The 56130-nt window shown below is 63.0% G+C and carries 55 protein-coding genes, 2 pseudogenes and 1 riboswitch (1 of these 58 only partly in view); of the genes and pseudogenes, 31 read left to right on the forward strand and 26 right to left on the reverse strand.

Features of this window, described 5'->3' with window-relative positions:
- Positions 1-217: 217 nt before the first annotated feature.
- The gene (locus JQK88_RS28210; protein WP_192258733.1) at positions 218-694 is read right to left on the reverse strand and encodes an anthrone oxygenase family protein; all 477 of its coding nucleotides are present in this window, start codon (positions 692-694) and stop codon (positions 218-220) included.
- Between the two features lies 1 nt (position 695).
- Positions 696-1523 (reverse strand): NAD(P)H-binding protein, encoded by an 828-nt coding sequence (locus JQK88_RS28215; protein WP_203280149.1) that lies wholly within the window; start codon positions 1521-1523, stop codon positions 696-698.
- A gap of 116 nt (positions 1524-1639) precedes the next feature.
- Here JQK88_RS28215 and JQK88_RS28220 point away from each other — a divergent pair, with 116 nt between their 5' ends.
- Positions 1640-2281 carry a TetR/AcrR family transcriptional regulator gene (locus JQK88_RS28220; protein WP_203280150.1) on the forward strand — a complete coding sequence of 214 codons (642 nt, stop codon included), beginning with the start codon at positions 1640-1642 and terminating at the stop codon, positions 2279-2281.
- 5 nt (positions 2282-2286) lie between these two features.
- Here the strand turns inward: JQK88_RS28220 and JQK88_RS28225 are convergent, their stop codons facing one another.
- Positions 2287-2787 carry a hypothetical protein gene (locus tag JQK88_RS28225; RefSeq protein WP_203280151.1) on the reverse strand — a complete coding sequence of 167 codons (501 nt, stop codon included), beginning with the start codon at positions 2785-2787 and terminating at the stop codon, positions 2287-2289.
- Between the two features lie 104 nt (positions 2788-2891).
- Complete coding sequence (gene rpmE, locus JQK88_RS28230) at positions 2892-3113, reverse strand: 50S ribosomal protein L31 (protein ID WP_112559687.1); 222 nt, start codon at positions 3111-3113, stop codon at positions 2892-2894.
- A gap of 205 nt (positions 3114-3318) precedes the next feature.
- Between rpmE and JQK88_RS28235 the strand changes: the two genes are divergently transcribed.
- On the forward strand, positions 3319-5121 hold the full coding sequence (locus JQK88_RS28235; RefSeq protein WP_192258729.1) for an ABC transporter transmembrane domain-containing protein: 1803 nt from the start codon (positions 3319-3321) through the stop codon (positions 5119-5121).
- A gap of 21 nt (positions 5122-5142) precedes the next feature.
- Here JQK88_RS28235 and JQK88_RS28240 read toward each other — a convergent pair whose 3' ends face one another.
- Both JQK88_RS28240 and JQK88_RS28245 read right to left on the reverse strand, forming a co-directional pair.
- Positions 5143-5343, reverse strand: a complete 201-nt coding sequence (locus tag JQK88_RS28240; protein ID WP_192258728.1) for a hypothetical protein — start codon at positions 5341-5343, stop codon at positions 5143-5145.
- The gene (locus tag JQK88_RS28245; RefSeq protein WP_192258727.1) at positions 5340-6824 is read right to left on the reverse strand and encodes a carboxypeptidase M32; all 1485 of its coding nucleotides are present in this window, start codon (positions 6822-6824) and stop codon (positions 5340-5342) included. The genes JQK88_RS28240 and JQK88_RS28245 overlap by 4 nt, the downstream gene beginning before the upstream one ends.
- Before the next feature lie 162 nt (positions 6825-6986).
- On the opposite strand from JQK88_RS28245, the gene JQK88_RS28250 reads away from it, so the two are divergent.
- A complete protein-coding gene (locus tag JQK88_RS28250; protein WP_192258726.1) occupies positions 6987-7340 on the forward strand; it encodes a DUF1304 domain-containing protein in 354 nt (117 codons plus the stop codon).
- Between the two features lie 84 nt (positions 7341-7424).
- On the opposite strand, the gene JQK88_RS28255 is transcribed toward JQK88_RS28250, so the two are convergent.
- The 9 genes from JQK88_RS28255 to JQK88_RS28295 all read right to left on the reverse strand — a co-directional run bounded on the left by JQK88_RS28255 (position 7425) and on the right by JQK88_RS28295 (position 15461).
- Complete coding sequence (locus tag JQK88_RS28255; protein WP_192258725.1) at positions 7425-7853, reverse strand: hypothetical protein; 429 nt, start codon at positions 7851-7853, stop codon at positions 7425-7427.
- A gap of 239 nt (positions 7854-8092) precedes the next feature.
- A complete protein-coding gene (locus tag JQK88_RS28260) occupies positions 8093-9124 on the reverse strand; it encodes a peptidoglycan -binding protein (RefSeq protein ID WP_192258724.1) in 1032 nt (343 codons plus the stop codon).
- 1 nt (position 9125) lies between these two features.
- Complete coding sequence (locus JQK88_RS28265) at positions 9126-10151, reverse strand: MotA/TolQ/ExbB proton channel family protein (RefSeq protein WP_192258723.1); 1026 nt, start codon at positions 10149-10151, stop codon at positions 9126-9128.
- Between the two features lie 182 nt (positions 10152-10333).
- Positions 10334-11029: a PAQR family membrane homeostasis protein TrhA gene (gene trhA / locus JQK88_RS28270; protein WP_192258722.1), complete on the reverse strand. Its 696-nt coding sequence runs from the start codon at positions 11027-11029 to the stop codon at positions 10334-10336.
- Between the two features lie 86 nt (positions 11030-11115).
- Entirely contained in the window at positions 11116-11916 is an 801-nt protein-coding gene (locus JQK88_RS28275; RefSeq protein WP_203280152.1) for an inositol monophosphatase family protein, read from the reverse strand.
- Between the two features lie 30 nt (positions 11917-11946).
- Complete coding sequence (gene efp, locus JQK88_RS28280; protein WP_112559678.1) at positions 11947-12513, reverse strand: elongation factor P; 567 nt, start codon at positions 12511-12513, stop codon at positions 11947-11949.
- 105 nt (positions 12514-12618) lie between these two features.
- A complete protein-coding gene (locus JQK88_RS28285) occupies positions 12619-13698 on the reverse strand; it encodes a tetratricopeptide repeat protein (protein WP_246750079.1) in 1080 nt (359 codons plus the stop codon).
- Between the two features lie 61 nt (positions 13699-13759).
- Positions 13760-14407 (reverse strand): thiamine phosphate synthase, encoded by a 648-nt coding sequence (locus JQK88_RS28290; RefSeq protein ID WP_203280154.1) that lies wholly within the window; start codon positions 14405-14407, stop codon positions 13760-13762.
- A gap of 142 nt (positions 14408-14549) precedes the next feature.
- Positions 14550-15461, reverse strand: a complete 912-nt coding sequence (locus JQK88_RS28295) for a DMT family transporter (protein WP_203280155.1) — start codon at positions 15459-15461, stop codon at positions 14550-14552.
- A gap of 133 nt (positions 15462-15594) precedes the next feature.
- On the opposite strand from JQK88_RS28295, the gene JQK88_RS28300 reads away from it, so the two are divergent.
- Complete coding sequence (locus JQK88_RS28300) at positions 15595-16038, forward strand: Lrp/AsnC family transcriptional regulator (protein WP_203280156.1); 444 nt, start codon at positions 15595-15597, stop codon at positions 16036-16038.
- Here JQK88_RS28300 and JQK88_RS28305 read toward each other — a convergent pair.
- Positions 16035-16493: a GNAT family N-acetyltransferase gene (locus tag JQK88_RS28305; RefSeq protein ID WP_203280157.1), complete on the reverse strand. Its 459-nt coding sequence runs from the start codon at positions 16491-16493 to the stop codon at positions 16035-16037. The two genes, JQK88_RS28300 and JQK88_RS28305, sit on opposite strands and share 4 nt — an antisense overlap.
- A 172-nt stretch (positions 16494-16665) precedes the next feature.
- Here JQK88_RS28305 and JQK88_RS28310 point away from each other — a divergent pair.
- Positions 16666-17178 (forward strand): annotated as a pseudogene (locus JQK88_RS28310) (sulfite exporter TauE/SafE family protein).
- Between the two features lie 43 nt (positions 17179-17221).
- Here JQK88_RS28310 and JQK88_RS28315 read toward each other — a convergent pair.
- Positions 17222-17773 carry a DUF2269 family protein gene (locus JQK88_RS28315; RefSeq protein WP_203280158.1) on the reverse strand — a complete coding sequence of 184 codons (552 nt, stop codon included), beginning with the start codon at positions 17771-17773 and terminating at the stop codon, positions 17222-17224.
- 303 nt (positions 17774-18076) lie between these two features.
- Here JQK88_RS28315 and JQK88_RS28320 point away from each other — a divergent pair, with 303 nt between their 5' ends.
- The 6 genes from JQK88_RS28320 (at position 18077) to JQK88_RS28345 (ending at position 22716) form a co-directional block, all read left to right on the forward strand.
- On the forward strand, positions 18077-18466 hold the full coding sequence (locus JQK88_RS28320) for a hypothetical protein (RefSeq protein ID WP_203280159.1): 390 nt from the start codon (positions 18077-18079) through the stop codon (positions 18464-18466).
- A gap of 378 nt (positions 18467-18844) precedes the next feature.
- Positions 18845-19375, forward strand: a complete 531-nt coding sequence (gene rcdA / locus JQK88_RS28325) for a protease adaptor protein RcdA (protein WP_192258715.1) — start codon at positions 18845-18847, stop codon at positions 19373-19375.
- Positions 19376-19443: 68 nt separating this feature from the next.
- A complete protein-coding gene (ruvC, locus tag JQK88_RS28330; protein ID WP_112559670.1) occupies positions 19444-19956 on the forward strand; it encodes a crossover junction endodeoxyribonuclease RuvC in 513 nt (170 codons plus the stop codon).
- A gap of 13 nt (positions 19957-19969) precedes the next feature.
- Positions 19970-20590, forward strand: coding sequence for a Holliday junction branch migration protein RuvA (ruvA, locus tag JQK88_RS28335; RefSeq protein ID WP_203280180.1), 621 nt, complete (start codon positions 19970-19972; stop codon positions 20588-20590).
- 43 nt (positions 20591-20633) lie between these two features.
- Positions 20634-21671, forward strand: coding sequence for a Holliday junction branch migration DNA helicase RuvB (gene ruvB, locus JQK88_RS28340; RefSeq protein WP_112559820.1), 1038 nt, complete (start codon positions 20634-20636; stop codon positions 21669-21671).
- Positions 21672-21807: 136 nt separating this feature from the next.
- Positions 21808-22716, forward strand: coding sequence for a metallophosphoesterase (locus tag JQK88_RS28345; protein ID WP_203280160.1), 909 nt, complete (start codon positions 21808-21810; stop codon positions 22714-22716).
- Between the two features lie 110 nt (positions 22717-22826).
- Here the strand turns inward: JQK88_RS28345 and JQK88_RS28350 are convergent.
- Positions 22827-22948: pseudogene (locus JQK88_RS28350) on the reverse strand (transposase); the annotation flags it as partial.
- 358 nt (positions 22949-23306) lie between these two features.
- On the opposite strand from JQK88_RS28350, the gene JQK88_RS28355 reads away from it, so the two are divergent.
- Entirely contained in the window at positions 23307-25016 is a 1710-nt protein-coding gene (locus tag JQK88_RS28355) for an adenylate/guanylate cyclase domain-containing protein (protein ID WP_312037340.1), read from the forward strand.
- A gap of 144 nt (positions 25017-25160) precedes the next feature.
- On the opposite strand, the gene JQK88_RS28360 is transcribed toward JQK88_RS28355, so the two are convergent.
- On the reverse strand, positions 25161-26411 hold the full coding sequence (locus JQK88_RS28360; RefSeq protein WP_203280161.1) for a glycoside hydrolase family 5 protein: 1251 nt from the start codon (positions 26409-26411) through the stop codon (positions 25161-25163).
- Positions 26412-26476: 65 nt separating this feature from the next.
- On the opposite strand from JQK88_RS28360, the gene ybgC reads away from it, so the two are divergent.
- The 10 genes from ybgC to ftsH all read left to right on the forward strand — a co-directional run bounded on the left by ybgC (position 26477) and on the right by ftsH (position 37101).
- Entirely contained in the window at positions 26477-26947 is a 471-nt protein-coding gene (gene ybgC, locus JQK88_RS28365; RefSeq protein WP_203280162.1) for a tol-pal system-associated acyl-CoA thioesterase, read from the forward strand.
- Positions 26948-27259: 312 nt separating this feature from the next.
- Positions 27260-27970: a protein TolQ gene (tolQ, locus tag JQK88_RS28370; RefSeq protein WP_142869706.1), complete on the forward strand. Its 711-nt coding sequence runs from the start codon at positions 27260-27262 to the stop codon at positions 27968-27970.
- Positions 27971-27981: 11 nt separating this feature from the next.
- Entirely contained in the window at positions 27982-28434 is a 453-nt protein-coding gene (gene tolR, locus JQK88_RS28375) for a protein TolR (protein ID WP_181057782.1), read from the forward strand.
- Positions 28435-28441: 7 nt separating this feature from the next.
- Positions 28442-29599: a cell envelope integrity protein TolA gene (gene tolA, locus JQK88_RS28380; RefSeq protein WP_203280163.1), complete on the forward strand. Its 1158-nt coding sequence runs from the start codon at positions 28442-28444 to the stop codon at positions 29597-29599.
- Between the two features lie 40 nt (positions 29600-29639).
- On the forward strand, positions 29640-30944 hold the full coding sequence (gene tolB, locus JQK88_RS28385; protein WP_112559662.1) for a Tol-Pal system beta propeller repeat protein TolB: 1305 nt from the start codon (positions 29640-29642) through the stop codon (positions 30942-30944).
- 36 nt (positions 30945-30980) lie between these two features.
- The gene (locus JQK88_RS28390) at positions 30981-31358 is read left to right on the forward strand and encodes a four helix bundle protein (RefSeq protein WP_192258708.1); all 378 of its coding nucleotides are present in this window, start codon (positions 30981-30983) and stop codon (positions 31356-31358) included.
- A gap of 404 nt (positions 31359-31762) precedes the next feature.
- Positions 31763-32269 carry a peptidoglycan-associated lipoprotein Pal gene (gene pal, locus JQK88_RS28400; protein ID WP_112559660.1) on the forward strand — a complete coding sequence of 169 codons (507 nt, stop codon included), beginning with the start codon at positions 31763-31765 and terminating at the stop codon, positions 32267-32269.
- Between the two features lie 267 nt (positions 32270-32536).
- Positions 32537-33619, forward strand: a complete 1083-nt coding sequence (gene ybgF, locus JQK88_RS28405; protein WP_203280164.1) for a tol-pal system protein YbgF — start codon at positions 32537-32539, stop codon at positions 33617-33619.
- Between the two features lie 52 nt (positions 33620-33671).
- Positions 33672-35054: a tRNA lysidine(34) synthetase TilS gene (gene tilS / locus JQK88_RS28410; protein ID WP_203280165.1), complete on the forward strand. Its 1383-nt coding sequence runs from the start codon at positions 33672-33674 to the stop codon at positions 35052-35054.
- Between the two features lie 121 nt (positions 35055-35175).
- Positions 35176-37101 carry an ATP-dependent zinc metalloprotease FtsH gene (ftsH, locus tag JQK88_RS28415; RefSeq protein WP_203280166.1) on the forward strand — a complete coding sequence of 642 codons (1926 nt, stop codon included), beginning with the start codon at positions 35176-35178 and terminating at the stop codon, positions 37099-37101.
- Between the two features lie 300 nt (positions 37102-37401).
- On the opposite strand, the gene JQK88_RS28420 is transcribed toward ftsH, so the two are convergent.
- On the reverse strand, positions 37402-37857 hold the full coding sequence (locus JQK88_RS28420) for a hypothetical protein (protein ID WP_203280167.1): 456 nt from the start codon (positions 37855-37857) through the stop codon (positions 37402-37404).
- Positions 37858-38099: 242 nt separating this feature from the next.
- Positions 38100-38753, reverse strand: a complete 654-nt coding sequence (locus tag JQK88_RS28425; RefSeq protein WP_446669883.1) for a hypothetical protein — start codon at positions 38751-38753, stop codon at positions 38100-38102.
- Between the two features lie 715 nt (positions 38754-39468).
- Here JQK88_RS28425 and glmM point away from each other — a divergent pair.
- The 5 genes from glmM to serA all read left to right on the forward strand — a co-directional run bounded on the left by glmM (position 39469) and on the right by serA (position 45936).
- Positions 39469-40821 (forward strand): phosphoglucosamine mutase, encoded by a 1353-nt coding sequence (gene glmM / locus JQK88_RS28430; RefSeq protein ID WP_203280169.1) that lies wholly within the window; start codon positions 39469-39471, stop codon positions 40819-40821.
- A gap of 252 nt (positions 40822-41073) precedes the next feature.
- Positions 41074-41889 carry an outer membrane protein gene (locus JQK88_RS28435; protein ID WP_203280170.1) on the forward strand — a complete coding sequence of 272 codons (816 nt, stop codon included), beginning with the start codon at positions 41074-41076 and terminating at the stop codon, positions 41887-41889.
- Positions 41890-42117: 228 nt separating this feature from the next.
- Positions 42118-42891: an outer membrane protein gene (locus tag JQK88_RS28440; protein WP_203280171.1), complete on the forward strand. Its 774-nt coding sequence runs from the start codon at positions 42118-42120 to the stop codon at positions 42889-42891.
- A gap of 201 nt (positions 42892-43092) precedes the next feature.
- Positions 43093-44268: a phosphoserine transaminase gene (locus tag JQK88_RS28445; RefSeq protein WP_203280172.1), complete on the forward strand. Its 1176-nt coding sequence runs from the start codon at positions 43093-43095 to the stop codon at positions 44266-44268.
- A gap of 66 nt (positions 44269-44334) precedes the next feature.
- The gene (gene serA, locus JQK88_RS28450; protein WP_203280173.1) at positions 44335-45936 is read left to right on the forward strand and encodes a phosphoglycerate dehydrogenase; all 1602 of its coding nucleotides are present in this window, start codon (positions 44335-44337) and stop codon (positions 45934-45936) included.
- A gap of 111 nt (positions 45937-46047) precedes the next feature.
- Here serA and JQK88_RS28455 read toward each other — a convergent pair whose 3' ends face one another.
- Positions 46048-46971 (reverse strand): DMT family transporter, encoded by a 924-nt coding sequence (locus JQK88_RS28455; RefSeq protein ID WP_203280174.1) that lies wholly within the window; start codon positions 46969-46971, stop codon positions 46048-46050.
- 211 nt (positions 46972-47182) lie between these two features.
- Here JQK88_RS28455 and JQK88_RS28460 point away from each other — a divergent pair, with 211 nt between their 5' ends.
- Together JQK88_RS28460 and JQK88_RS28465 are read left to right on the forward strand one after the other, a co-directional pair.
- Positions 47183-48481: an adenylosuccinate synthase gene (locus JQK88_RS28460; protein ID WP_203280175.1), complete on the forward strand. Its 1299-nt coding sequence runs from the start codon at positions 47183-47185 to the stop codon at positions 48479-48481.
- Between the two features lie 75 nt (positions 48482-48556).
- The gene (locus tag JQK88_RS28465; protein WP_203280176.1) at positions 48557-50227 is read left to right on the forward strand and encodes a hypothetical protein; all 1671 of its coding nucleotides are present in this window, start codon (positions 48557-48559) and stop codon (positions 50225-50227) included.
- A 25-nt stretch (positions 50228-50252) separates the two neighbouring features.
- Here JQK88_RS28465 and JQK88_RS28470 read toward each other — a convergent pair whose 3' ends face one another.
- The 4 genes from JQK88_RS28470 to JQK88_RS28485 form a co-directional block, all read right to left on the reverse strand.
- On the reverse strand, positions 50253-50552 hold the full coding sequence (locus tag JQK88_RS28470; RefSeq protein ID WP_192247496.1) for a CcdB family protein: 300 nt from the start codon (positions 50550-50552) through the stop codon (positions 50253-50255).
- Positions 50552-50794 carry a type II toxin-antitoxin system CcdA family antitoxin gene (locus JQK88_RS28475; protein ID WP_192247499.1) on the reverse strand — a complete coding sequence of 81 codons (243 nt, stop codon included), beginning with the start codon at positions 50792-50794 and terminating at the stop codon, positions 50552-50554. Before JQK88_RS28475 ends, JQK88_RS28470 begins: the two co-directional genes overlap by 1 nt.
- 162 nt (positions 50795-50956) lie before the next feature.
- Positions 50957-52777 carry an ABC-F family ATP-binding cassette domain-containing protein gene (locus tag JQK88_RS28480; protein ID WP_192247502.1) on the reverse strand — a complete coding sequence of 607 codons (1821 nt, stop codon included), beginning with the start codon at positions 52775-52777 and terminating at the stop codon, positions 50957-50959.
- Between the two features lies 1 nt (position 52778).
- On the reverse strand, positions 52779-53438 hold the full coding sequence (locus JQK88_RS28485) for a thiamine diphosphokinase (protein WP_192247505.1): 660 nt from the start codon (positions 53436-53438) through the stop codon (positions 52779-52781).
- Positions 53439-53621: 183 nt separating this feature from the next.
- Positions 53622-53738: riboswitch (TPP riboswitch) on the forward strand.
- A gap of 44 nt (positions 53739-53782) precedes the next feature.
- Here JQK88_RS28485 and thiB point away from each other — a divergent pair.
- Both thiB and thiP read left to right on the forward strand, forming a co-directional pair.
- A complete protein-coding gene (thiB, locus tag JQK88_RS28490; RefSeq protein ID WP_192247508.1) occupies positions 53783-54790 on the forward strand; it encodes a thiamine ABC transporter substrate binding subunit in 1008 nt (335 codons plus the stop codon).
- Positions 54791-54971: 181 nt separating this feature from the next.
- A protein-coding gene (gene thiP / locus JQK88_RS28495; protein WP_312037342.1) for a thiamine/thiamine pyrophosphate ABC transporter permease crosses the window boundary here: on the forward strand, positions 54972-56130 show its 5' portion. It continues 419 nt past the right edge of the window; the window shows 1159 of its 1578 coding nt (coding positions 1-1159); the start codon lies at positions 54972-54974; the stop codon falls past the right edge of the window.

Genomic DNA, 56130 nt, shown 5'->3' on the forward strand with positions numbered 1-56130 from the left:
CGCTCTTTGACGTATCCATGCCAATGCGAATAAGTTTATCCACGGACGGTCTCCCTTGATGAGATCTGCAACGACCTCATTCTGGCACATCACGATGCCGTCGGGGGCCGTCCACCCCAACACGTACTTGAGTACGCTCCGCTCCGGTTCTCGGTATCCGCCATTTTCGACTCGGCCTGACCTGAATCTCAACACAGCTTACCTTATCTAACGACGTTCATAGCAACGCGAAGATGAAGCAGGCCATCGACACGATGGCGGTGATGGTGCGGACGTGGTTCCACATCACCCATTGGTTCAGATGGTTCGCCCACACGGCGGCGCCATTGGCGCTGGCTGGGTCGACGGCGGCGAGCGCATCGTTGAGCGGCACATTGAAGACCATGGTCACGATCGGGTTGCCGATCAGATAGATCACCGCGCCGGCAAGCAACCAGTACGAGCCGGACTGGCTCCAGCCCATGATGGCGGCGGCGATAAGCACCAGGCAGAGCAGGCCGGTGCCGAACAGCGCCGTCATGAAGGTCGGGGTGATCACCGTGATGTTGATCGAATTCATCGCCGCAATGCCCTGAGGGACGGGCAGCCGGGCAAGCGCCGCCATGACGAAGTTGGAAAAGGCGAAGAACACGCCGCCGACGACGCCCGAACCGATTGCGGCAATAATGGTGAGGGTGGGAAGAAGCTTGATCATCTCAGTTGCTCCAGACGCCGGTTGCGGCGGTTTCATGTGCGTAAGCGGAAAAGTCTTTCGGCGCACGGCCGAGCACACGCTGGACGCCATCGGTCAGCGTCTCGTTGCGGCCGTCGAGCACTTCGGTGAACAGCTCGTTGAGCAGCCAGGCGAATTCGGGCGGCAAGTCATGCGCCGCGACAGAGGCGGTGAACTCGTCATGCGAGACCTTGATATAGCGGATGTCGCGACCGGCCGCCTTGGCGATCTCGGCGACCGCGTCGGCGAAGCTCAGCAGACGCGGCCCGGTCAGCTCATAGAGCTGCCCGACATGGCCCGGCTCTGTCAGGGCGACGAGGGCTGCGTCGGCAATGTCGTCGGCATCGACGAAGGGCTCGCCGACAGTGCCGACCGGCAGTGCAACTTCGCCCTCGAGCAAGGACTCGATGAGAAAGCCTTCGCTGAAGTTCTGCGAAAACCAGGCGCAGCGCAGGATCGTCCAGTCGGCGCCCGATGCTTTGACCATCTCTTCGGCGCGCTGGGCTTCCGTTTCGCCGCGCCCGGAGAGCAGCACCAGCCGGGTGACGCCATTGGCCACTGCAAGCCTGGCGAAGGCCTCAACGGTCTCGGCCGCGCCCGGCACGGCGATGTCGGGATAGTAGCTGATGTAGACGGCACGCACGCCTTGCAGGGCCGGCTTCCAGGTCGCCGGAACCTCCCAGTCGAAGCGTGGGCTGCCCGAGCGCGAGCCGATGCGCACGGGAACGCCCTGTACGGTCAGCCGCTCGGCGAGGCGACGGCCGGTCTTGCCGGTGCCGCCGAGGATCAGGATTGGTTTGGTGTCAGTCATTGTGGTTTTTCCTCCGTTTGAAATATGAGTAATCCTCACATTTGCAAAACGTGATAAACCCTCGTATTTTGCGAGTCAAGCCGTTGTTGGCAATTTTCTCGAGACCGGAGACAGTCATGGAAGACACAGCAGCGCCCGCATCTGCCCAGGAGCAGGTCGCATCGCCGCGGCGGGCGCCGACGCAGCAACGCAGCCGCGAGCGGGTCGAACGGATGCTGGCCGCAGCCTCGGCGCTGATTGCCCAACAAGGCAGCGACGCCATGCGCATGGGCGAGGTGGCGGAACGGGCCGGGGTGTCGATCGGTTCGCTCTACCAGTTCTTTCCCGACAAGCGGGCGATCGTCTGGGCGCTGGCCGAGCGTTACACCGCCGAAAGCCAGGCCTGCATCTCCTCGGCACTCAAGGATGTCACCGACGCCGAAGGCCTGCGGCAGGCGTTTTCGGAGTTGGTCGATATCTACTACCAGCTGTTCCTGGCCGAACCTGTGATGCGCGACATATGGTCGGGTACCCAGGCCGACAAGGCGCTGCGCGAGCTCGAACTCGCCGACAGCCGCGCCAATGCCGAATTCCTGACCGCCGTGCTGAAGCGGCTGCAACCCGGCGCCGATCCGGTAGCACTGGAGACGACGGCGTTTCTGGTCTGGCAGATGGGCGAGGCCGCGGTGCGGCTGGCGATCTCGGTCGACCGGCAGGAGGGCGACAGGCTGGTGGCCGCCTACAAGCGCATGGCGCTACGGGAGTTATTGGAAGGGTAGAGGGGCTAGCTTCCCCAATATGCTTTCAGCATCTCCTCACGCTCATCCTCCGTGCACATCGTCATGCGGGCTAGGCCGAGCATGCCGCGATGAAGTGCAACAACTGCCAATGCCTGGCTTAGGAACGTCTCGTCGGTCTCGGTTTCCAAATCCCGCAACGCCAAATGAAAAAGTGTCCGCCAAGCGGTGTTATAGTGCGGTTCGATCCAGTCCGGAATCGGCGGGTTCCGTTCATCAGTCCGTCGAGCTTCTTCGATTACAGCGGCGAGACCATAGGCTGCCCAGTTTGCAGGAACGTGTTCGGTCGAAATGCGAACGATTTCCGGAATCGCCGCGTAGGACGCGTCTCCGACATCCCCTTGATGGTGCAATTCCTCCCAAAATTCGTCCCAGACCGATTTGTCGTCATAGCGAAGAGCCAATGCGCGCAGAGCCGGTCTCGGGTCGTAGACTACCTTGTAGCCGCCCTGGAGGTTGGACCATCGTTCATCGTTGATATCTAGCAATGGTGTGCCCTCATGTTGCCGACCAACCTCCTACTGACACGATGTCAGGGCAACAAAAAACCCGCCACAAGGGCGGGTTTTTGATCTGCGAAAGCCGATACGGCTTAGAGGCCGAAACCTTCGAAGCGCTTCTTGAACTTCGACAGGCGGCCGCCGCGGTCGAGCAGGGTCTGCTGGCCGCCGGTCCAGGCCGGGTGCGTGGTCGGATCGATATCGAGGTTCATCGTATCGCCTTCCTTGCCCCAGGTCGAACGGGTCATGTATTCGGTGCCATCGGTCATGACGACCTTGATGGTGTGGTAATCGGGATGGATGTCGGCCTTCATTGTCGTGCTTCCTGGCTTGTGGCGCTGCCGACGGGCTCGTGGCCTGCGTCGATGCGCCCCTTTTTAAAACTCGAAGCCGCAGCTATTGAAAAGCCACGGCTTCTAAAACGGTCGGCGAGCCTATACATCAGCCGGAATTGAATCACAAGGCCGTGGCGGGCGCATATTGAAAGCGCCCACCGGGAAGCGGCCAGAGGAAACGGTCATGGCGGACATCAGCGGCGAGCAAGACGGGCGCAGACGCTCGCTCGGGCCGCTCAGGCGCCTCTCTCCCTACATCAGCCGCTACCGCAAACTGGTCATCGGCGCCGTCATCTCGCTGGCCATCGCGGCGGCGACGACACTGGCGCTGCCGCTCGCCGTGCGGCGCATGATCGATCACGGTTTCAGCGCGCCCGGCACCTCGTTCATCGCCGAGTACTTCGCCGCTTTGGTGGCGATGGCAGCCATTCTGGCGGCGGCATCGGCTGGCCGCTACTATTTCGTCATCACGCTCGGCGAGCGGGTTGTTGCCGACATCCGCAGCGATGTATTTTCGCATGTCACGACGCTGTCGCCGTCCTTCTTCGACACCGCCCAGTCGGGTGAGATCGTCTCGCGGCTCGCGGCCGATACGACGCAGGTGAAATCAGCCGTCGGCGCCACCGCCTCGGTGGCGCTGCGCAATGTCATCCTCGGCCTCGGCGCGGTGGCGATGATGGTCGTCACCAGCCCGAAACTGTCCGGCCTGGTCATCGCGGCCATTCCGGTGATCGTGCTGCCGCTGGTCGCCTTCGGCCGCTCGGTCCGGCGCCGGTCGCGGCAGGCGCAGGACACGCTGGCGCAAGCGACCGCCTATGCCAGCGAGCAGATCGGCGCGGTGCGCACGCTGCAGGCTTTCACCAACGAGACGCTGGTCACCGGGCGGTTCTCGGCCGCAGTGGAAGCCGCGTTCCAGGCGGCGCGCTCGTCGATTTTCGCCCGCTCTTTCCTCACCTTCTTTGCCATTTTCATGATCTTTTCCTCGGTCGTGGCGGTGCTGTGGTTCGGTTCACGCGACGTGCTCGCCGGCACGATGTCGCCCGGCACGCTCGGCCAGTTCCTGCTCTATTCGGTGTTTGCCGCCGGCGCGCTCGGCGCGCTGTCGGAAGTGTGGGGCGAGCTCTCCCAGGCGGCGGGTGCGGCCGAACGGCTGACCGAGATCCTCGACGAGACGCCGGCGATCCTGGCGCCTGCCAAGCCATTGCCGCTGCCGGCCAAGGCGAAAGGCGCGATCAGTTTCGACGACGTCTCCTTCTCCTATCCGGCGCGGCCCGACCGCGCCGCCGTCCACGGCTTGAGCTTCCAGGTGAAGCCGGGCGAGACGGTGGCGATCGTCGGGCCCTCGGGCGCCGGAAAAAGCACTGTGTTTTCGCTGATCCTGCGCTTCTACGATCCCGAGACCGGCCGCATCGCCATCGACGGCGTCGACGTGCGCGAGGCCGATCCGGCTGCTGTCCGGGAGCGCATCGCCATCGTGCCGCAGGATGTCACCATTTTTGCGGCGAGCGCGCGCGACAATATCGGCTTCGGTCGGCCGGGCGCCACGAATGCCGAGATCGAGACGGCCGCCAGGGACGCGCTGGCCGACGAATTCATCCTCAAACTCGACAAGGGCTATGATGCCCAAGTCGGCGAGCGCGGCGTGACCTTGTCCGGCGGCCAGCGCCAGCGCGTGGCGATCGCCCGGGCCATCCTACGCGACGCGCCGATCCTGTTGCTCGACGAGGCGACCTCGGCGCTCGATGCCGAAAGCGAAACACTGGTGCAGACGGCTCTGGAACGGTTGATGCAGGGCCGCACCACCATCGTCATCGCCCACCGTCTTGCAACGGTGCTGAAGGCCGACCGCATCCTGGTCATGGATGGCGGCCGCATCGTCGAGGAAGGCACGCATCAGAGCCTGGTTGCCAAGGGCGGTATCTACGCGCGGCTGGCCAAGCTGCAGTTCGAAACCGGAGCCAGCGCGTTCAGGGGTGCCGCGGAGTAGGTGCTGCTGCGCAGATAGAGTTCAGCCGCGGGCAGGCTGGCGCCGGCCACGCCGGACAGCGATGAATACCGGGACACCGACGAACAAGGTCAACAGGAACATGCTGGCGATGATCTGTCGCCGTTCCGTGTCTGGATCGCTGACCTTCACTTCGACGGGCGGCGGATCGACGTAGGTAAATGCCCTATGTTTTTGGATGCCGTGCCAGCTGAAATGGCTCAAGCCCCGTATCGCTGCTGCAGGTGGCGGGTGAAATGCGCGGCATTCAGTTTTTCGCCGGTGGCGCGTTCGAGCAGTTCGGGCGTTGACCAGCGTGAGCCCTGCGACCAGATCTTGTCGCGGCGCCAGCCATTTATGGCCTCGAAGTTTCCTTTTGCCAGATCGTCGTCGGCGGACGGATGCTCGCTGGTCAGCGCCGCCCATTGCTGCGCCGCCATCATCGCGCCCAGCGTATAGGACGGGAAATAGCCGAAGGCCGCACCTGGCCAATGGACGTCCTGCATCGGCCCGTCGGCCGGATTGTCTATGGTCGACAGGCCAAGATACTCCCGCATCTTGGCGTCCCACGCCTCGGGCAGGTCGGCCGCCTGCAGCCGCCCCGAGACAAGCTCCTGCTCCAGTTCGTAGCGCAGGATGACATGCAGCGGATAGGTCACCTCGTCGGCGTCGACGCGGATCAGGCCGCGCTCGACCCGGTGTACATGCGGCAGGATGTCGTCGAGCGACCAGGCTTCGCCGAGATGCTTTTCGACCACGGGCAGCGCCCAGCGCCAGAATTCGGGGTTGCGGCCGACCTGCTTTTCGACGAACAGGCTCTGGCTTTCGTGCACGGCCATGCCGCGCGCCTTGCCCAGCGGCCAGTGCGCCCAGGCCTTCGGCAGGTTCTGTTCGTAGAGCGCGTGGCCGGTCTCGTGCAGCACGCCCATCAGTGCCGACAGGAAATCCGAGGTCTTGTAGCGGGTGGTGATGCGCACGTCGCTCGGCACGCCGCCGCAGAAGGGATGATGCGACACCGACAGCGAGCCATGGGTGAGGTCGAAGCCGACCGCCGCCATCATGGCCAGGCCAAGCTCGCGCTGCCGGTCTATCGCATAGCTGCCCGAGAGCGGCTTCAGCGGGCGGCTGGCGAGCCGCGCTTCCTGCACGGCCAGCGCCTCAGGCACGAAGGACTTCAGGAACGTCTTCAACTCAGTGAAGACCGGCGTAATGTCGGCGGCGCGGTTGCCGGGATCGTATTGCTCCATCAGCGCGTCGTAGGGATCGAGGCCGAGCGCGTCAGCGCGCAGTGCGGCCTCCTCGCGGACCAGCGCGATGACACCTTCGAGTGCCGGCAGGAAACCGGCCCAGTCGTTCTTGGCGCGCAGGTCACGCCAGAGCTGCTCGGAGCGCATGCGCGCCACCGTCTGGCGCTCGACGAACTCGACCGGCAGGCAGGTCAGGTTGGTGTATTGCCGGCGCAATTCCCGGACCGCCGCCTGCTGCTCCTCGTTCAGCACCTCTTGTTCGGCGGCGGCGAGCCAGTCGGCGATTTCCGGCGCCGTCGCCCGGGCATGCAGCATGCCGGCAAGCGAAGACATGGCTTCGGCGCGCTTCTCACCGCCGCCGACGGCCATATGGGTCGCCTCGTCGGCGCCGAGGATGGCGAGCGCATGTTCCAGCGCTTCGAGCTTGTGGCCGAGATCATCGAGTTTCTGAAAGGACATGGCAGGTTCCGCGTTTTGGACGGCGGGAAAAGATACCAATGCGCCAGGCTTGGCAACCCTGCACAAGTGTCGGTTAATGGGGGCAAGGCGGCGCGAGCTTGCACGCCGTGGCGGGCGTGCTCACTATGGCAGACGGCGTGATGCCGCCTGGGGGAGAAAGACATGATCGCCAACATACTGGTCGGGCTGGTGGCGCTGATCCACTGCTACATCGTCTATCTGGAGATGGTGGCGTGGGACACGCCGCGTGGCCACAAGGCGTTCAACCTCAAGCCGGACTTCGCCAGCGCATCGAAGGTGCTGGCCGCCAATCAGGGGCTTTACAACGGCTTCCTTGCCGCCGGGCTGATCTGGGGCCTCTATCTCGGCGCGGCTGGATTCCAGATCAAGGTGTTCTTCCTGCTTTGCGTCGCCATCGCCGGGCTCTATGGCGCGGCGACCGCCAGCAGGAAGATCCTGTATATCCAGACCGTGCCAGCGGTGGTTGCGCTCGTCGCGCTCTTGCTCGGCTGGTAAAAAGACGCCCCCGGACCAGATCCCGCGGGCGTCAGACTGTCCTGTCCTCATTCTTTGGATATCCGAGGATATCGCAGCGGGTTCTCAGCCGTTCGGATAATTGCCGCCGTCGGAACCGTCACCGATCATGAAGCCACTACCGGTATCGGACATCAGAGCTTGATCGACATTGTCGAGCCGGCGCAGCAGGTCGTGATATTGCGCGGCCGGGATCCGGCCATGATCCGAGCCGGCGACCCGTTCGGCGGCCTGGCTGATATGCGCCGCGCGCAGATGTAGCCGATGCGCTTCGGCCGATGTGATCGCGTTGGCCTGCCTGGCATCAGTGATGCCCTGGTCGACGCCCTGTATCTGCTCGATCAGGCCGGTCACGCGCGGACCGGTCATGTCGGTCGGGTCGCTGGCGTCGAGGGCGCCCTTGTGATGATGTCCGGCGGCATAGGCGCCGGCGAACGGAACGGCGATCAGAAGTGTCGTAAGGGCTGCAGTCCTGAGAGTCTTCAAAGAACGCATGATGTGCGTCTCCTCCTGCTTTGGAAGGGGTAAGCGCTTTCGCTCCGCCTTCCCGACGCGGGCCGTCGGGTTCCGTCGCGTCGCGATGGGAGGCATCGCCGGCGGTTCTCGGCCCTGCGCGGCAAATTAGGAGCCCGGAAACGTGAAGTGTAATTAAAAAAAGATAATGTTTTCAGGCCTTGCCGAGGTCGGCCTGCGCCCTAGAGTTGAGCCGACAAACAAATTCGCGTGACCAACAATCACCGTTCGGTGAGCTTCAGTTCAATGCGGCGGTTCTTGTTGCGGGCCTCTTCGGTGTCGGCGGGGTCGAGCGGCTGAAATTCGCCGAAGCCGGCGGCGACCAGCCGATTGGCGGGCACGCCGTTCTCGATCAGGAACTTGACCACCGACGTCGAGCGCGCCGTCGACAACTCCCAATTGTCGCGATAGCGGCCGGTGCCCGACAGCGGCTTGTTGTCGGTGTGGCCGTCGACGCGCAGCACCCAGTTGATCTCCGGCGGAATTTCCTTTTGCAGTTCGATGATGGCGTCGGCGAGCTTCTTCATCTCGACCTTGCCGGCATCGTTGATCACTTCGGAGCCGGTCGGAAACAGCACTTCCGACTGGAAGACGAAGCGGTCACCGACGATGCGGATGTTCTCGCGGTCGGCGAGGATTTCGCGCAACCGGCCGAAGAAGTCGGAGCGGTAGCGGTTCAGTTCCTGCACGCGCTGCGCCAGCGCGACGTTCAGCCGACGGCCGAGATCGGCGATCTTGGTGTTGGAATCGCGGTCGCGGGTTTCAGAGACGTTGAGGGCGTCCTCGAGCGCGCCGATCTGCTTGCGCAACGCCGCTATCTGCTGGTTGAGGATCTCGACCTGGCTCAGCGCCTGCTGGCTGATCTGGCGCTGGTTGTCGAGTTCGCCGCCCAGTTGAGCCGCACGCTGGTTGGCGGCGTCGCCGGCGCCCGCACCTTGCGCCAGCAATTGCTCCAGCCGGCTCTTATCGGCTTCCGCCGCCGACAGCGAGGCCTGCAGATTGGCCAGCGAATCATCCTTGTCCTGCGCCGTCGAGCGCTCCAGCGCCAGCAACTGCGTCAGTTCGTTGATCTGCGAGTTGAGGCGCGAGAGCACGGTGTCCTTGCCGGAGAGTTCGCGGCCGAGCAGGAACTGCGCCAGCACGAAGACGGTGAGCAGGAACATGATGGCGAGCAACAGCGTCGACAGTGCGTCGACGAAGCCCGGCCAATAATCGATGCGGCGGTCGGTGCGACGGCCCCTGGCGAGCGCCATGCTAGTGCACTCCGGGCTTCTTCAGGGCGTCGGCGATCTTTTCCAGCGTGTTGCGCATCGCCTTCTGCTCGTCCGACTGGGCTTCGACCCAGTCGCGCATGATCTGCTGCTCGGAGCGCATGTTCTTGACCAGGCCGGAAATGCCGTCGGCGAGATTGGCCATGGCGGTGGCGACGCGCGGATTGGAGCCGCCGCCGTTTTCCTGCATGCTGCGCAGCCGCTCCGACAAAAGGCGGATCTCGTCGGAAGGTTCGTTCTTGGCCGGATCGGCAACGACGATGTCGGAGGAGAGATCGGTGACCGAGGACAGCCAGTTTTCAAGCTCGGTGTAGAAGCGGGTCTGGGCGCGGCCGGCCTGCAGGTCGAGGAAGCCGAGCACCAGCGAACCGGAAAGGCCGAACAGCGAGGACGAGAAGGCCGTGCCCATGCCGGCCAGCGGCGCCGACAGCCCCTGTTTCAGCGAATCGAGCACGGCGGCGGCGTCGCCGGTGCCGGGATCGAGCGATTCGATGGTCTCGCGGATCGAGCCGATGGTGTTCAAAAGACCCCAGAAGGTGCCGAGCAGGCCGAGGAACACCAGCAGGCCGACGAGGTAGCGCGAGGTGTCGCGGCTTTCGTCGAGTCGGGTGGCGATCGAATCCAGCATGGTACGCATCGAGGAGGTCGAGAAGGCAACGGTCGATGAACGGCCGATCATCGCCTTCATTGGCGCCAGCAGCACCGGTTCGGTGGTTTCGGAGCCGGCGCGGAAGGAATTGACCCAGCGCACTTCGCGAAACAGCCGTCCGACCTGGGCGAAGGCCAGCAGGATGCCGACCGCCAGCACACCGATGATAAGGCCGTTGAGGCCCGGATTGGTGGTGAAGGCGCTGGAGATCTGGCGGGTGAGGATGGCGGCGATGAAGGCGACGATGAACAGGAAGATGACCATGGTCAGGAGGAAGACCTGTGGGCTCGACAGCTTGTGCGGATCGTACATCAGGACATCAGAGCGCCTGCCCACGCCGAAAGATCTGAGAAAAGCCATCCGTGCCCCGATTCCGATGCTCTTTATTTGCCTTGACGCAATTCCGAACGGGAAACCGCTCACACTTTCCCGGAATTGCTCCAGTGCCGCCGATCACGTAATTCGCGACTCTAAACGGAATTGTGACCAAATTGAATGGCGCTTGGCAATATCGCCCGACAGATCGGGCCGCGCTCCGCCTTTCAGAGGCGGTTGATAACCAGGCAGTCGACCATGGCGGCAAGATGCAGCCCGGCACCGGTGATGACGAAGCCATGCCAGACGGCATTGTGGAAGCGCAGCCCCTTCCAGGCGAAGAAGATGACGCCGCAGGAATAGACGATGCCGCCGGCGACGATCAGCGCGATCGACGTTGTCGGCAATGTCGCGACCAGCGGCTTGACCAGAACGATGCCGCTCCAGCCAATGGCGAGATAGAAGACTATGGCCAGGCGGTCGAAGCGACCGGGCAGAAATACTTTTATGGCGATACCGGTCACAGCCGCGGTCCAGACAAGGACAATCATCGGCAGCGCCAACGGCGAGCCGTCGAGCTGGGCCAGAAAGGGCGTGTAGGTAGCGGCGATCAGTAGGTAGATCGCTGCATGGTCGAAGCGCCGCAAGATCCATTTTGCCGGCGATGTCACCGGCCACAGATTGTAGGTGAGCGACACCGATAGCACGGTCAGCAGCGATACCACATAGAAGGCGACGGCGATGTATTCGCCCGGACCAGCATGGAACGCGGCTAGCGCCAGCAAGGCCGAGCCCGCCGCTATCGCCAGCACGATGCCGACCGCGTGCACAACGCCGTCGGCGATCATCTCCGCACGCGAATACTGCCAGCGCCCGACAAAGGGGATATCGATTGGCGTTTCTGGCGGGGATAGTGGCGGCATGCGCGAAGGTCCTTCGTCCCCCCTTTATCTGGGCGGTCGCCGGGCAGTATTTCAAGCTTTGGTTGCGGTTTTGCGACTGCGGCGCTTCAGCGCGCCGAGATCGGCTTCTTCACCGCCTTGAGCAGCGCGCGCTGGATCACTTCGTTGCCGGCAACGACCGAGCCGGCGTTGAGCATGTCCTGGCCGCCATCCATGTCGGAGACGAAGCCGCCAGCTTCGCGGACCAAGAGCAGACCGGCGGCGATGTCCCAGGCCGACAGGCCGGTTTCCCAGAAGCCGTCCATGCGGCCAGCGGCGACGTAGGCGAGATCGAGCGCGGCCGAACCCAGGCGGCGCACGCCGGAGACCTCGGCCATCACATTGCGCAGCTCGACCAGGAAATTGCCGTGCTGGCCGTGGCCGAGATGCGGGATGCCGCAGCCGATCACGCAGTCGGTGAGCTTGATACGGCCGGCGACGCGCAGCCGGCGATCGTTCATGAAAGCGCCGCCGCCGCGCTCGGCGGTGTAGAGCTCGTCCATCGCCGGATTGTAGATGACGGCGGCGACGAGCTGACCCTGGCGCTCCAGCGCGATCGAGATGGAAAAGATCGGAATGCCATGCAGGAAATTGGTGGTGCCGTCGAGCGGGTCGACGATCCAGCGGTGCTGGTCGTCGTCGCCTTCGACCGCGCCGCGCTCTTCCATCAGGAAGGCATAGCCCGGCCGCGCCTTCGACAGTTCGGCAAACAGGATGTCCTCGGCCTTGCGGTCGGCCTGGCTGACATAGTCGCCCGGCCCCTTCATCGACACCTGCAGGTTCTGCACCTCGCCGAAGTCGCGCGACAGCGAGCGGCCGGCCTTCATGGCGGCCTGGACCATGACGTTGAGAAGTGCTGAGCGTGCCATCGTGTTTCTTCCTGCTGCTGCGCCTTAAGATCAGTCTGCGCGGCGCATGTAGGTGAGCTCGTTGGTGTCGACGACGATGCGTTCGCCGGCGCCGATGAATGGCGGCACCAGCACGCGAATGCCGTTTTCCAGCACCGCCGGCTTATAGGAAGACGCCGCCGTCTGGCCCTTCACCACCGGGTCGGCCTCGGTGATGGTCAGCGTCACCTGGTCGGGCAGCGAAATGCCGATCGGCCTGTCCTCATAAAGCTGGACCGTCACCATCATGCCGTCCTGCAGGAAGGCGGCACGATCGCCAACGAAATCCTTCGCCAGCTCGAGCTGCTCGTAGCTCTGGGTGTCCATGAACACCAGCGCGTCGTCCTGTGCGTAGAGGAAGGAAAAATCCTTCAGGTCGAGCCGGATCTGCTCGACGGTCTCAGCCGAACGGAAGCGTTCGTTGAGCTTGGTGCCGTTGATCAGGTTCTTCAGTTCGACCTGGTTGTAGGCGCCGCCCTTGCCGGGCTTGACGGTGTTGGTCTTGACCGCCACCCAGAGGCCGCCATCGTGCTCGATGACATAGCCGGGACGGATTTCGTTGCCATTGATCTTGGCCATGATGATGTTGATCCGGGAATGAGATGGTCGCTGGACAAGCGATTTCGGGCTCCCAAGACCACAAAACACCCGAAGAGGCAAGGGAGCGGGGGATGCAAGGCACGCTCAGGGCAGGCGGTTGGCCTTCTGCAAGGCCTGCTTGGTCTGGTCGTCGGTCAGCCCTTGCAGGAAATCGTCCATCTCCGGATCGATAAGGCCGGCGCGGCGGGCGACCACGTACCAGGCCCCGGCCAGGATCAGGTCGGGATCGGTGCCGATACCGCCCATGTAAAGCTTTGCCAGACGGTTCTGGGCGGCGACGTTGCCGCCTTCCGCTGCCTGCTTCATCCAGTTGAAGCCGGATTTCAGGTCGCGAACACCACCGCGGCCTTCGATCATCCAGGCGGCAAGATCGATCTGCGCGGTGTCGTAGTTCTGCCTTGCGGCCTGCGCCAGCAGGCGGCGTGCCTGGGCATCGTCGTGCGGCTTGCCGCCGACGCCATTGGCGTAGACCTGCGCCATCGCATACTGCGCGTCGGCAAGGCCGGTCGCCGCGGCGCGCTCATAATAGGGCACGGCCCTGGCGATGCCGGCATCGCCCGGATCCTGCTGTACCAGCAGCTGCGCGAAGTTGAACTGCGCCAGGCGATTGCCGGCTTCGGCGGCGGCCTGCATCAGGGCGTAGGCTTCCTTCTCGTCCTTCTTGACGTAGCGGCCGTCGAGCAGCATCAGCGCGTACTGGAATTGCGATTCAGGAATCCCCTGTTCGGCGGCCTGCGCATACCATTTGGCGGCCTCCGCCGGGTTGAGCGGCACACCCAGCCCGCGCGACAGGATCTCGGCCACCAGCGTTTGCGCCGCCGGGTCGCCATTCTGGGCCCGTACCAACGCCAGATTGTAGGCGGTCTTGTAGAGGCCGCGCTGGAAAGCGCCATAGGCCGGGTCCGCCGGCTTGGCGCCGAAACGCTCGGGATTGATGGCGTCGGCCGAGGGCAGCGGCGCGGTCGTCGCGGGCTGCGGCAGCGGGGTGTCGATCGGCTTGTCGACATGAACGCCAGAACCCGTGGTGCCGGTGTTTGGGGCGCCGGCCTTTGCGGCAGCCGCATCGGGGGCCTTCGCATCCGGCGCGCTGATGTCGGGTGTGCCGGTATCGGGTCCGCTCGTATCGGGCCTGGGCTGCGGCAGCGGAATGGGTTCCGCGGCCATCGCCGCCCCGCTCATCAAGGCCGCAACGAAAACCGCGATAGCAAGTCCTGGTCGGCGCACGTCAGTCCTCGAAGCGCGGCGCGGTTTCGTCGAGCAGCGCATTGGCGGCAGCAATCGCCGCTTTCGGATCGGCGCCGTCGGCGAAGACAACGCTGGACAATGCCACGAATTCGGCGCCGGTGTCCGCCACTGCCTCAACCGAGGCCAGGTCCGACCCGGCCATGACGATGCAAGGGATCTGGATCATGTCGGCCCACCAGCGGCCGAGTGACAGATTGCGCGGATGCGGCTCCGGCTTGTTGTCGTAGCCGAAGCGGCCGAAGAAGATGTAATCGGGCCTGGTCTCGCCGAGTTCCAGCGCGTCGTCGCGGGTCTTGGCGCCGCCGGCGCCGACCATCATCTTTCCCTCGAAGTGCTCGATGGTCTCGGCGAGTGCGTCCTTGGAGACCTCGACATGAATGCCGTCGGCCTGGACGCGGCCGGCAATGCGGGTGTCGCCAGCGATGATGACGGCGATACCGGCGGCCTGCGCCACAGGCACGATCTGTTCGGCAAAGGCCTGGAAGGCAGCCTCGTCCATGCCGTTTTCAGGCAGGATCAGCGAAGCGACGTCGCCGCCCTCAAAGGCCGCCGCAATGCGCTCGGCCGGCGCGTCCTTGGGCGCGATCAGCACGATGCGGCAGCGGTTGGGGGGTGTTGCGTCGTTCATTGGCTTTCGATCCGGGATTTCGCCTATGCCGGGCGAAGATGGTTGCAATGCGGCATAGAGCAAAGCGCCCGCCTTGAACAGGCGGGCGAGGATCGATGCGATGGCTTGGTTTACGATCACCGGCGAGCGGCCGGTCTGCGTCTCATTTGACGGCTTGCGGGCTTTCGACCGGCGGTTTGGCTTTCCACAATGTCCAGCCGAGGTTCATGCCGGCTGCCGCGATCAGGATGGCGGCGGCGCCGACGAGCTGGGCCGGATGCAGCCGGTGGCCGAACGCAATGACATCGACCAGGATCGCCACGACCGGGTAGATGAAAGACAGCGATCCCTGCAGGTGTGTCGGCAGTTTCTGGATGGCGCCATACATCAATATGTACACCAGGCCGGTGTGGACGACGCCAAGCGTCACCAGCATGGCCCAGCTCCACGTGTCGGCGGGCAAATGGGAGAGGTTGGCAAAGGGCGCCAGCATGACGACGCCGACGCAGACCTGGATCAGCGCGATCAGATGCGGTGGGGTCCCCTTCAGCTTTTTGGCGACGATGGCCGCGACGGCCCAGAAGAAGGCCGCGCCAAGCGCCATGACGATGCCGGTGACATAATCGGTGCCGACGATGCCGGAACCGGCATCGGGCCCTGTCTGCACGATCAACAGCATGCCGGCGAAGGCGATGCCGAGCCAGGTCAGCTTGGTCAGGGTCAGTCGCTCGCCGAAGAACAGCGCGCCGAAACCGACCAGCATGAACGGTTGGGTGTTGTAGACTGCCGTGGCGATCGAGATCGAGGCGCGGGAGAAGGCGCTGAACAGCAACAGCCAATTGATGACGATGGCCGCGCCGCCGAGCGCGGCGATGGCAAGAATGCGCAATGTCAGCCTGCCGCGCAGCAGCCCAAGTGCTGCACAGGTGATGAGCAGCGCCACCGCACCGAAGGCGCAGCGCCAGAACACCACGTCCATGACGGGCTGGTCCGACATGACGACGAACCAGCCGATCGTGCCAATGATTGTCATCGCCGCCGTCATCTCGATCGTGCCGCGCACCGTGCTGTCCATGACAATACCTCTGATATCTGTTTGAGGCTGGATAATCTCATGCAATCCTGAGGGTTTATATGATTTATAAAAGGTGATATGTGGGCGTACCCTAATTTAATAAGGCGATCTTCGCCTTTTGCGAGGGAATGAAATGCTGGACGATCTGGACAGAAAGCTTCTCGACATCCTGGTCAAGGATTCCCGGGCTTCATTGAAGGAACTGGCGCAGCAGGTCGGGCTGTCGTCGCCCAGCGTGTCCGAGCGGCTGCGGCGGCTCGAGGAGCGCGGCGTCATCCGCGCCTTCACTGTCGAGATCGACCCGGAGGCGCTGGGCTATCCGCTGCAGGCGATCGTGCGTATCCGGCCATTGCCGGGCAAGTTGCATATCGTCCAGCAGCTGATTGAGGAGATCCCCGAGTTCGGTGAATGCGACAAGGTCACCGGCGACGATTGTTTCGTGGCGCGACTTTATGTGCGTTCGATGAGCGAGCTCGACAAGCTGCTCGACCGCATCGCCGACAAGGCCGAAACCAGCACCGCCATCATCAAGGCGCAGCCGATCCGGCGCCGCCCGCCGCCGATGGGGAATGCTTAGAGTTCCAGCTTGTAGCCGATGTGGCTGGCCTTGAAGCCGAGCCGGTCATAGAAGCGGTGCGCGTCGTGGCGGCTCTTGTTGGTGGTCAGCTGGACAATTTTGCAGCCGCGTGCGCGGCATTGTTCGACCGCCCATTCCAGCAGGCGCTGTCCCAGCCTTTCACCGCGCCGGTCGGCGGCGACGCGGACAGCCTCGATCTGGCCGCGCCAGGCGCCCTGCAGCGACAGGCCGGCAAGATAGCTGATCTGCAGCGTGCCGATGACGTGGCCGCCGTCCGTCATCACGGCCAGAAACAGGTTGGGGTCGGCGTTCACAGCCGCAAAGGCGTCGCGATAGGCTTTGGCCAGCGGTTCGCTTGCGTCTTCGCGGCTGCGGCCGAGCGGATCGTCCGCAAGCATGGCGACGATGGCCGGCAGGTCAATTTCCTCGGCGCGGCGGATCTGGACTTCGCTCATTCTCGAAACCTCATGCGGGGACGGTGCCTTATGCATCGACGGCAATCGTGCCGCAAATCCGACGCCGGTGCCTTACGCACAATTGATCGCCACAGCCGGCATTTTCATGGTCGCGGTGCACGGGTTTCTGGGCTATTGCAGGGCCAGTCTTCCCTCCAGCCTCCCTCACTTCATGTCAGGTCTGCTCGCCGATCCGTGGTTCTATGCCGCCGCCATGCCGGCGGTGATCCTTGTCGGCCTGTCGAAAAGCGGCTTTGGCGGCGCTGTCGGCTTTGTCGGCGTGCCTTTGATGGCGCTGGCCATGCCGCCGGTGCAGGCGGCCGTCATCCTGCTGCCGATCCTGTGTCGCTGGCTTCACCAGCTTCGTCGCCCATGTCGGCGGCCCGCCCTTCCAGGTCTATGCGCTGCCGATCCGGCTCGATCCGAAAGTGCTGTCGGGGACATCGGCGATTTTCTTTGCCGCCACGAACGCGCTGAAACTGATCCCCTATTTCGCGCTCGGCCAGTTCGACACCGCCAATCTGACGGCGTCCGCCGTGCTGATGCCGCGGCACCGCTGGCCACCATTGCCGGCGCCTGGCTGGTACGGCGCATGCGGCCGGAGATCTTTTATCCCTTCACCTACGCGACCGTGGCCGTGGTCGCGGTCAAGCTGCTGTGGGACGGGATCGCCGGCCTGCTGTAAAGCAGCGCGAGGCGGCCGTACGGTCGCCCACATATTCTCGGTGTTAGACAGCGCTCGGCACGAGACGGCGACTGCCGCCAAAGGCCAGTGCGGCGCCGGCGATGACGACCAAAATCATGCCGGCGAGAATGCCGATGTCGTGCTCGGTCGGTTTGAGCACCATGTCCGCGACCACGACCAGCATCACTGCATAGTCGAAGCGTGCCACGCTCATCATGCGCTGGCCCATGGCAAGGACAGCAGGTGACATTCCCTCCTTGGCGATCACCGCTCCCATGCGCTCGCCGATTGGTTTGAAGACGAACATGCCGATCGAAAAGGTCGTGGCATAGCCGACGAGACCGATGACAATCCACAAATCTGCGAATCCCACCCAGAAGCTGCACATGATCAGGCCGAAGATCAGCGTCAGCATCGACATCGGTGCGAAAAACCTGCCGCCCAGTTGTCCGCTGGCACGGATCGCCTGCAGCTTTTCCTCGATGTTGCCGGCGCGCTCGGCAAGCATGCCGAGCAGGAACAGCACGAACCCACCTCCGACCCACAAAATGGCTGTGGCGACGTGGAGGAATTTGACGATCGAATACCAGTCCATAGGTTGCTCCTGGGCAGTTCCGGTGGGTTGCGGCGGCACGGATTTGTGCGCGACGGTGTGAGGAGCGGGCGTTTAACGCAACGCGTGTTTCGGAACGATGTCGCGTCGGCGCGCCAGTCTGTTACCGCGGTTTAATCATTCATTTTGGTCGCAAGCCGCGGCGACGGGCGGCTGTCATGGCAAAAGAGGACAGGTTCTGCGGCATGATCCTGAAACGTCCCGAGATTAAGCCGCTCGCGACCGACGTTCCATTCTGGCCGCGCGCGATCGGACCAAGTCTGCGGCAATCAACGAGGGCATCCCATGCAAGGCGTAGCACGAAATTTCTTCACCCTGGCCGTCATCTACGCGCTGTGCGGCATGGCTTTGGGCCTGCATATGGCGATCACCAATGACCATGGGCAGATGCCGACCCACGCACACACCATGGTGGCGGGCTGGCTGATGTCGGCGGTGTTCGCTCTCTTCTATCATTTGTTCCCGGCCATCGGGCAAAAGACGATTGCCGTCATCCATTTCTGGCTGACGGCAGTCAGCGGCATCGCGCTGATGATCGGGCTCTATTTTGAACTTGCGGGCCATCCGGAGATCGAGCCGGTACTGGCCTCTTCCTCGATCGGTTTTTATGCGGGAATGCTGTTGTTCGCCTTCATTTCCTTGCCGGCGATCTGGAAGAAGGCTGGAGCAAGCTGACGATCAGGTTCTGAGGGCCGTTGTGCTGATACGGCACAGAACGGCAGCGGTCGATCAAGAAATATCCGCTCCGTTAAGGGTTCATTAAGCTTTACACGTGTTTACTATGTCCATCCAGTTATCTGGATTCTTACCGAGTGGTTGGAGCCACTTCGTTTGACGCCTCCCTGTTAAACTCCTGAGAGCCGCCTTATCCGCGGCTCTTTTTTTGTCCGCATTTTGGGCTGCCTCGCGCCCATCCGCCGGCGTTAACCGTTTGTTAAACATGTGCTTGCCTTCAACGGCGGCGAAGCGCATTTTCAAGCTTCAGTCATCTAGGGTGCCGGCGTGACGGCGAAGAAGCCGAATCAGCCGACGGGGTAGTGCAGGGGCGTATCGATGAACGAGCCTTCGAAGGGCATCGCGAAAACCATCAAACTGGCGGAACGCCGGGTTTTCTCCCAATCCTTCAAACCGCTTTACCAGGAAGGCATGGGCCTGGTTGAGCAAGCAGCCGAATATCTCGACGGCAAGGGCCGGGCCGAGGCCAAAAAGTTGTCCAGGCTGGCGGCGACGCTCTATGCGGCCGAATCGATGCGGCTGACCACCAGGCTGATGCAGGTTGCCTCCTGGCTGCTTTTGCAGCGGGCGGCAAACTCCGGCGAGATGACCCGCGACCAGGTTGCTTCGGAAAAATCCAAGGTTCGCCTCGACACCGCGTCGGCGCATGACGAGGCGGCCGGCTGGAACGAACTGCCGAAGGATTTCCTCGATCTCGTCACACGCTCGCTGCGCCTCCAGGCTTTGGTGCGCCGCATGGACGAGGAGATCTATGGCGGCGCGTTTACCGAGACGCCGTCCGCCGTCCGCCGCGTCAATCCGGTTTCCGACCAGATCACGCTGCTCAACACGGCTTTCGCCCGGGGTTAAAACGCCTCCCGTTTCCGGTTTGTTCACATTTCGCTGGCATCGCTGTCCGCCGGAGGTAAACTTGGCGGATGGGGGAAGCGATTCGCATCATCGGTATCGACCCGGGGCTCAGGCGCACCGGCTGGGGCATCGTCGAAAGCCTCGGCAATTCGCTGCGCTTCGTCGGCTCCGGCACCGTGCGATCCGACGACAAGGCGGCGCTTGCGACACGGCTTTGTCAGTTGCATGACGGGCTGGCCGAGATCCTGCACGCTGCCATGCCGCAGGAGGCGGCCGTCGAGCAAACCTTCGTCAACAAGGATGCAGTGGCGACGCTGAAGCTCGGTCAGGCGCGTGGCATCGCCATGCTGGTGCCGGCGCGCGCCGGCCTTGTCGTCGCCGAATATGCCCCCAATGCCGTCAAAAAGGCGGTGATCGGCGTTGGCCATGGCGACAAGAAGCAGATCCACATGATGGTGAAGGTGCTGTTGCCGAAAGCCACTTTCGACACCGAACATGCTGCCGACGCACTGGCCATCGCCATCTGCCACGCGCATCACCGGCAAAGCGTCGCCTACAGGATGGCGGCGTTGGCATCATGAAAGGCTATTGAGCATGATAGGCAAGCTCAAGGGCACGCTGGACGAGATCGACGAGGATTTCTGCCTCGTCGACGTGCATGGCGTCGGCTATGTCGCTTATTGCTCGGCGCGCACGCTGGCCTCGCTGCCTTCGCCGGGCGAAGCGGTGGTGCTGTTCATCGAAACCTATGTGCGCGAGGACATGATTCGGCTCTATGGTTTCCAGTCGGTGCTGGAGCGTGAATGGTTCCGGCTCTTGATGACCAATGTGCAGGGCGTCGGCGCCAAGGTGGCGCTGGCGATCCTGTCGACATTGGCGCCGGCCGACCTCGCCAACGCGATCGCACTGCGCGACATCGCCATGGTCAGCCGCGCGCCCGGCGTTGGCAAGAAGGTGGCCGAGCGCATCGTCACCGAATTGAAGAACAAGGCGCCGGCCTATGCTGGAACCGCCTCCGGCACGATCGGCCTGAAGCAGGAACTCGGCGAGGGTGTCGCGCCGGCGCCGATCACCGACGCCGTCTCGGCGCTGGTCAATCTCGGCTATTCGCGCGACACAGCAGCCAATGCCGTGGCGGCGGCGCTGAAGACCGCCGGCGAGGATGCGGATGCCTCGAAGCTCATTCGTTTCGGGTTGAAGGAACTGGCGCGGTGAGCGGTTGCTTGCCCCCTCCTTTACCCTGTGCGAGGAAGGCAGCATGAGCCTTTCCCCTCGCCTCATTGCCCCGGAAAAGCGCGGCGAGGATGCCGAGCAGACTTTGCGGCCGCAGACGCTTGCCGATTTCGTCGGCCAGGCGGCGGTCAGGGCCAATCTCAAAGTGTTCATCGAGGCCGCCAAGGGCCGCAGCGAGGCGCTCGACCATGTGCTGTTCGTCGGGCCGCCGGGACTTGGCAAGACGACGCTGGCGCAGATCATGGCGCGCGAGCTCGGCGTCAATTTCCGTTCGACCTCGGGGCCAGTGATCGCCAAGGCCGGTGACCTCGCGGCGCTGCTCACCAATCTCGAAGACCGCGATGTGCTGTTCATCGATGAGATCCACCGGCTGAACCCGGCCGTTGAGGAAATCCTCTATCCGGCGATGGAGGATTTCCAGCTCGACCTGATCATCGGCGAAGGCCCGGCGGCGCGCTCGGTCAAGATCGATCTCGCCCGCTTCACTCTGGTCGCCGCCACGACGCGGCTTGGGCTTTTGACCAATCCGCTGCGCGACCGTTTCGGCATTCCGGTCCGGCTCAATTTCTATTCCGTCGAGGAACTGGAGCAGATCGTGCGCCGCGGCGCCCGCATCCTGCAAATGCCGCTCGGCGACGACGGTGCGCTGGAGATCGCGCGCCGCGCCCGCGGCACGCCGCGCATCGCCGGCCGGCTGCTGCGCCGGGTGCGCGATTTCGCCTCCGTTGCCGGCGACGGCCATGTCGACAGGCAGATTGCCGATGAAGCCCTCACCCGCCTGGAGGTCGACGCGCTCGGTCTCGACGCGCTCGACCGCCGCTATCTCTCGATGATTGCCCGCAATTTCGGCGGCGGGCCGGTCGGTATCGAGACCATCGCCGCCGGCCTGTCCGAGCCGCGCGATGCTATCGAGGACATTATCGAGCCCTATCTGATCCAGCAGGGTTTCATCCAGCGCACGCCGCGCGGCCGCGTGCTGACCGCCAATGCCTGGCGCCATCTCGGCCTCGACGCGCCGAAGGACCTGGCGCAGCAGCAGATCAACCTGTTCCAGGAGGAGTAACGGAGATTTGTCCTCCGGAACGGATTGTCTGCGCAGAATCTCCTCAAGCCCGCCAGCGTGAAGGCGCATTCCTGGATTTTATCGTGCGTCTCAATGTCGGCGCGGACCGCTCCGATCAGGCGTCGGAGCCAGGAAAGTGATCACCAGACGCGGGTTCCTGAAATTCGTCGGCGGTTCGTTCCTCTCGCTGGCTTCGCTCAGTGCCTATGCGGTTGGTATCGAGCCGATGCTGTTGACGCATGTGAAGCGCTATCAGCTGACGCCGCCGCATTGGCCAGCAGGGCTGAAGCTGCGCGCCGTCGTGCTTTCCGACATCCATGCATGCCACCCCTGGATGACGCCGGAGCGGATCGCTTCGCTTGCGGCTGAGGCGAATGCGCTCAAGCCGGATGTGATCCCCATGCTTGGCGACTATCCGGCTGGCACTCGAATAGTGACGGGCTGGGTGGATGCCTCGGAATGGGCGCCGGCACTTTCCGGCCTCAAGGCGCCGCTCGGCGTCTGGTCGATCCTCGGCAACCATGACTGGTGGGAAGACCGTACCGCGCAAAGGGTTGGCGCCGGACCGACGATTTCACGCAAGGCGCTGGAGACCGTCGGCATTCCGGTGCTGGAAAACGATGTCGTACGCCTGGAAAAGGACGGGCACGGCTTCTGGCTCGCCGGTCTTGCCGATCAGTTGGCGTTGCTCCCCGGCCGGGCCTGGGGCCGCAGTCACGTCAAGGGCCTGGACGATCTCGACGGCACGCTGGCGAAGGTCAGCGACCAGGCGCCCATCATCCTGCTCGCCCACGAGCCCGACATTTTTCCGAAAGTGCCGGGGCGGGTTTCGCTGACGCTGTCAGGCCACACCCATGGCGGACAGGTCCGGCTGTTCGGCTATTCGCCGGTGGTGCCGTCCCGCTTCGGCAATCGTTTCGCCTATGGGCATGTCGTCGAGAATGACCGCAACCTGATTGTGTCGGGTGGACTCGGCTTCAGCATCGCACCGGTGCGGTTCGGCATGCGCCCGGAGATCCTGCAGATCGATCTTGGTTCCACATAGGCCTCGCCCCTGACTAGGGCGTGGACTCATTAGCACGCAGCCAAATTCGGATTGATGCGAGTTTGACGAACGCCAGATAGTTAGCCGCGAGTTTGTCATCTCGGGTTGCGACGGAGGACCCAGAAGATGCCATTGAGCACGCAACGGTCGTTTAGACGCCGAACCCCACGCGTTTGTTCGGCAGCATCGGTTCGATAGCGGTCCATTCGTAGTCGCTGAGTTCGTCGCGCATGATTCGAGGCTCCGGTTTCGGAGCTTGAATCACATCTAGGACAGTGCCACCAACCCGCAATGGTTGGTCGCGGTCCTACTAATGCTCTGAATTTACTTCCGCTTCCCTTCAGCATAACGGACATCGCCGGACTTGCTGGTGGTCCGGCCCTGTCGCGTATGACCCAAAGCGGCCCTGGCGCGGTGTCCAGACCCCGACTCTTCGTCCGGGTGACGATGGCGGATTGGAGTGCTGCGGTGGTGGTGGATTATTGTCGGGGTTCCAAGTCTCCCTCCGGAGGTTCATCCTGCTATATTCAGTCCAAACTAGCAGGGGGTGGCGGTGGTTACGGCGCGCGTTGAGAGACGGTTAGCGGCGGGTGTTGGTAGCGGATGTTGCCGGTTATTCGCGGTTAATGGGCGCTGACGAAGTCGGCACGCTCGAAGCCCTTAAAGCCATCCGCCGCGAAATCGTTGATCCAGCCATTGCGGAGCACAAGGGCAGGATCGTTAAGACAACTGGCGATGGCCTCTTGGTCGAATTCGCTAGCGCTGTGGACGCGGTGACTTGCGCCATGGCTGTTCAAGAGAAGATGGCCGGGCGGGAAGGACAGATTGCCTTTCGCATTGGCATCAACATCGGCGACATTATCAGGGACGAAAACGACATCTTTGGTGACGGCGTGAATGTGGCCGCACGCGTTGAGAACGAATGCGCGCCGGGCGGCGTGTGTTTGTCGGGAAGTGCGTTCGAACAAGTCAGGGGAAAAACGAAATTCGAGTTCGATGATCTAGGCGAACGATCGCTGAAGAACATTGATAGAGTGGTTCGACTATATGGCGTCAAACTTGGTAACCCGCCAAAGGCAACGATTTCGGATAGCAATCGACCGCTGCCATTACCCGACAAACCTTCAATCGCGGTTCTGCCGTTTCAGAACATGTCCGGTGACCCGGAGCAAGAGTACTTCGCTGATGGCATGGTGGAAGACATCATCACTGCGCTGTGCCGTTTCAAATGGCTGTTCGTGATCGCCCGCAATTCGACCTTCACGTATAAGGGGCGGTCCGTTGACATCAGGCAGGTTGGACGGGAACTAGGGGTTCGTTACGTGTTGGAAGGCAGCGTGCGAAGGGCAACCGACCGAGTACGGATCACAGCCCAGCTCATTGACGCGGAGACCAGGGCCCATATTTGGGCAGATCGCTACGACCGCGCTGTCGACGACATCTTTGCTTTGCAGGATGAAATTACTTTGAGCACTGTCGCCGCGATCGAGCCCAGCCTGCGCCAAGCCGAAATTGAACGGGCGAAGCGCAAACGGCCTGAAAATCTCGACGCCTACGACCTCGTGTTACGTGCGACGCCTCTGGTGGATACTGGGATGCCGGAGGGCGCGTCGCAGGCAGTGCCACTCCTTGAGCGCGCACTTTTACTTGAGCCGAACTACGCGCTCGCGCACGGCCAGACGGCGTTTTGCAATGAAATACTATATCTCCGAGCGGGAAGGCGTGAAGACAATCGCACAGCTGCGATACAGCACGCACATACTGCAGTGGCGCTTGGCCCCGACGATGCCCCAGCACTTGTCTATGCCGCAATCGCTATCGGTCTTGTCGAACATAACCGTATCTTGGCTCAGGAAACGTTCGAGGCCGCTCTTGCAATCTCCCCGTCGGCAGCGTGGGCATATTCGTGGGGCGCGTTGATTTTGGGCTGGGGAGGGGAAGCCGAGCGTGCCATCGAATGGGGCGAGCGGGGTATCCGCCTTAGTCCACTCGATCCGTGGATTACGGCGGCGCTGCATGGCATTTGCATGGGTCATTTTCTTCGCGGGCGCTATGAAGATGCTGCGGCGGCAGCGCAACGGGCCATTCGTAGCAAACCAGGTTTCAGCGTCTCGCACATGTTTCTGGCAGCGGCGCTTGCTAAACTCGGACGAATGGAAGATGCGAGCGCGGCTGCCGGGCGCGTGATACAACTTCAACCCAACTTCAGCAGCAATGGCCAGTGCTCCGCCATCGGTTGCGTGCCGGTACTCGCAGCACCTCTTATCGAAGCAATGCGCGCTTCAGGTCTTCCCGAATAATCAGGATCCGCCAACCTCGCTGCCGATGTGGCCGGCCATGCCGCATCCCATCGCATCATTTCGCTGCGATGCCGAATTTGATCGCTACCAAGGTATCGGGGACCCTCCTGAGCCGTCAGCGCGGCCGATTTATGAATTCACGGCCTAAGGCAGCGACCGGATCGCATCCATCACGGCAGGCTCGGCCTTGTCGCCGTTGAAAGCGTCGACGATGCCGAAGGCGCCACCAAAACTCCACACCGACCATGAGAAGCCATGCGCCTCGGCGCGCGCTATCATGTCCTTGACATAGGCGGCGCGGTATTGCGGCGGCATGACATAGGGGTTGCCATACTCCTGGCGGATCATGCCGAATTCGCCCAGCGTGATGTTTTCCGGCTTGATGCTGTTGGCCTTGGCCCAGGCCTCGACCTTTTCGAACGGCGCATCCATGACGCCGAGCAGCTTTTCGTCCGTGTCCATGCTCGCCACCTGCTCGTCGAGATAGGCGAGCAGGCCGCTTCGCCTGGTCCACGGCGCCTCAGCCTTCATCTTGGCGCGGATCGCGTCCAGTTTTGCATCGAGCTCGGCGCGCGGCACCGCGGTCAGCGGGTAGGGCAGGCCGGTGACATAGGGAATGAAATCGCCGGCCCAGGTCGCGCCCTGATGGGTGAGCAGGAACGGATCGTAGGAGTGGAAGGTCCAGATGATGTTGTCGTCGGGAATCGTCTTCGGGTCGATCCTGACCAGTGAGGCCGCATTGGAATAGCATGCGCCGGTGAGGATAAGCGTCAGCCTGGTGGCCGAGGCGCGCGCGGCCGCGAACAATTTCTGCTGGCGCTCGGGCCAGAGGCTGGTGCCGTCGCTGTCGCAATCGACGATCGGCTCGTTCATCGGCTCGAAAGCGACCTGCGTCGGGTCCTCAGTGGCAAGCGAGCGCGCCATTTTGCGGATGACCTCGACATAGGCGTCGAACGTGGCGGGATCGTCCATCACCTGGCCCATGCCGATCTCGCGGCCGCCCCCGGCGGGGATGAGGTGCATGTCGACGATCACTTTCAGGCCGGCGCGGTTGATCATGCGGGCCGAGTCCCGCACGCTGGCATAAAGGTCGTCGCGCAGCGCCAGCGTCTGGTCCGACATAAACGGCGAGGGGTCGACCGGCATGCGCAGGAAGTCGAAGCCGGCGGCCTTCAGCGCCTTGAGGTCTTCCTCGTTGAGGAACTTGCGCCATTCCGGATAGGGCAGGATGGCCTTGGGATCGTTCCATTTGTCTTCCCCGACCCAGGTCGTCCACTGGTCGAGGTTGAGGCCGCGCTTCATCGAAAAGCTCGCGGCGTGGCCGGGCAGAGCGGACGCCGCCAGCACAAGCAGCGCCGCCATCAAGGTCTTGATCATCGCCGTCAACAGTGCCATCCGATTTGCTGCGCTGGTGATTTTGGCAGGACAGGTGCCCCGCCGGGGGCAAAAAGGAAAGCGCGATGGACGATCATGGTGAATCGGCGGCACTCACTGCCGGGCTATCCGGCGCTCTGACGGATTTCGGCCATCGGCTGATGGCACGGGTCTATTATGCCGACACCGATTTCTCCGGCGTCGTCTATCACGCGCGCTATCTCGAATTCTTCGAGCGCGGCCGCTCGGACTATCTAAGGCTCGCCGGCGTCCATCACACCGAACTTCACCAAGGCAAGCACGGTGAAAGGATCGTCTGGGTGGTGCGGCGCATGGAGATCGATTTTCGTTCGCCCGCCCGCATGGACGATATCCTGACCATCGACACTCGCACCGAAGAGATTTCCGGCGCCCGCATCGTCATGGCACAGCAATTGAAGCGCCGCGCCGAGGTGTTAGTCGAGGCGAAGGTCCAGGCGGCGATCATCGGTGAGAACGGCCGGCCGAAACGCTTTCCCAAGGAATGGATCGCGGCCTTCATACCGAGAGCAAGTTGATACCAGGGCCTGCCAGCCTGCAACGAGCGGCTGATCGGCGGCGCATTTTGATGGGACAACATGCCTGCCGTCGTCCCGGGGCGCGGCAATGCGCCGCGCCATATTTCCTAACCCATCCTTAACCATAACGGTCCATGAAGAGATTGGTGAAGATTGGAAGAATCCGTGCGCCTTCCTTTCACCAATATTTGCCCTGAAAAGGCCGCTAACGGTGCATTTTGGGGTAATCCGCAAGCCTAGCGCGAACGGACCACAAGGGATGCCCATGGGCCAGCCGCCAGCGATGCCCGGAAAATCTTAAGGACTTAAACGATGGAAAATATCGCACTCGCCGACCCGGCAGCGCATTTGTCGATTTGGGCGCTGTTCATGCAGGCCGGCTGGGTGGTCAAGCTGGTGATGATCGGGCTGCTCTGCGCTTCGATCTGGACCTGGGCGATCATCGTCGACAAGCTGGTCAGCTATGCCCGCATGCGGCTGTCGCTCAACCGCTTCGAACAGGTGTTCTGGTCGGGACAGTCGCTGGAGGAGCTCTACCGCACGCTCGCGGACCGCAAGACCACCGGCATGGGCGCGATCTTCGTCGCAGCCATGCGCGAATGGAAGAAAAGCTTCGAGAAAGGCGCCAAATCGCCGCTCGGCCTGCAGACCCGTATCGACAAGGCGATGGACCTGGCGCTGACGCGCGAGATGGAGCGGCTGGAGGGACGGCTCGGCTTCCTCGCCACCACCGGTTCGGCCGCACCCTTCATCGGCCTGTTCGGCACCGTCATCGGCATCATGACCTCGTTCCAGGCCATTGCCGCTTCCAAGAACACCAGCCTTTCGGTGGTGGCGCCCGGCATCGCCGAGGCGCTGCTGGCAACGGCCATCGGCCTGCTCGCCGCCATCCCGGCTGTCATCGCCTACAACAAGCTGTCATCGGACGCGAACAAGATCGCGGTGCGCATGGAAGGGTTCTCGGACGAGTTCTCCGCCATACTCTCGCGCCAAATCGATGAAAAAGTCGCACCGAAGGCCTGAGGAGCAGCAAGATGGGTATGTCCGTAGGCATCTCGGGACGCGGCGGGCGCGGCCACAGGCGGCGCGGCCGCCATCACGCGCTGATATCGGAAATCAACGTCACGCCGATGGTCGACGTGATGCTGGTGCTGTTGATCATCTTCATGGTCGCGGCACCCTTGCTGACGGTCGGCGTGCCGATCGACCTGCCGGACACGCAGGCCAAGGCGATGAACGCCGACACGCAACCGATCACTGTCTCGATCAACGCTGCCGGCCAGATTTATCTGCAAGAGACCGAAATCCCGATCGAAGAACTGGTGGCCAAGCTGCAGGCGATCTCCAAGACCGGCTATGAAGAGCGCATTTTCATCCGCGGCGACAAGTCGACCGACTACGGCACCGCCATGAAGGTGATGGCCCGCATTTCGGCCGCTGGTTACAAGAACATCGGCCTCGTCTCGCTCCAGGAACAGGAACAGTAGCGCCAAGATGCGGACCGGCCTCACCACATCGGTGATCTTGCACACGGTAGCGTTGGCCTTTGGGCTGTTCACGCTGTCGTCGCCGCCTGCCATGCCCGCGTCCGATGCTGAATCGGTCTCGGTCGCAATCGTGCCGGTGGAGGCCGTCGCGCAGACGCTGCAGGGCGACAAGAAAGCAGTGATGCGCGAAAAGCCGGCGCCGACCCCGACCAAGCGGCCCGATATCGTGCCAGAGGCACAGAAGATTGGTGAGAACAGCGTCGACACCGACAAACCGGTGACGGACGAGGCCAAGCCGAAGCCGGTGGAGCTGGCGTCGGCCCCGCCGCCGGCGCCGACACCGAAAGAGAAGCCTAAGACCGAGGACGCGCCGAAGCCGAAGGAAGAGCCGAAGCCGACTCCAGCGACGGAAGTGGCGCCGGTGCCGCAGCCGAAGGAAGAGGTCAAGCCCGAGCCGGTCAAGCAGACGGAACCGAAGCCCACCCCGGCCAAGGAGCCGGCGCCGGCGCCACAGCCGGATACGACCGCCGCCATCGAGCCGAAGCCCGAGGTCAAGCCCGACGCGGTCGCCGAGGCCATATCGGAACAGCAGCCTCCGGAGGAGGCGCAGCTGCCGAATTCCGCACCCGCGCCCGAAGCGCGGCCGAAGCTGCAGCCGGCGCAGGCTGAAAGCGCCAAGGCGCCGGATCGCAAGGATGCCGACAAGCCGGTCAAGGAAGCTTCGTCCAAGCCGAAGTCCGAGGACAAGCAGTTCAACGCTGACGAGATTTCAGCTCTCCTCGACAAGCAGAAGCCATCCGGCGGCGGCGCCAAGCGCTCGACGCAGCAGGCGTCGCTCGGCGCCGACAAGACCCAGGGCCAGAAGCTGTCGCAAAGCGAAATGGGCGCTTTGTCGGATCAGCTCGGCGGTTGCTGGACCCTTCCCGTGGGGCTCGAGGGTTCGGAAAACTTCGTCGCCGTGGTCCTGTTCAACCTCGACGCCTCCGGCAAGCTCGATGGCCGGCCGACCGTCGAGAAATCGAGCGGAAACCAGCAGTTTGACGAGAGTGCGGTGCGTGCCGTCCAGAAATGCAACATGGCCGGCCTGCAGGTTCCTGCCGGCAAGCAGGATATCTGGGCCCAGGTTCGGGTCACTTTCGATCCCAGAGAGATGCTTGGGCTTTAAGTCTGGCGTCCACAAAATCAGTTAAGAGAAGCGAGACGACATGAAATCCATCCTCAAGCCGCTCCTGACGATTGCAGCCATGGCGCTGGGCATGACTGCCGTTGCCACCTTGCCGGCGCGAGCACTCGTCGAGATCAACGTCAACAAGGGCAATGTCGAGCCGTTGCCGATCGCGATCACCGATTTTCAAGGTGAGATTGGCGCCCAGATCTCCGATATCGTCAGCGCCGATCTGAAACGCTCCGGTCTGTTCGCACCGATAGACAAGAGCGCCTTCATCGAGAAGATCGCCAATCCGGATGCGCAGCCGCGCTTCGACGACTGGAAGGTGATCAACGCGCAGGCACTGGTAACCGGCAGCGTCGGCAAGGAGGCGGACGGCCGCATCCGCGCCCAGTACCGGTTGTGGGACACTTTTGCCGGCCAGCAGATGTCCGGCGAGCAGTTCTTCGCCAACGACGCCAACACTAGGCGCGTCGCTCACATCATCGCCGACGCGATCTATGAGAGGCTGACCGGAGAGAAAGGCTATTTCGATACCCGCGTCGTCTTCATCGACGAATCCGGCGCCAAGAATGCGCGCAAGAAGCGGCTCGCCATCATGGACCAGGACGGCGCCAACGTCCGCTATCTCTCGGACGGCAAATCGATCGTGCTGACACCGCGTTTCTCGCCGAACCGGCAGGAAATCACTTATATGTCGTACGAAAGCGGCCAGCCGCGGGTCTATCTGCTGCAGATCGAGACCGGGCAGCGCGAACTGGTCGGCAATTTCCCCGGCATGACCTTTGCGCCGCGCTTTTCGCCGGACGGCCAGAAGGTGATCATGAGCCTGCTGCGCGATGACGGCAATTCCAACATCTTCGCCATGGATCTGCGCAGCCGCTCAACGACCCGGCTGACCAACTCGACCGCCATCGACACCTCGCCGTCCTATTCGCCCGACGGCAGCAAGGTTGTGTTCACCTCCGACCGTGGCGGCCGCGCGCAGATCTATGTGATGGGCGCCGACGGTTCGGGCCAGACCCGCATTTCGTTCGGCGACGGCGTCTATTCGACGCCGGTGTGGTCGCCGCGCGGCGATCTCGTCGCCTTCACCAAGCAGACGGGCGGCGAATTCCAGATCGGCGTCATGAAGACCGACGGCTCTGGCGAGCGCATCCTGTCGTCCGGCTTCCAGCAGGAAGGGCCGACCTGGGCGCCCAACGGCCGCGTGCTGATGTTCTTCCGCGACTCCGCCGGTGGCCCAAAACTGGTTTCCGTCGACCTTACCGGCCGGAACGAACAGTCGATCCCGACGGCGAATTTCGCTTCCGATCCGGCCTGGTCGCCGCTGCTGGAGTGAGCGGAATTGAGGAATTGAGGAATTGAAGAACTAAGAATGGAGAAAGAGGGAAGCTTCATCAAGCGCGCGAAGGACTTGGAAGTCTATAAGCGCGCTTACGCGGTTTCCCTCGACGTTCACAGGGCGACGCTGGTTTTTCCGAAAATCGAGCAATACGCACTGGCCGACCAAATGCGTCGATCCAGCAAGGCCATCTGCGCCAATTTAGCAGAGGGCTTTGCTAAGCAGACACATTCCAGGCCCGAATTCGCGCGGTTCATTTCGATGGCGATGGGATCATGTAGTGAGCTAGAAACGTGGATTTCCTATGCGTTCGATCTTGGCTACATCGCACAAGCGCAGCGCGACGAATGGCTGCAATCATATGTCCACATCTATGGAATGCTGGTGAATTTGAGGGAGAGGCTGACGTGAGCCTTCTTCAATTCTTGAGTTCTTCGATTCCCATCGCGCAGCGAAGTCAAAACCTGGATCTCTTATGCATTCGATCTCGGATACATCACGCAGGCGCAGTTCGACGAGTGGCAGCTGTCTTACAGCCAGATATAGGGGAATGCTGGTGAATCTCAGAGGGTTGCTGAGGTGACCTTTTTCCTCCAGTTCCTCAATTCTTCAGTTTTCCAATTCCAATTTTTCACGCCGAAGTCGCCTTTTGGCCGCATTTCCGCCTACGGTCCGCGACCATTGTGGCATCAGGTTATTTCGGCTGCGGACGGGCGGCTGAAACCAAATTTTAACCGTGTTTCTTGAATGCCGGTTAACCCAAACGTGGTTACTGGGTGATCAACGAAATCACTCGAATACGAAGGAGAGGCGGCATGGGCCGTATCGCAGCACTTACCAGAAACCCGGCGATGATTGCGCTGATCGCGATGCTCGCCATCACCGGTTGCGCCTCGAAGAAGACCCCGAACAGCGCCGCCGACCTCGGTCTCAATGGCGCGGGCGCCGCAACGCCCGGCTCAGCGCAGGACTTCACGGTCAACATTGGCGACCGCATCTTCTTCGATACGGATTCGTCCTCGATCCGCGCCGATGCGCAGACGACGCTGTCGCGCCAGGCGCAGTGGCTCAACCAGTACAAGCAGTATGCCATCGTCGTCGAAGGCCACGCCGATGAGCGCGGCACGCGCGAATACAATCTGGCGCTCGGCGCCCGCCGCGCCGCCGCCACCCGCGACTTCCTGGTCGCCAGGGGCGTTTCGGCAAGCCGCCTGAAGACGATTTCCTACGGTAAGGAACGTCCGGTCGCGGTTTGCGACGACATCTCCTGCTGGTCGCAGAATCGCCGCGCGGTCACCACGCTCTCCGGTGCCGGATCCTGATAGGCAAGACGGCGGCGCGCCTATCCTGACGCAATTCCGGACGGAAAACCGTTTCACACTTTTCCTGGAATTGCTTGTGTCGCAAAATTGCAACACCTCCATGCGAAAGGCGGCCATTGGCCGCCTTTTTCAGTTCCAGTCCCGGAAACAAAATTGGGAAACAAAATTTGGCCGAAGTCTCGCCTCCTGCTAAGAGCCGAGGGCGTCTGGCTGGTTCCTGTGATTGGAAGGCGCGAACAGACTCACGAATTACACGGCGAGAGGCACATGCATTTCAGATCGGTCTTGAGCGGCACGCTTGCGCTGCTGCTCGTATCAGGCTTCGCCGCTGCGGCAAGCGGCACCGGACAACCCGCGGATAGCGGCTTTTCCTTCCATCTGCCGACGCTCGGCATTTTCGGCAAGAAGGAGAAGCCGGAGCAGCAACAGATCGCGCAGCAGCAGGACGGCACCACCGCCGCCAGCCTCGAAGAACAGCTGCGCCAGATGAACGGCAAGATCGAGGAACTCAACTTCCAGGTCCTGCAGATGCAGGAGCAGATGCGCAAGCAGCAGGAAGACAACGAGTTCCGCTTCCAGCAGCTGGAAGGCGGCTCCAGCGGACAGCCGCCGGCGCAGAAGAAATCAGAGGCCGCGCCGCAGGATGGCGATACCAACAACAGCGTCGCTGAGGCTCCGGCAACGCAGACGCCGGCCGAGTCGGGTGCACAACCGGATGGCGGCCAGAGCGTCGGCGAGGTCATCGTCGAATCGCAGACCGGCGATCCCGGCAAGGTGATCACCGGCACCCCGCCGAAGACGTTCGGCACCATCACTGTCGACAAGAACGGCAATGTGGTCGACGCCGGCGGCAACACGCAGGCGACCGCGCCGGCGGAAGGTGCGGCTCCGCCCGCCGAGGCGCCGGCGACCGGTCCCAAGACCGGCAAATCCGACGGCACGGTGGTGGCGGCGCTGCCTGCCACGAACAACCCGGAAGAGATCTACCGCAACTCCTACCAGTTCATCCTGTCGGGCGATTACAGCACCGCCGAGCAGGGTTTTCGCGACCATATCGCCCGCTTCCCCAAGGACGCCAAGGCAGCGGACGCGCATTACTGGCTGGGCGAATCCCTGCTTGGCCAGCAGAAGTATCATGACGCGGCCGAGGTTTTCCTCTCCGCCAGCAAGGACTATCCAAAGGCCAAGAAGGCGCCCGACATGCTGTTGAAGCTCGGCGTGTCGCTGGTCGGGCTCAAGCAGAAGGATGTCGCTTGCGCGACCTTCGGTGAGATCGGCAAGCGCTATCCCGATATTTCGGCCGCGCTCAAGGAACGCGTCAAACAGGAAAGGGCGCTGGCGGCGTGCTAGTCTTCCCCTTGCATGTCGGCGTCCGGGGACCAGTTTTGGGCGACATGCATTGATGCTCGATACCGAGCCTGACCTTTCGAACTTTTCAACGATGGACTTTTCCAACGGCGCTGTTGCGGCCGTGTCCGGCGGCAGCGACTCGACCGCCCTCCTTCTTCTCCTCAAAGCTCACCTCGACCGCAGTGCCCCGACAGCCAGGCTGCTGGCGGTGACGATCGACCACGGTTTGCGTCCGGAAGCGGCGGCGGAAGCACGCGCCGTTGCCAAACTCTGTGCCGAGCGCGGTATCGCGCACCGCATACTTAGCTGGTCCGGCGACAAGCCGTCGACCGGCCTGCCCGCGGCGGCGCGCGAGGCACGCTACCGGCTGCTGGCCGAGGCCGCGCAGGCGCAGGGCATCGGTGTGATCGCGACCGGCCACACCGCGGACGACCAGGCCGAGACCGTGCTGATGCGAGCCGCGCGGAATGATGGCCAGGAGCTTGGTGAAATGGCAGGCCGCGGGCTCGCCGGCATGGCGCCGGCCACCCTCTATGACTGGCGGATCTGGATCACGCGGCCGCTGCTCGGCGTACGGCGCGCGGCATTGCGGGCCTTCCTGCGGCGCGAAAATGTCGGCTGGACGGAGGACCCGACCAACACGGATGCGCATTTCGAACGGCCGCGCATTCGCGCCGTGCTCGGCGAAGACCGGGGCGGGCAGCGTTTTGCCGAGGCGATCAGCCTTGCTGGACGGGCGGCCAGCGAGCGCGAGCAACTCGGACGCCGCGCCGCCGCGCTGATCCGGGAATTTGCGAGCCAGCCGGCACCGGGTCTCATCCGCCTCGAACCCGGTTTCGCCAACGCAGACGACACGCAAGCCGCGGTCTATGGGCTGCGTGTCCTGCTGGCGGCGACCGGCGGCGTCGCCCTGTTGCCGGACCAGGCGCGTAGTGAAGCGCTGTTCGAGCAAATGCAGGCCGGGCCGCTTTGCGCCACATTGTCGCGGACGGTCGTCGATACCAGGCGCACCGGCATCTTCCTGTACCGTGAATTGCGCGACCTGCCTGCTGCCACACCGTTGGCGGTCGGACTCTGGGACGGTCGCAGGCGGATCACCGACGCAGAGGCGATCACATTGGGCGACAGTTCTGGCGCATTGTTGATCGCGCCGCTCGGCGCGGCCGCCGCCGCCAAGCGGACTGCCGGGAATGGCGCGCCAGCAAGCCTTGTCCGTGCCGGCTTGGCTGCGGAACCGGCGCTGTGGCGCGGCGGCGAATGCCTTGGTTTTGCGGGCGATGTAACGACGGCGCCGGCAATCGCCCTCAGCCCGGCCGTCGCGCCTTTTGCACGCTTCCTGCCCAGCTTCGATCTGGCGCTGGCCGGGGCCGTCGCCGAACTGACCGGCGCGCCGCCGGTCCCGGCCTTGCCTTCCAGCCGCCACAGTGCCGGTTGATGGTGGCGCGAAAGCTTAACCCGGACGTGCTGTTATGCTTGGCAAGGGGAGGCGCTCTCCCTATGTTAGGCCCAAGTTTCCTCTCATACGCGTGCCCCACAGGGTACCAACGGGACAATTGATGAATCCGAATTATCGCAACCTCGCGCTCTGGGCGATCATAGCGGTCCTGCTCATCGCTCTCTTCAATCTGTTCCAGACGCCGCAGACGCGCGGAGCCTCGCAAGACGTTCCCTACTCGCAGTTCCTGCAAGAGGTTGCGGCCGGCCGGGTCAAGATGGTGACCATCGCCGGCGACCGCATCATGGGCACCTACACCGACAACGCGAATGGCTTTCAGACCTATTCGCCCGGCGATCCGCAGCTGGTCTCGCGGCTTCAGGACAAGAACGTCGTCATCAATGCGCGTCCTGAATCGGACGGTTCCACCTCGCTGTTCAGCTATCTCATCTCCTACCTGCCGATGATCCTGATCCTCGGCGTGTGGATATTCTTCATGCGCCAGATGCAATCCGGCTCCGGGCGCGCCATGGGCTTCGGCAAGTCGAAGGCCAAGCTTCTGACCGAGGCGCATGGCCGTGTCACCTTCCAGGATGTCGCCGGCGTCGACGAGGCCAAGGAAGATCTGGAAGAGATCGTCGAGTTCCTGCGCGATCCGCAGAAGTTCCAGCGCCTGGGCGGCAAGATTCCGCGCGGCGTGCTGCTCGTCGGTCCTCCCGGCACCGGCAAGACGCTGCTCGCCCGTTCGGTTGCTGGTGAAGCCAATGTGCCCTTCTTCACCATTTCGGGTTCGGACTTCGTCGAGATGTTCGTCGGCGTCGGCGCGTCCCGTGTCCGCGATATGTTCGACCAAGCCAAGAAGAACGCGCCCTGCATCATCTTCATCGACGAAATCGACGCCGTCGGCCGCCATCGCGGCGCCGGCCTTGGCGGCGGCAATGACGAGCGCGAGCAGACGCTGAACCAGCTGCTGGTCGAGATGGACGGTTTCGAGTCCAACGAGAGCATCATCCTGATCGCCGCCACCAACAGGCCCGACGTGCTCGATCCGGCCCTGTTGCGTCCGGGCCGCTTCGACCGCCAGGTGGTGGTGCCGAACCCCGACATCGTCGGCCGCGAGAAGATCCTCAAGGTGCATGTGCGCAACGTGCCGCTGGCGCCCAATGTCGACCTCAAGGTGGTCGCGCGTGGCACGCCGGGCTTTTCCGGCGCCGATCTGATGAACCTGGTCAACGAATCCGCTCTGATGGCGGCGCGCCGCAACAAGCGCCTCGTCACCATGGCCGAATTCGAGGACGCCAAGGACAAGATCATGATGGGCGCCGAGCGCCGCTCGTCGGCCATGACCCAGGCCGAGAAGGAGCTCACCGCTTACCACGAGGCCGGTCACGCCATCCTGGCGCTCAACGTGCCGTCCGCCGATCCGCTGCACAAGGCGACCATCATCCCGCGCGGCCGTGCGCTCGGCATGGTCATGCAGCTGCCGGAAGGCGACCGCTATTCGATGAGCTACAAGTACATGGTCTCGCGGCTTGCCATTATGATGGGTGGCCGCGTCGCCGAGGAGTTCAAGTTCGGCAAGGAGAACATCACTTCGGGCGCTTCCTCCGACATCGAGCAGGCGACCAAGCTGGCGCGCGCCATGGTTACGCGCTGGGGCTTCTCGGACAAGCTCGGCCATGTCGCCTATGGCGACAACCAGGAAGAGGTTTTCCTCGGCCATTCGGTAGCGCGCACGCAGAATATCTCGGAAGAGACCGCGCAGATCATCGACGCCGAAGTGCGCCGGCTGATCGACGAGGCCTATGTCTCGGCCAAGTCCATCCTGACCAAGAAGAAGAAGGAATGGATTGCGCTGGCACAGGGCCTGCTCGAATACGAGACGCTTTCGGGCGAGGAGATCAAGCAGTTGATCGCCGGCCAGAAGCCCGCACGCGACCTCGGCGACGACACACCGCCAAGCCGTGGTTCAGCGGTGCCGAAGTCCGGCCGCCGCAAGAAGGGCCCAGAGCCCGAAGGCGGCATGGAGCCTCAGCCGTCTAGCTGAGCTGAAATCACTCGATCCAAGAAAACGCCGCGGCTTCAATCCGCGGCGTTTTGCAGGCTGATGCCTATGTCAATCTGATCGACGCCAGCAGGTCGGCTGATGTCAGCGCCGAACTCGTCCTGCCGATGCAAAGCCTGATGAAGCGCGGGGTGGCTGCCGGCCAGGCCAATGCCGATCTTTCAAGCCTAGTCGCGCTCCTGCGGCTCTCGAAACAAGGCGCTGAGGCTGGCAAGACCTCAACAAAAAGCCCGCCAACCATGAGGTTGGCGGGCTTTTCGATCTTCAAACGCTGCTGGCCGATCAGCTCTTCAGCTTGGCGTTGCAGAGGCTGTAATAGCCGCCGCCCTTCTGGATCCAGCGAAGGCCTTTCAACGTACCTGCGTCCTTGTTGCCGTGGTAACCCTGCAGGCAGGTCTTCATCCGCGCCTTCGCGGGCTTTTCGGTCTTGAACTCGGCGGCGAGGGTGGTCGGGAATGTCACGCCCGCCGGCGCTACAGCGGGGGCGACCGCTGCGCTGGTTTCCTTCTTCGGCTGCGGCTCGGTTTTGACCGTATCCGCGCTGGCACTCTCCGCAGCGGACGTCGCGCACTTCTCCGTGCGGAAAGCGGTCCAATCCATGCCGTTCAGAGTGCCGCCTTCCTTGGCTGTGCGATAGGCCTCGCCGCATTCTTTCATCGTCAGCGCGGTTGCAGGGGCCACGCTCCAAGCAACCAATGCCGCCGTCGCAGCCAATCCCACCAATTTCAATCTGGACATAAGACCCTCCTGGTTGACAAAAATCTTGATGTCTTTTTGTATACTGTTTGTTCCGCATATGTTCAATTGGAATCTTTGCGAACCACCCATAAGTCTGGCGGTGGGCAGTGTCGGCGAATAGATGATGCCGACAGCTTCCGCGATATGTAGACGCGAGCAAAGCCGGGCGTCTTCGAGCGCAACAAAAAGGCCCGCGCATGCTGCGATGCGCGGGCCTTTGTCTGGAGAATATGGCTACGCGATCAGCTCTTCAGCTTGGCATTGCAGAGGCTGTAGAAGCCGCCGCCCTTCTGGATCCAGCGCAGGCCATTCAGCGTGTTGGCATCCTTGTTGGCGTAGTAGAGCTCGAGGCAGGTATGCATGCGGCCCTTGGCCGGCGTCTCGCTGGCGTATTTCTTCGAGATCGCGGTCGGGAACTTCACGCCCTTGGGAGCGGTGACCGAGGGCTTCTCGGGCTCGCTGGTATAAGTCGCCTCGCTCGGAGCAGGGACGGTGTCGTCGTCATCGGCGCCGGCGCCGCATTCGGCCTTGCGGAAGTCGTTCCACTTCTTGCCGCCCAGCGTGTTGGCAGACTTGGCCGCCTGATACTTGGCGCTGCAATCGGCCATGCTCAGGCCCTTGCCGCTGCTGTCGGCAGCTGCCTTGGTCGTGGTGGCCGGTGCTGCCGAGGCGCTGGCGCCGGCGGCGCATTCGGTCTTGCGGAAGTCGTTCCACTTCATGCCATTGAGCGTGCCAGCGGCCTTTGCCGCCTGGTATTTGGCGCTGCATTCCTTGGCCGTCAGGCCCTTGGCGCCATCGTCGGCTGCGGTTGCAGCCTTGGTCGTGGCCTTGGCGGGTTCTGCCGTGGCGCTAGCGCCGGCGGCGCATTCGGTCTTGCGGAAATCGTTCCACTTCACGCCGTTGAGCGTGCCGGCTGCCTTCGCAGCCTGGTATTTGGCGCTGCATTCCTTGGCCGTCAGGCCTGTGGCGCCGTCGTCGGCGGCAGCAGCGGCCTTGGTCGTGTCCGCCTTGGCCGCGTCGGCCTTCTTGGCCGGCTTGGCGGTCTCGGTGGTGGCGGCCGCGTCGGTGCCGCATTCGGCCTTACGGAACTGGTTCCAGGTCTGTCCGTTCAGCGTGCCGCCGTCTTTGGCGGCATTATACTTGGTACTGCACTCGGCCATGGTAAGCGCGTTGGCGGGCGCCGCCATGAACAAGGTTGCGACGGCAAGACCCGTCAAAGTTGCAAGTCGATGGATGAGCATGGCGTTTCTCCCGTTGCTGCGCCGATGGTGTCCCTTTGGTGAAATCAATAGCTCTCAACGCTAGGCTGCGCCAGATGCTAACTCGCGCCGATACCCTCGCAAAGCGCGTCCTCCCAACAAGGTGATGAAATCATTGCGATCTGTGGCCTCGAAAAGAAGGGTTACCGGATAACCTGCGCCGAGCGGCTTAGTGTGGCTGCTATATTGCGGCAAGACCGTGTCACCGTTTTAGGCTGTGGAAACACTTGAACAGATCGCTACAATGATTTTCTAAGGATTGGTAACATACGATCATACATTGTGATGATTTGTGGTGCCCAATTTTGTGGCATTACGGGCAGCTGAAAAAACGACGGGGATTCTGGCTAGCATGGCAGGGCACTATTTCGGCACCGACGGAATTCGCGGGCGCGCCAACAAATTTCCGATGACGGCTGAGATCGCGATGCGGGTCGGCATGGCCGCCGGCCTGTCGTTCCAGCGCGGCAGCCACCGCCACCGCGTCGTGCTCGGCAAGGACACGCGGCTGTCCGGCTACATGATCGAGAATGCGATGGTGGCCGGCCTTTGTGCCGCCGGCATGGATGTCTTCCTGCTCGGCCCGATTCCGACGCCGGCGGTGGCCATGCTGGTGCGCTCGCTGCGCGCCGATATCGGCGTGATGATCTCGGCCTCGCACAATCCCTACTTCGATAACGGCATCAAGCTGTTTGGGCCCGATGGCTACAAGCTCTCCGACGAGATCGAGGAGCGGATCGAGAGCATGCTCGACAAGGACATCGAGCTGGCGCTCGCCGATTCCGACGGGCTCGGGCGCGCCAAGCGCGTCGACGGCGTGCATGACCGCTACATCGAATTCGCCAAGCGCACGCTGCCGCGCTCGATGTCCCTGTCGGGTCTCAGGATCGTCGTCGACTGCGCCAATGGCGCCGCCTACAAGGTTGCGCCGGCCGCCCTTTGGGAATTGGGCGCCGAGGTCATTGCCATCAATGTCGAGCCGAACGGCTTCAACATCAACAAGGAATGCGGCTCGACCCATCCGGCCGGCCTGCAGAAGAAGGTGCATGAAGTGCGCGCCGACATCGGCATCGCGCTCGACGGCGATGCCGACCGCGTCGTCATCGTTGACGAGAACGGCACGATCGTCGACGGCGACCAGATCATGGCGCTGATTGCCGAATCCTGGCATCAGAACGGGCGGCTCGCCGGCGGCGGCGTCGTCTCGACGGTGATGTCCAATCTCGGCCTCGAACGCTTTCTCGGCGACATGAAGCTGCAGCTGCACCGCACCAAGGTCGGCGACCGCTATGTCGTCGAACATATGCGCGCGCATGGGTTGAATGTCGGCGGCGAGCAATCGGGCCACATCGTGCTGTCCGATTTCTCGACCACCGGCGACGGGCTTGTCTCGGCGCTGCAGGTGCTGGCCTGCATCAAGCGGCAGAACCGCCCGGTGAGCGAATTGTCGAAGAAGTTCGAGCCGGTGCCGCAGCTGTTGAAGAATGTCCGCATCGCCGGCGGCAAGCCGCTTGAGGAAGCCCCAGTCAAGGCGGCGATCGAAGATGCGCGCAACCGTCTCGGCAAGGCCGGGCGACTGGTCATCCGGCCCTCCGGAACCGAGCCGCTGATCCGCGTCATGGCCGAGGGCGATGACCCGCAGCTGGTCGAAGCCGTGGTCAACGATATCGTCGACATCATCTCGGAAACGCGCAGCGCCGCCTGATCGGGCCGCCTTCAGCGGCAGGCGCGAACTGCCGGCTCGAAGACCTCAAGGCCCGCCTCCAGGCGGGCTTTTTGTTTCGGGCAGGGTGGCCCCAGAATGATGCCGACAGAGACTGTTTGCTAAAATATCGAGAATTCGTGGTTAATCGACAGGGTTAAACGCGTTTTAACTTTTGCAATTCATTATCCACAACTGAGGTCAATCATATTCGGGCGGGTTGGATTTTCCCGACGGTTCTCAGGGGTGACAAGCATGTTCAATACAGCAAAAATGGCTCTCCTTGCCGCGCTGTTCGCAGGCGTGGCCGGACCGGTTTTCGCCGCCGATCTGGCGGAACCGCCGGTGGTCGAAGAAGCGCCGCCGCCGGTTGCCTATGAGCAGCCGGCCGATTTCGGTGGCTGGTACATCCGCGGCGACATCGACTATCATAAGTCGGATTTGCGCGGCATCGACTATATCACCTACGGACCGCCTCCCGGCAGCAATGTTTTCGATTCCGGCGAGCTTAAGGGCGGCTTCTCACTCGGCGCCGGCATTGGCTACAAGATCAACGATCATTTCCGTACCGACCTGACAGCCGACTATTGGTTCGCTTCGGACTTCAACGGATCAACCAACGATGGCGTTACGACATCGGTCGAAGTGTCGAAAATGAGCGCATTGCTGCTCTTGGCCAACGCCTATTACGATATCGGCACCTGGCACGGCATCACGCCTTATGTTGGCGCTGGTATCGGCGGCGCGCACGTCAAATGGGATACCGTCCACGACCCGAACACAACCGAGACCAACCCCGGGTCGAAGAATTGGCGCTTTGCCTACGCGCTCATGGCTGGCGCGTCCTATTGCCTTACCGACCGGGTGATCCTGGATGCCGGCTATCGCTACTCTCACATTGAGGGAGGCCGCATGTTCGACTTCGACGTGAGCAGTTCCGGGCCCGGCTTCGACCATGGCATCAACACACATGAGGTACGCGGCGGTCTGCGCTATCAGTTCGGCGGCAATAATGGTTGCACATCGCCGGAACCCTACGTTCCCGAGCCGGAGCCGATCTACACCAAGTAGTCGCTTCGAAATCCTGGAATTCGCGAACCGCCCGGCCATGCCGGGCGGTTTTCGTTTGCCGATTGCGGCACATTTCCACCGGCCGCGCGCGCTGAAGAAAGCCTATCGAAATCAATTCGGTAACGCCGCGTTATCCTTAACCCGCACTTAACCACTATGGTTAACAATGCCTACTGAAACGGCGCTTGCAATCAAATGACGCGCGCCAATTTCAGGAGCCGGGGACCCATGAATTTCAAATCGCTGACAGTGCCGGCGCTCGCCGCACTCGTGCTTGCTCCGCTGACGCCCGCGCAGGCCGCCGACTACGATCCGCCGGTCTATGTCGATCAGGCGCCGGACTATCAACCGGTCGAGGTCGGCTCGGGCTGGTATCTGCGCGGCGACGTCTCCTATCTCGCGCAGAAGAGCTACCAGGATCAGGATTTCACCTTCGCGCCGGCGAGCTTCAGCGAAAAGCAGGATCCGGCCTTTGCCAGCATCGGCTTCGGTTATCATTTCAACGACTATCTGCGCGCCGATATCAATCTCGGCTATCTGCCGGGCAACAAGGTTGGCATCCACTATGACGACACCGCGACCGTGATACCGCCGGCCACGGCAACGGTGGCGGCGGCGTCCCTGGAGAATTATTCCCTATCGGGGATGGTCAATGGCTATGTCGATCTTGGCACTTATGTCGGGATCACGCCCTATTTGGGTGCCGGCATCGGGCTGGTCCGGAGCAAATACAAGCTGTCGGCGAGTTACTTCACCGACAATCTCGACCCTACGGATGATTTCGTCCGGAGCGACAACAAGACCCAGTATGCCTTGGCCTATACGCTGGATGCGGGCCTGGCCTATCAGGTGACCAAGAATGTTTCCGTCGATCTCGGCTATCAGTATTTTTCGGCGCCGGATGCCGAATATGTCACTGCCGCGAGCCTGACCTCGTATCCGATCCGCAAGGGCATCAGCAATCATCAGGTCAAACTCGGGCTGCGCTACGACCTCTGGTAGGCTGGCTGTAGACACGAAGCCTGACGGCGGATCTTTTCGATCCGCCGTTTGCGTTTGGGCTCACGACATCCTGATCGCGGATCGCTTGTATCTTGTCCGCGACAAAAACTTTCCTCTTGACGCCTGATGGCTGAACGCATATCGCCGTCCGTGGGCCACCCCTCCCCAACGAGGGGCCACTATCTGGAAGGATAGACCACGATGACGACGCATACGAAGCCCGGACTCCGTCCGGCAAACCCCAACTTCTCCTCAGGTCCCTGCGCAAAACGCCCCGGCTGGTCGGTCGAGGCGCTGAAGAACGCTGCGCTCGGCCGTTCCCACCGCGCCAAGATCGGCAAGACCAAGCTCGAACAGGCGATCGAGCTGACGCGGGAAATTCTCCAGGTCCCAGCGGACTACCGCATCGGCATCGTGCCGGCGTCGGACACAGGTGCCGTCGAGATGGCGCTGTGGTCGCTGCTTGGCGAGCGCGGCGTCGACATGGTCGCCTGGGAAAGCTTTGGCTCCGGCTGGGTGACCGATGTCGTCAAGCAGCTGAAGCTCGCCGATACCAAAAAGATCGAAGCGGGTTATGGCGAGCTGCCTGATCTGGCGAAGATCGATTTCGACCGCGACGTGGTCTTCACCTGGAACGGCACGACCTCAGGCGTTCGGGTGCCGAACGGCGATTTCATTCCGGCCGACCGCAAAGGGTTGACGATCTGCGACGCGACCTCGGCCGCCTTCGCCCAGAGGCTCGATTTCCAGAAGCTGGATGTCGTCACCTTCTCCTGGCAGAAAGTGTTGGGCGGCGAGGGCGCGCACGGCATGCTGATCCTCAGCCCGCGCGCCGTCGAGCGGCTGGAAACCTACAAGCCGGCGTGGCCGCTGCCAAAGATCTTCCGCCTGACGTCGGGCGGCAAGCTGATCGAAGGCATCTTCAAAGGCGAGACCATCAACACGCCGTCTATGCTGTGCGTCGAGGATTATCTCGACGCGCTCAATTGGGCGAAGTCGATCGGCGGTCTCGACGCGTTGATTGCCAGAGCGGATGCCAACGCCGCTGTGCTCGACGGCTTTGTCGACAGATCCTCATGGCTCGGCCATCTCGCAGTCGATGCGGCGACAAGGTCCAACACTTCCGTGTGTCTGTCCTTCACCGATGCTCAAGTCGCGGCACTCGATGCCGACGGACAGGCGGCTTTCGCCAAGGGGCTCGTGTCGGTGCTCGACAAGGAAGGCGTTGCCTATGACATCGGCGCCTATCGCGACGCACCGCCCGGCCTGCGCATCTGGTGTGGCGCGACGGTCGAGACCTCCGATCTCGAAGCGCTGCTGCCCTGGCTCGACTGGGCCTTCGCCACGCAGAAGGCGTCGCTGAAAGCGGCGGCCTGAGATTTCTTGCGGCGGCCTTCGGGCCGCCCATTCCCACGGATCAAGTTCCATTTGAAGGAGGTCGCCATGGCGCCCCGCGTTCTCGTCTCAGACAAACTCTCCACCACCGCCGTGCAGATCTTCAAAGACCGCGGCATCGAGGTCGACTACCTGCCCGATCTCGGCAAGGACAAGGAAAAACTGCTTGAAGTCATCGACCAATATGACGGTCTTGCCATCCGCTCGGCGACCAAGGTCACCGAAAAGCTGATCAACGCCGCCACCAGGCTGAAGGTCGTGGGCCGTGCCGGCATCGGCGTCGACAATGTCGACATCCCGGCGGCGAGCCGCAAGGGCATCATCGTGATGAACACGCCCTTCGGCAATTCGATCACCACCGCCGAGCATGCGGTGGCGATGATCTTCGCGCTGGCCCGCCAGATTCCGGAGGCCAACGCCTCCACCCATGCCGGCAGATGGGAAAAGAACCGCTTCATGGGCATCGAGATCACCGGCAAGACGCTGGGTGTCATCGGCTGCGGTAACATCGGGTCGATCGTCGCCACGCGCGGCGTCGGGCTGAAGATGCATGTCATTGCCTTCGACCCGTTCCTGTCGGACAGCCGCGCCGAGGAGCTCGGCGTCGAAAAAGTAGAGCTCGACGAGCTGTTCGCCCGCGCCGACTTCATCACCTTGCATACGCCGCTGACCGACAAGACGCGCAACATTATCGACGCCGCCGCGATCGCCAAGATGAAGACCGGCGTGCGCATCATCAATTGTGCGCGTGGCGGGCTGATCGTCGAGGCCGATCTGGTCGCGGCGCTGAAGAGCGGCAAGGTGGCAGGCGCCGGCATCGACGTGTTCGAGGTCGAACCGGCGGAGAACCACGAATTGTTCGGTATGGAGAATGTCGTGGCAACGCCGCATCTCGGCGCTTCGACCACCGAAGCGCAGGAGAATGTCGCGCTGCATGTCGCCGAGCAGATGTCGGACTACCTGATCAAGGGTGCCATTTCCAACGCCATCAACATGCCGTCGATCACCGCCGAGGAAGCGCCGCGGCTGAAGCCTTTCGTCAAGCTGGCCGAAGTGCTCGGCGCCTTCGTCGGCCAGGTCACCGAGGATCCGATCAAGGAGGTCGAGATCCTGTTCGACGGCTCGACCGCGACGATGAACACACGCGCGCTGATCAGCGCCACGCTTGCCGGCCTGATCCGGCCGCAGGTCTCCGACGTCAACATGGTGTCGGCGCCGATCATGGTGAAGGAGCGCGGCATCATCGTTGCCGAGGTCAAGCGCGACAAGTCGGGCGTGTTCGACGGCTACATCAAGCTGACGGTCAAGACCGAGCACATGACGCGCTCGATCGCCGGCACCTGCTTCTCCGACGGCAAGCCGCGGTTCATCCAGATCAAGGGCATCAATCTCGACGCCGAGGTCGGCCAGCACATGCTCTACACAACCAATGCCGATGCGCCCGGCATTATCGGGCTGCTGGGCACGGTGTGCGGCGAGAACGGCGTCAACATCGCCAATTTCCAGCTGGGACGTAATCGGCCAGGCGGCGACGCGATTGCGCTGCTCTATCTCGATGCGCCGTTCCCGGAGAATGTGCTGGAACAGGTCAAGGCGCACAAGTCGATCGACTCGGCCAAACGGCTGCAGTTCGACGTCAACGCGACGTGATCCTGACGTAGCGACGGAATCGAAGGCGCGGACTTTGTCGGGCGCAATCCCAAGGGAAAGCGCTGCGCGCTTTTCCCAGGAAAAGCGGTTCCCACTTGTCCCGGGATTGCTCTAATCCGCGCCTTCTTCGTTTAAGACCAGCGGCAGGTCCGCCATCTTGCGCCCGCTATATTCGGCGAGCGAGATGCCGCCCAGCACCAGGACGAGCGCCAGCGCCTGGTAGAGCTGGAATGTCTCGCCAACGATCAGCACCGACAGCAGGGTGCCGAAGATCGGCACCAGGTTGATGAACAGGCCGGCCCGGTTGGCGCCGATCAGTTCGTTGCCCCTGATGTAGAGGATCTGCGAAATGACCGAGGCGCCGACCGCGGTGTAGACAATGATCAGCCAGCCGCTGATATCGGGGACGATGACCTTGCCGGCCGCGGCTTCCCACATGACAAAAGGCAGCGAGGTGATCAGCGCTGCGATCGACAGCGCCAGCATGAGGCTTTGCCAGCGCATCTCCGGTTTCAGCCGCAGCCCGACCGAATAGCCGCTGTAGAGGATGACGGCGATCAGCATGATGGCGTCGCCGAAATTGAGTTCCAACGTCAGCAGCCGGCGCGGGTCGCCGTGGCAGGCGGTCAGCACCACGCCCGCTATGGTCAGCACGACGCCGGCAATCTGCGCCCAGTTCACCCGCAAGCGGAAAAAGATGAAATTGGCGACGATGATCAGGATCGGCATCGCCGCCTGTTCGATCGAGACGTTGATCGCGGTCGTATAGTTGAGCGCGGTGTAGAAGATGGTGTTGAACAAGGTGAAGCCGCAGGCGCCAAGCGCGCCGAGCAGCAGCCAGTGTTTTCGCACCACCTGCCAGTCTTCGCGGATCGTGCGCCAGCCGATCGGCAACATGATCGCCACCGCCAGAACCCAGCGCAGGAAGACCAGCATCATCGGCGAGACATGGTCGATCGCCAGCTTGCCGGCGACGGAATTGCCGCCCCACAGCAAGGTGGTGACCAGCAGGAACAGGTAGGCGCGTCGATGCATGGCAGGATTCCGGCAGCCGCAGAAGCTGCGGTGTTGCCGGCCTAAGGCCCCCGCCAGCCCAAGTAAATGATGTCAAAGCCGAAAATTGTTGTGCCTCAGGGCATTTTCGGCGGCAAAGAAAGGTCGCACTTGCGAGGTCTTGACGCTATAGAGGCCTGTCGTTTCGAACCATATCCAGGCCGCCAGGGCGGCATCTCAAGGGAAAAGAAACATGGCCAATGTGGTGGTCGTCGGCTCGCAATGGGGCGACGAAGGCAAGGGCAAGATCGTCGACTGGTTGTCGGAGCGCGCCGACGTGGTCGTGCGCTTCCAGGGTGGCCACAATGCCGGCCACACGCTGGTCGTCGACGGCAAGGTCTACAAACTGTCGCTGCTGCCGTCGGGGGTGGTGCGGCAAGGCAAGCTGTCGATCATCGGCAACGGCGTCGTCTTCGACCCGCACGCCTTTGTCGCCGAAGTGGCAAAACTCAAGGCGCAAGGCGTCGAGGTAACGCCGGACCGCCTGAAAATAGCCGAAAACACCGCGCTTATCCTGTCGCTGCACCGGGAACTGGACGGATTCCGCGAGGACGCCGCGTCCAATTCCGGCACAAAAATTGGCACGACCCGTCGTGGCATCGGCCCCGCCTATGAAGACAAGGTGGGCCGGCGCGCGGTTCGGGTGATGGATCTGGCGGATTTGGAAACGCTGCCCCTCAAGGTCGACAGGCTGCTGACGCATCACAATGCGCTGCGTCGCGGGCTTGGCCATGCCGAAGTCACCCATGAGGCGATCATGACCGAGCTGACCTCGGTCGCCGATGAGATCCTGCCCTATATGGACCGCGTCTGGAAAATCCTCGACGACAAGCGCCGCGCCGGCGAGCGCATCCTGTTCGAGGGCGCGCAAGGCACGCTGCTCGATATCGATCACGGCACTTATCCGTTCGTCACCTCGTCCAACACCGTCGCCGGCCAGGCCGCGGCCGGTTCGGGCGTCGGCCCGGGCGCCATTGGCTATGTCCTGGGCATCACCAAGGCCTATACGACGCGTGTCGGCGAAGGCCCGTTCCCGACCGAGCAGAAGAATGAGATCGGCGAATTCCTTGGCACGCGCGGCCACGAATTCGGCGTCGTCACCGGCCGCAAGCGCCGCTGCGGCTGGTTCGACGCCGTGCTGGTGCGCCAGGCCGTCGCCGTCAACGGCATCAAGGGCATCGCGCTGACCAAGCTCGACGTGCTCGATGGACTGGACGAGATCAAGGTCTGCACGGGTTACCGGCTCGACGGCGAAATGATCGACTATCTGCCGGCCAGCCAGGGCGCGCAGGCGCGCGTCGAACCGGTCTACGAGACGCTGGAGGGCTGGAAAGGCACCACCGCCGGCGCGCGCAGCTGGAACGACCTTCCGGCGCAGGCCGTCAAATATGTCCGCTACATCGAGGAGCTCATCGGCGCACCGGTCGCGCTCCTTTCCACCAGCCCGGAGCGGGACGACACAATACTTGTGACCGATCCGTTTCAAGACTAGTTTTCTGAAGCCTTTCCGGGCATCGCGCTGATTTGCGGGGGTCGGCGCGGAAACAAAATACAGGTCGACTGAAGCATGGCAGATTTCGTCGCTATTCTGAAAAGGGCGCTCGACAAGCACGGCGACGAGACGCCCGAAAAGCGTACGCGCATTTATGACAGCGTTCGCACCATGCTGGCGAAGAAGCTTGCGGACTATTCGCCGCCGCTGGCCACCGAAGCCATAGCCACGCAGAAACGCTCCCTGGAAGACGCTATTGCAAGTGTCGAGCGCGACTATGCCAAACCGGCGCCGGCATCCGATCCGCTGGCGGAACTGGAGCACATCTTCTCCTCCATCGACCGCAACAAGAACCAGCCCAGTCATGTCAAGCCGCTCGCCGCGCCTGCACCTGCCTGGCAGCCGGCGAAACCCGTGCAGCCGGCGCCTGCCACCCGGGCGGAGCCGAGCTGGCAGCGGCCCGCGCCGACACCGCCGCCGCCTGCGGCGCGCGCAGAAACCATCAACGAGCAAGCCGCGGAGCTGGATGCCGAAGACGATAGCGCCGATGTATTTGCCAATGACGAGCAGCCGGCGGATACGTTCCAGCGCCTGCGCCCGGCCGAGCGCAAGCGCAGCTATGGCGGGCTGATCGCCGCTGTTGTCGCGCTGCTGGTGCTCGCCGGCGGCGGCTACGGCATCTGGCTGAACAAGGATGCGTTTGGCTCGATGTTCGGTGTCGGCGACACCAAGACAGTCTCGACCGAACCGCTGGTGAAGCCGGCGCCGGCCAAGCCCGCGGCCGAGGCGCCCGCACCGGCAGCTGCCGGCGAGGGAACGAAATTCACGCAGCGCCTTACGCCCGAAGGCGGTGAGACCGACCCTGGTCCCGCGGCCGGCCAAAGCGGCATAGGCGAGGGCGAATCCGTCGCTGCGCTGACCACGCCACCGCCTCCGGCTCCGGCACCTGCGGCTCCGGCCCCTGCGGCGCCAGCGCCGGCGACCCCAGCGCCCGGCGATACCGCAGCCACGGTGGCGCCCGCCACGCCGGCGCCTGACGCTTCCGCCACGCCACCGGCAACGCCGCCAGCCGATGGCGCCGCGCCGCCGGCCAATGGGGCAGCACCGGCTGATGCCGCGGCCACGCCGCCAGCGCCCGCAACCGGCACGCCGCCCGCGGCACCGACGGCCGCCGCTCCGGAGCCAACCGTTGCGGTCGGCCAGAAGGCGATCTTCTATGAGGAACGCACCTCGACCGCGCAGGGCTCGGCCGAACCCGGCAGCATCGTCTGGTCGCTGGTGCAGGAATCGCCCGGCGGGGACCTGCCGCCGGAACCGGCGATCCGCGCCGAAGCGAGCATTCCCGGCAAGGACATCCAACTGCGCATGACCATCCGCCGCAACACCGACCAGACGCTGCCGGCCAGCCACATCATCGAGATGATCTTCCTGACACCCGAGGGCTTTGACGGCGGCGGCGTCGACAACATCCTGCGCGTTGCCATGAAGAGCTCGGAGCAGGATGCCGGCAGCCCGCTGATCGGCATCCCGGCCAAGATCGCCGACGGCTTCTTTCTGGTGGCGCTCAACGACACCAAGGCCGACGAGGACGCCAATCTGACCTTGCTCAGGGGGCAGGACTGGATCGACGTGCCGGTCGTCTACAAGACCGGACGCCGGGCGCTGCTGACCATGGAAAAAGGCATCCCCGGCGAGAAGGTGTTCGACGAGGCGCTGAAGGCCTGGCAGGCGAAGACGGCGGGCTGATGGGGCGCTGTAGCGGCTACTTCGCTCAGAAGCCTTGAAACAGCATGTCTAGCGCGGCGACGATGTCCTCGTGATGCTTTGTTAGGTTCAGCCGGCTTTCACCTAATTCGCTCGCGGGAACAGTAGCGATCAGGTGTGTGGCCATAACCAGCTTGCGGCCGTTGACCTCGAAGATCGGATGGAGCCTTCGCATCGGCGGCGGCACCGTTGCGGCCGGCAGAAGTGGGACGACCACCCGCGTCTTGAAATTGTCGAGCAGGTCGGATTGAACGTCGAGCAAATAGTTGCCTTCGCTGCGGGCAGCAAAGACATCGTAGCGGGCCATCAGAACTGCCGGTACTCTTGCAGCGGGATGCCGGTCTTATCGACATAGTCGTTCCACGCATCCATAGTGGCGCGGTTCTCAAGCTTCCACAGCCGCGTTTTTTCAGCTGCCACCGCCTCCGCTATACCGGCTTCAGCGGCGCGCGAGACATTCACATCAAGCCCCTTGGCTTCCCTCATGAGATTCGAGTCGATCGACAGATTCGCCGGCTGACGGATCGCATTCAAAGCAATCTTACGCATCGTAGCCTCCGCAACATGCGCATAATGTATGCGCATTTCGGCATCGGGGCAATGGTCAGCGATACCACTGCGAAGGAGCCCGACCCTACGCTATGGCTCCGGGCGTTCGTCGCTTCAATCGACAAATCGTTGTCGATTGATCAGCCTTTGGCCGAACGCTCCTCATCCCCCCATCTGTTCGCGCAGCATTTCCAGTTCCAGCCACTCTTCCTCGAGTGCTGCCAGCGTGGCGCGTTCCTTGTCGAGGGCGGCGATGGTCTTCTGGAATGAGGCGGGGTCGCGCTCGTAATAAGCGGGATCGGCGATGTTGTTCTCCAGCCGCGAGATCGAGGCCGCCACCGCTTCGATCTTCTTCGGCAGCGATTCCAGCGCGAATTTCTGCTTGAACGACAGTTTCTTCGCAGGGCCTTTCGGTGCTGCCGCCTCGCTTTTGGCTGATGTCGGCGCTTCGCCAACCTCAGCCTTTGGCCTAGCCTTGCGGTCGTCGAGTCTGGTGCCGCCGCGCTGCGCCAGCATGTCGGAATAGCCGCCGGCATATTCGATCCAGCGGCCGCCACCCTCCGGCGCGATGATGCTGGTGACGGTGCGGTCGAGGAAGTCGCGGTCGTGGCTGACCAGGATGACGGTGCCGGCGAAGCCGGCGACCAGTTCCTGCAGCAGCTCCAGCGTCTCCATGTCGAGATCGTTGGTCGGCTCATCAAGAACCAGAAGGTTCGCCGGCCGCGCCAAAACGCGCGCCAAGAGCAGACGCGCCCGCTCGCCGCCGGACAGCTCGCGCACCGGCGTGCGCGCCTGTTCCGGCTTGAACAGGAAATCCTTCATGTAGGAAACGACATGGCGCTGCTCGCCATTGATGACGAGGTTTTCGCCGCGCCCGTTGGTGAGATATTGCGCCAGCGTCTCGGCCGGATCGACCGACTCGCGCTTCTGGTCGAGCGTGGCGATTTCAAGATTGGTGCCGAGCCGCACCGAGCCGGCATCGGGCTTCATCTCGCCGGTCAGCATCTTCAACAGCGTCGTCTTGCCGGCGCCGTTCGGCCCGACCAGGCCGACGCGATCGCCGCGCTGGATGCGGGTCGAGAAGCCCTTGACCACCGTGAGGTCGCCAAAGCTCTTCTCGATGTTCTTCGCCTCAATCACCAGTTTGCCGGATTCGGCGGCGTCGCTGGCCACCATGGTGGCCGAGCCTTCGACGCCGCGATGGCCGCGAAAGCGCTGACGCATGGTCTGTAATTCGCCGAGCCGGCGCATGTTGCGCTTGCGCCGCGCCGTCACGCCATAGCGCAGCCAGTGCTCCTCGCGCACGATCTGCCGGCCAAGCTTGTGCTGCTCGCGCTCTTCCTCTTCCAGCACCTGGTCGCGCCATTCCTCGAAATGGCCAAAGCCCTTGTCGAGGCGGCGGGTCTGGCCGCGGTCGAGCCAGACGGTGGCGCGCGAGACGCGTTCGAGGAAGCGACGGTCGTGCGAGATGACGATCAGCGCCGACGAGGTGCGGACAAGCTCCTCTTCCAGCCATTCGATGACAGACAGATCGAGATGGTTGGTCGGCTCATCAAGCAGCAGAATATCAGGCTCCGGCGCCATCACACGAGCAAGCGCGGCGCGGCGCGCCTCGCCGCCGGAGAGGTCGTTGGGCCTTTCCGTGCCGGTGAGGCCTAGATGCTCCATCAGATAGGTGGCGCGGTAGGGATCGTCGGCCGGCCCAAGCCCCGCCTCGACATAGGCGCGCACATTGGCAAAGCCATCCATGTCGGGCATTTGCGGGAGATAGCGCACCGTTGCCGAAGGCTGGCGGAAGACTTCGCCGTCCTGCGGCTCGATCAACCCGGCGGCGATCTTCAGCAGCGTCGACTTGCCGGAGCCATTGCGGCCGACCAGTGCGATCTTGTCGCCGGCGGATGCCGTGAGTTCGGCGCCGTCGAGCAGCGGCGTGCCGCCGAAGGTCAGTCTTATCCCGTCGAGGTTGAGAAGGGGCGGGGCCATGTCAGCTTTCAGGCAAGGGATAGGGATGAGCGAGCAGCAGCGCGCGGCCATGGCCAAGTGCGATTTCGAGCCGGCCCCCGGTCTTCTCCGGCTTGACCTCGTTGGAGATGGTGAGCGACGAGCCGAAGGCAACCTCGACATGGTCGAGCGGCCATTTGGCGCCGGACACGGTGAGGCCCGAAAGATCGGAAAAGCCGAGCACGGAAAACAACGTGCCGTCGGCATAGTCGAAGCCGGCCTTGCCCGGCAGCAAGGGCACCCCCTCCTGCGCGCCGCTGGTCAACAGCACTTTCGTGCCGGTCTCGGCCAGCCGCAGGCTGAGCGCCAGATGAAGGTACGCATGGTCGGCGCGCTTGCCACCGAAAGCGCCGGCCAGCACCAGGCTGGTGGCGCCGCGCTCCAGTGCGGCGGCGATGGCCAGCTCGCCATCGGTCTTGTCCTTTTCGGGTGGAAATACCTGGCGCGGCACGGCGGCGAGATCGGCGGGAAGGTCCGCGGGCACGGAATCGAAGTCGCCCACCCAAAGCTCCGGCATCAGGCCGAGCATCCGGGCATGGCCGATGCCGGCGTCGGCGGCGATGACGCGCGTGCCTTCGACCTGGCAGTCGAGCCGCGGCGTGCGGATGAGATCGCCGCCAAGCAGGATGGTGAATGTGCTCATATCCGGTGGCCCTTACCAGCCCCGCCGGCGAAACGGAAGGCCGAGCCTTGGCTAGCTTTTTGTTGGAGCATGATCTCCGGACAAAACCGTTCCCGTTTGTCCGAGAAAACCGGTTCCCACTTTTCGGATCATGCTCTGGCAAAGTTCCGCTTGCGTGGCACCTTGGCCGGCCCTATGTGTCGAAACGCTCTAACGGGGTGCCGAACGCGATGTTTTCGTGGGTCGGCTGAGAGGCAGTCTCGCCAACCCGCTGAACCTGATCCGGTTTGTACCGGCGGAGGGATTAGACGCTTCGGACAGACCGACGCCTCAATTCCTTTCAAACACGAATGAAGGAGGTGCCGATGCGCATGTTTTTGTCCCGTCTTGTCCCAGCCCTGGGTCTTGCTTTTTCGCTTCTCGCCGTGCCTGCGTCCGCGCAGGAAAAACTCACCGTCTACACCTATGAGAGTTTCACTGCCGATTGGGGCCCGGGTCCGCAGGTGAAGAAGGAATTCGAAGCCGAATGCGGCTGCAGCGTCGACTTCGTCTCGGTCGCCGACGGCGTTGCGCTGCTCAACCGCGTCAAGCTCGAGGGGGCCTCGACCAAGGCCGATATCGTGCTTGGCCTCGACACCAATTTGACTGCCGAGGCCAAGGCCTCCGGCCTGTTTGTCCCGCATGGCGCGGTGGCTGAAAACAGCGTGCCGGGCGGCTGGAGCGACGATACTTTCGTCCCTTATGACTATGGCTATTTCGCTGTCGTCTATGACACCGAGAAGCTGAAGAACCCGCCCAAGAGCCTGAAGGAACTGGTCGAAGGCGATGCCGCCGACAAGATCGTCATCCAGGATCCGCGCACCTCGACGCCGGGCCTTGGCCTGCTTTTGTGGGTGAAGTCGGTTTATGGCGACAAGGCGCCGGAAGCCTGGGCCAAGCTCAAGCCAAAGGTGCTGACCGTGACGCCGGGCTGGAGCGAAGCCTATGGCCTGTTCACCAAGGGCGAGGCGCCGATGGTGCTGTCCTATACGACGTCGCCGGCCTATCACATGGTCGCCGAAAACACCGAGCGCTACCAGGCGGCGTCTTTCGAGGAAGGCGAGTATCTGCAGATCGAGGTCGCCGGCATCACCACCACGGGTGCGAAGAACCCGCTGGCGGCAAAGTTTCTCGCCTTCATGACCGGGCCGAAATTCCAGAATGTCATTCCGGAGACCAACTGGATGTTCCCGGCGGGGAAAACCGACAAGCCGCTCAATCCGGCTTTCGACAAACTGGTCAAGCCGGCCAAGACGCTGCTGTTCAGCCCGGAAGAGGTTGCGGCCAACCGCAAGGCCTGGGTGGATGAGTGGCTGGCGGTGATGAGCAAGTGAGCGCCCTCTTCACCCTCCCCCTTGTGGGGAGGGTCGATCCGCGAAGCGGAGCGGGGCGGGGGTAGCGACGTTGAACCCAGCCTCACCCCCACCCCGGCTCGCGGACACCGCTTCGCGGCATCCGCGCTCCGACCCTCCCCACAAGGGGGAGGGTGGAAGGCGCGCAGCCTCTGACCCCCGCATCGCCGCGGGCATCGTTGCGCTCGGCGCAATAGCGCTGCTGATCGGCGGCGCCTTTGCCGGCCTCATCCTTGAAGGCGCGCACGACCTCCGCGGTGCTGCGTCCGCCTTCGATCTCTATCTCCTGCGCGTCGTCCGCTTCACGCTCTGGCAAGCAGTGCTTTCGACGCTGCTTTCCGTCGTACCGGCGCTCTTCGTCGCCCGTGCTCTGTCACGGCATCCGCGCTTCTTTGGCCGCGGTTTCATCCTGCAACTGTTCACCGTGCCGCTGGCACTGCCGGCCATTGTCGCGGCGCTGGGCATACTGGCGCTCTATGGCCGGGCCGGCTACTTCGCCGCGATCGGTGGCCAAAGCTGGCCCGATATCTATGGCCTGTCGGGCATCCTCGTCGCTCATGTCTTCTTCAATCTGCCGCTGGCAACACGGCTGTTCCTTGAGGCACTGGGCACGGTGCCTGCCGATCAATGGCGGCTGGCAAGCCAGCTCGGCATGGGGGCGAGACCAGCCTTCAGGTTGATCGAATGGCCGGTGCTGCGATCGGCTCTGCCGGGCATCGCCGGCCTTGTCTTCATGCTTTGCATCACCTCCTTCACCATCGTGCTCATCCTCGGCGGCGGACCGGCGGCGACGACGCTGGAGGTCGCCATCTACCAAGCGCTGCGCTTCGACTTCGATCCCGCGCGTGCTGTGACGCTGACGGTGCTGCAGATCGCGCTGACCTTCGCTGTTGTACTGGCGCTGACGCGGCTTGGCGCCAATGTGACTGGCGACGCCAACCTGCCCGTGGCGCCGCGCCGCTATCTCTCGGCCGGCACAACTGAAACGGCGCTCAACGCCACCCTGATCGTGCTCGCCTTGCTGTTCGTCGCCGGGCCGATGGCGGCAACCGTCGCATCCGGCCTTGGCGCCGATCTCGGCCGGCTGGCTGGCGAGAGCGCCGTGCGCCAGGCGACGCTGACCAGTGCCGGCCTCGGCCTGCTGGCGGCGCTGCTTTCGGTGTCGGTGTCGCTGTCGCTGATCATGGCACGCCGGGCGCTGTCCCTACACCGCCGTGGCGGCGTCCGCTCGCTGCTCGAACATGCCACCGACACAGGCGCCGGTTTTGTCCTCGTCGTGCCGCCCATCGTCGTCGGCGCCGGCTGGTTTCTCCTGCTGCGCA

Source organism: Mesorhizobium caraganae (assembly GCF_016836705.1).
Classification (GTDB): domain Bacteria; phylum Pseudomonadota; class Alphaproteobacteria; order Rhizobiales; family Rhizobiaceae; genus Mesorhizobium; species Mesorhizobium caraganae.

Coding starts and splice junctions, on each gene's coding strand:
- JQK88_RS28475 (WP_192247499.1), bottom strand. CDS start 50,794: ATGCGTAAGATTGCTTTGAATGCGATCCGTCAGCCGGCGAATCTGTCG.
- JQK88_RS28215 (WP_203280149.1), bottom strand. CDS start 1,523: ATGACTGACACCAAACCAATCCTGATCCTCGGCGGCACCGGCAAGACC.
- glmM (WP_203280169.1), top strand. CDS start 39,469: ATGGCAGGGCACTATTTCGGCACCGACGGAATTCGCGGGCGCGCCAAC.
- JQK88_RS28300 (WP_203280156.1), top strand. CDS start 15,595: ATGCTGGACGATCTGGACAGAAAGCTTCTCGACATCCTGGTCAAGGAT.
- JQK88_RS28465 (WP_203280176.1), top strand. CDS start 48,557: ATGGCAGATTTCGTCGCTATTCTGAAAAGGGCGCTCGACAAGCACGGC.
- JQK88_RS28275 (WP_203280152.1), bottom strand. CDS start 11,916: ATGGCACGCTCAGCACTTCTCAACGTCATGGTCCAGGCCGCCATGAAG.
- tolA (WP_203280163.1), top strand. CDS start 28,442: ATGCGGACCGGCCTCACCACATCGGTGATCTTGCACACGGTAGCGTTG.
- efp (WP_112559678.1), bottom strand. CDS start 12,513: ATGGCCAAGATCAATGGCAACGAAATCCGTCCCGGCTATGTCATCGAG.
- tolQ (WP_142869706.1), top strand. CDS start 27,260: ATGGAAAATATCGCACTCGCCGACCCGGCAGCGCATTTGTCGATTTGG.
- JQK88_RS28390 (WP_192258708.1), top strand. CDS start 30,981: ATGGAGAAAGAGGGAAGCTTCATCAAGCGCGCGAAGGACTTGGAAGTC.
- tilS (WP_203280165.1), top strand. CDS start 33,672: ATGCTCGATACCGAGCCTGACCTTTCGAACTTTTCAACGATGGACTTT.
- ftsH (WP_203280166.1), top strand. CDS start 35,176: ATGAATCCGAATTATCGCAACCTCGCGCTCTGGGCGATCATAGCGGTC.
- JQK88_RS28440 (WP_203280171.1), top strand. CDS start 42,118: ATGAATTTCAAATCGCTGACAGTGCCGGCGCTCGCCGCACTCGTGCTT.
- JQK88_RS28315 (WP_203280158.1), bottom strand. CDS start 17,773: ATGGACTGGTATTCGATCGTCAAATTCCTCCACGTCGCCACAGCCATT.
- thiB (WP_192247508.1), top strand. CDS start 53,783: ATGCGCATGTTTTTGTCCCGTCTTGTCCCAGCCCTGGGTCTTGCTTTT.
- ruvB (WP_112559820.1), top strand. CDS start 20,634: ATGAGCCTTTCCCCTCGCCTCATTGCCCCGGAAAAGCGCGGCGAGGAT.
- JQK88_RS28305 (WP_203280157.1), bottom strand. CDS start 16,493: ATGAGCGAAGTCCAGATCCGCCGCGCCGAGGAAATTGACCTGCCGGCC.
- JQK88_RS28480 (WP_192247502.1), bottom strand. CDS start 52,777: ATGGCCCCGCCCCTTCTCAACCTCGACGGGATAAGACTGACCTTCGGC.
- tolB (WP_112559662.1), top strand. CDS start 29,640: ATGAAATCCATCCTCAAGCCGCTCCTGACGATTGCAGCCATGGCGCTG.
- pal (WP_112559660.1), top strand. CDS start 31,763: ATGGGCCGTATCGCAGCACTTACCAGAAACCCGGCGATGATTGCGCTG.
- JQK88_RS28460 (WP_203280175.1), top strand. CDS start 47,183: ATGGCCAATGTGGTGGTCGTCGGCTCGCAATGGGGCGACGAAGGCAAG.
- tolR (WP_181057782.1), top strand. CDS start 27,982: ATGGGTATGTCCGTAGGCATCTCGGGACGCGGCGGGCGCGGCCACAGG.
- JQK88_RS28435 (WP_203280170.1), top strand. CDS start 41,074: ATGTTCAATACAGCAAAAATGGCTCTCCTTGCCGCGCTGTTCGCAGGC.
- rpmE (WP_112559687.1), bottom strand. CDS start 3,113: ATGAAGGCCGACATCCATCCCGATTACCACACCATCAAGGTCGTCATG.
- JQK88_RS28255 (WP_192258725.1), bottom strand. CDS start 7,853: ATGCGTTCTTTGAAGACTCTCAGGACTGCAGCCCTTACGACACTTCTG.
- JQK88_RS28295 (WP_203280155.1), bottom strand. CDS start 15,461: ATGGACAGCACGGTGCGCGGCACGATCGAGATGACGGCGGCGATGACA.
- JQK88_RS28320 (WP_203280159.1), top strand. CDS start 18,077: ATGCAAGGCGTAGCACGAAATTTCTTCACCCTGGCCGTCATCTACGCG.
- ybgF (WP_203280164.1), top strand. CDS start 32,537: ATGCATTTCAGATCGGTCTTGAGCGGCACGCTTGCGCTGCTGCTCGTA.
- JQK88_RS28285 (WP_246750079.1), bottom strand. CDS start 13,698: ATGGCCGCGGAACCCATTCCGCTGCCGCAGCCCAGGCCCGATACGAGC.
- JQK88_RS28245 (WP_192258727.1), bottom strand. CDS start 6,824: ATGTCCTTTCAGAAACTCGATGATCTCGGCCACAAGCTCGAAGCGCTG.
- serA (WP_203280173.1), top strand. CDS start 44,335: ATGGCGCCCCGCGTTCTCGTCTCAGACAAACTCTCCACCACCGCCGTG.
- JQK88_RS28470 (WP_192247496.1), bottom strand. CDS start 50,552: ATGGCCCGCTACGATGTCTTTGCTGCCCGCAGCGAAGGCAACTATTTG.
- JQK88_RS28260 (WP_192258724.1), bottom strand. CDS start 9,124: ATGGCGCTCGCCAGGGGCCGTCGCACCGACCGCCGCATCGATTATTGG.
- JQK88_RS28420 (WP_203280167.1), bottom strand. CDS start 37,857: ATGTCCAGATTGAAATTGGTGGGATTGGCTGCGACGGCGGCATTGGTT.
- ruvA (WP_203280180.1), top strand. CDS start 19,970: ATGATAGGCAAGCTCAAGGGCACGCTGGACGAGATCGACGAGGATTTC.
- JQK88_RS28235 (WP_192258729.1), top strand. CDS start 3,319: ATGGCGGACATCAGCGGCGAGCAAGACGGGCGCAGACGCTCGCTCGGG.
- rcdA (WP_192258715.1), top strand. CDS start 18,845: ATGAACGAGCCTTCGAAGGGCATCGCGAAAACCATCAAACTGGCGGAA.
- ybgC (WP_203280162.1), top strand. CDS start 26,477: ATGGACGATCATGGTGAATCGGCGGCACTCACTGCCGGGCTATCCGGC.
- JQK88_RS28210 (WP_192258733.1), bottom strand. CDS start 694: ATGATCAAGCTTCTTCCCACCCTCACCATTATTGCCGCAATCGGTTCG.
- JQK88_RS28220 (WP_203280150.1), top strand. CDS start 1,640: ATGGAAGACACAGCAGCGCCCGCATCTGCCCAGGAGCAGGTCGCATCG.
- JQK88_RS28265 (WP_192258723.1), bottom strand. CDS start 10,151: ATGGCTTTTCTCAGATCTTTCGGCGTGGGCAGGCGCTCTGATGTCCTG.
- JQK88_RS28290 (WP_203280154.1), bottom strand. CDS start 14,407: ATGAACGACGCAACACCCCCCAACCGCTGCCGCATCGTGCTGATCGCG.
- ruvC (WP_112559670.1), top strand. CDS start 19,444: ATGGGGGAAGCGATTCGCATCATCGGTATCGACCCGGGGCTCAGGCGC.
- JQK88_RS28485 (WP_192247505.1), bottom strand. CDS start 53,438: ATGAGCACATTCACCATCCTGCTTGGCGGCGATCTCATCCGCACGCCG.
- trhA (WP_192258722.1), bottom strand. CDS start 11,029: ATGCCGCCACTATCCCCGCCAGAAACGCCAATCGATATCCCCTTTGTC.
- JQK88_RS28445 (WP_203280172.1), top strand. CDS start 43,093: ATGACGACGCATACGAAGCCCGGACTCCGTCCGGCAAACCCCAACTTC.
- JQK88_RS28360 (WP_203280161.1), bottom strand. CDS start 26,411: ATGGCACTGTTGACGGCGATGATCAAGACCTTGATGGCGGCGCTGCTT.
- JQK88_RS28455 (WP_203280174.1), bottom strand. CDS start 46,971: ATGCATCGACGCGCCTACCTGTTCCTGCTGGTCACCACCTTGCTGTGG.
- JQK88_RS28250 (WP_192258726.1), top strand. CDS start 6,987: ATGATCGCCAACATACTGGTCGGGCTGGTGGCGCTGATCCACTGCTAC.